Genomic DNA, 57,027 nt, shown 5'->3' on the forward strand with positions numbered 1-57,027 from the left:
GTGCAATCGGCCATGGCTGACGTCACACTAACCGCCAGCGCGGTGACCAAGCAAACGCTGAGCGGCAATGATTACCGCCGCGATGTATCGATCGATGCGTCGAATTCGCCGGTAGACCTGAGTACCGCCATTGCCCAGATCAGCAAAGGCAAAGGCGCCGCAGACGGCGAAAATGCACTGGACTTAGGCCTGCTACGCACCAGTGGGCATAGCCGCAGTGAGCAGTGGGCTGCAGGGGTTGAAGGCAAAGCCAACTGACCCAGAGCCCCTGTCGCCGGCAAACCGGCGACAGGGCCATGAGCTGCCCGGCAACCGCTGCTTACCAACGCCACGTCTGTTGCCCCGTCAGTGCCTGTGGCCCCAGCAGCCGAGCAGCACGCAGCAGCGGTGTAAGTGCGGCGTCCGGCTGCAGTTCGGCCGCTATCACTGCCTGGCGCCCCAGAAGGTCTGCATCCAGCGCCAACCGATGCTCACGCTGTTGTATCAGCTGCCCATGCAGGCGCCAGCCTGTGCGGCAATCCATTTCTACCCAGCCCTGCCCCAACCCCAGCGACCAAGGTTCGCTCAAAGCCAGGTCAGTGACCGCGATGCGGCCTTCGCTGGTACGGCACTGCCGCCCCGCGCCTTGCAGGCGCAGCGTGCCCTGCCACTGCCCGGCCAGGCGGTAGGCGGTCTGCACACTCGCCTGGGGAGCCTCTGCGGTAACGTGCATCCGCCAGCGCCATGGCCAGCCTTCGGCCTGCAACTGCCAGCCCTGGCCCTGAAAGCCCAGCTGTGCGTTGGCCTGCAAGCGCCACGGCTGCAACGCCCAGCGCACCGGCCCGACAGGCCCGACTTGCTGCGCCTGGCCCTGCCACAGGCTGCCGCTGACGCCCTGCATCGGCAGGCCAAAGCCCAGTGCAACCCAGGATGCCGGCAAATGCACCAGCAACGTCAGGCTGAACACCAGCCCGGCCCACAGCAGACCACGGCTGCTCATGGCTGCACCACCACGTCGAAACGCAGGCCTTCGGCATCCTGCTCCAAGCCCCACTGCAGCGGCTGAGCCCCCTCTGCACGCAACGCCTGCAGCCAGCGCTGCAACACCTGCTCATCGGCCACCAGGCCGCGCAACTGCCACACCTTGCCTTGCACCTCGACCTCGGCCACGTCGATGCGCCGGGCCTGGGCAGACTGGCGCAGCCGCTCCAGGCTCACGGCTGGGCCGCTGTGGAAGGCGGCGGCCTGCACAGCCAGCCCATGCCACTGGCTGAGCTCGCGCCATTGCGACACACCCTGACGCAGGGCCAGCAACGCCAGCAGAACGCCGATCAGGCACCCGGCAAGCAACATTCGATGACGCTCAAACCACTCGCGGGTCATGTTGGCGCTCCCAGATCGAAAACCACGTGTGCCGAGGGTGCAGCGCTCAATACCTGCACCGCCGCAGCGGCGGCGCTGGCCATTTCGTGCCAGGGCGGCTCGCCCCCCTCGCCCTGCAGGCGCAGGTGCCAGCGCTGGCCGTCAAAGCGCACCGCTTGCAAGCGCCAGCCTGGGTGCTCATGCAGCCAGGCCTGCAGACGTGCCTGCAGGTCTTGAAGCTGGCGCTCGCGCAGGTGCTGTTGCAGCTCGCTTTCGCGCAGGCGCTTGAGGGCCTGCGCCGCTTGCCCAGGGCTGGCCTGGGCGCCGGTGACGGCCAGCACCTGCGCGCGCCAGGTGTGCACCTGCCGCCATTGCTGGCCCGCCCATAGCCCGCACCACACCACGGCCAGCATCAGGCAGGCGACAACAAGCCCACGCGGCAGAACAGGCATTCGGGGCGCGGAGCGTGCCTGACGGATGCGCTGGAACAGGCTTGGGAGGGTGTCGAGCGGCGCCAGGGTACCTGGCCAGCGCCCGACCTGGCTGGCATTACGCAGGCTACCCCAGGGCTGCTGCGGCACCTCTCCCAGCGCGTCAGGCCAGGCCAGCCAATGGGCCTGCCCCTCTTCGCTGTGCCCCAGGTACAGGCACAAGCCAGGTGCGCGCTGCCACTGCCAGCCCGTCCCGGGCTCAGGCGTGGGCAACAGCTGGAACTCGGCCCAACAGCGCTCGATCTCAAGCCCCCATTGGCTGCACTGCCCACGCCATTCCTCGAGCGCCGCCCGCGCTACCGCCAACAGGCGCAACTGCCCTGCCTGGCGAGCGAGGCAAGCGCACTGCACCTGTTCGGCGTTCTCCAGCAAGTGGTCTTCCAGCAGCATGGGCCACTCGTCACGTTTGAGGCCTGGCGGCGCGGCCAGCTGAAACTGGCTGCACCGCTCGCCCGGGATGATCAGCGCTACCCGTGCACCCAGGTTCGCCGGGGGTTCGCCCTGCCCTTGCCGTTGGGCCACACCGTTTTCGACCAACAGCCAGTCCCAGACCACGCCCGGGCGCAGCAGCAACCATGGCCGCGCAGGCACACGTCGACGCCATTCAAGCTTCATGAACGCCCCCAAGGGAGCGTGAAGGTGCAGACATAGGGGGCTCCGTCGCGCTGCAATTGCACGCGCACACCCCGGCCGGGGTGCACGGGTTGATCAGAAGGCCAGGGCAGCCAGCGGCCTCCCTGGTGATAAAGCACATTCAGCGCACTGACCTGCTGCAGTTGCTCACGCATGATCCAACGGGGTTCGCTGGCCGCGTACAAGTCTGCCGAGGTTTCCAGTATCAGGCGCTGCTCACGGGCGTCGAAGCGCAGGCGTTGGCGCTGCAGGCGCGAGCCACCTTCGGCCTCAGGCACAGCCGTGGCTGCCACCCAGAGCAACTGCTGGCGGTCGGGCTGCCAGTCGAGCCAGCGGCTGGCCAGTGGCAGGCGTTGCTCATACACCCGGCGTAATACCGGGCTGTCGAAGCGCCGCTCCAGGGCCAGGCAGAACTCCAGCACACTGTACTCCTGGCCCGTCACCTGCAGCCGCTCGCGAACCTTGAGCCAGCCATTGACCAGCGCCGCGAGCATGACCCCAAGCAGCGCGGTCAAGGCCATGGCCACCATCAGTTCGATCAGGGTCAAGCCTGCCTGCCGCCGCTTCATGGACGCTCCAGAAAAACCGTGTACTGGCCCAGCGGCAGGCGTTGATCGCGGTCGGCATACAGTTGCATCTCGCCGCGGCGCAGGTCGCGCACACCGGTACGGCGCAGCTGCAGCTGCCAGTGGCACGCCTGCCCGCCCTGGCTCAACACACCACTGGGCTGGTTGCTGGCCGGCCAGTACTGCTCCACGGCAAAGCGTGCCTGCAGCTCGCGAGCGCACAGCACGCCAAGGCGATGCCATTGCACACTGTCCTGAACGGCCAGGCGCTGACGCAGAACCTGGCTGGTGATCACCGCCAGCACGGCGGCAATCGCCAGGGCCACGGTCACCTCCAGCAGGGTGAAGCCCTGTTGCCTGCGCTTCATGGTTCCACCCCCACACGCAACTGGCCGTTACGCCCCCACGCCCAGCGCTGGCTGCCACCGGCCCAGTGCCAGCGCACCGAACCCGGTTGAGCCCACCCTTGCGGCGTGAACTGCAGAGGCGGCTGCAGGCTGGCCGGCCAGTCGGGGCGCAGCCCTTTGGGCCAGTCCCCAACGCTCGCGGGTTCGGCCACCCAGCCCTCGCGCTCACGCCGCACGAACTCTGGGCGCTGGCCGGTCCAGCGCAACCCGCGCAGTTGCCCGGCATGCCGGGCCAGTGCAGCCTGGGAGCGGACCTGCGCAGCCAGCCGCTGCAACGCCTGATCGACGCTGGCCTTGCCGCTGTCCAGCCAGGCCACGGCAAGCCCGGTCATGAGGCCGGCAATGGCCAGCACCACGAGCAATTCGAGCAGGCTGAAACCGCGCTGCAGGCGCATCGCTCACAGCGCCCAGTTGCCCAGGTCGGCGTCCTGGCCTTCGCCGCCCGGCACACCATCGGCGCCCAACGAATACACATCGACCCGGCCATGCTCGCCAGGCATACGGTACTGATACGGGGTGCCCCACGGGTCATCCGGCAGGCGGCGTACATAACCATCGCTGCGCCAGGCACGCGGCAGCGGCTCCTGGGCCGGTTTTTTCACCAGCGCAGCCAGGCCTTGCTCATTGCTGGGAAAGCGCAGGTTGTCCAGCCGGTACATGTCCAGCGCCTGCTCGAGCGTGCTCAGGTCGGCCATGACTTTCTGCCGCATGGCCTTGTCCTGGTTGCCCAGCACGCTGGGCGCGACCACGGCGATCAGCAGGCCGATGATGAAAATCACCACCATGATTTCCATCAGGGTGAAGCCGTGTTGGCGCTTGCGTCGATGCTGCATGGGGTTGCTCCTAGTCATCTACAGTTGCAGGCCCTGGTTGAGTTGCATGATCGGCAGCAGCACCGCCAGCACGATGAACAGCACGACGGCGCCCATCACCAGGATCATCAGGGGTTCGAAAAGCGCCATGGCCGTATCCACCTGGCGGGCAAAGCCACGCTCCTGGTCGTCGGCCACCCGCTCGAGCATGTCGGCCAAGGTGCCGCTGGCCTCGCCACTGCCGACCATGTTCACCAGCAAGGGCGGGAACTGCTGGCAGGCGTCCAGCGCCCGGTGCAGGCTGGTGCCGCCCTGCACCTGCTGGCGCACCTGCTCCATGGCCAGGCGGATGCGGCGGTTGCCGACGGTTTCAGTGGCCACCTGCAAGGCTTCGAGCAGCGCGACGCCGCTGCTGGTGAGGATCGCCAGGCTGCGCGCCAGGCGGGCACTTTCCAGCACCTGCAACAGCCCGCCTGCGCGCGGCAGGCGCAACAGCAGGTCGTCGCGGCGCAGGCACCAGTGCGGCTTGCGCAGCAACCAGCTGGCCAGCAGCGACGTGAGGGCAGCCAGCCCCAGCAGCCAGGGGCCGGCGTGCACCAGGCCCTGGCTCAGGGCGATCAGCAAGGAGGTGATCAGCGGCAGGCTCTGCCCGGCATGGGCAAACTGTTCGGTGAGCTTGGGTACGACGAAGGTCATCAGGCCGATCACCACCGCCAGCGATACGCCCATCAGCACGCAGGGGTAGATCAGTGCGGTACGCGCCTTGTGCTGCTGGCGCTGTACCTGTTCCAGGTGGTCTGCAAGCCGGGTAAGCACCTGGGCCAACCGCCCCGAGCGCTCACCGGCTTCCACCAGCGCGCAGTACAGGCCGGTGAAAGGCGCGCCCTGGCGGGCCAGGCTGCGGGCCAGGCCAAGGCCTTCGGCGAGCGAGCCACGCAGGGCCACCAGCACCCCGTGCAGGGCTGGCTGGCGCAACTGGCGTTCAAGCGTCGCCAAGGCATCGACCAGGGGGATGCCCGCGCCGGTCAAGGTCGCCAGCTGGCGTGTCAGCTCACACAGCTGGGCACGGCTCAGGCGTTGTCGGCGAGGCTGTCGGGCACCGTTTTCCAAGCGCTGCAACTGGCGGGGGAACAAACCCTGCTCGCGCAGCAACTGGCGTGCATGGCGTTCGCTATCGGCCTGCAGGCTGGCTTTGTGGGTCTTGCCGGCCAGATCAACGGCCTGGTAACGAAAGGTCGGCATGGGTCAGCCCTGCACCACGCGCAGTACTTCGGCCAGGCTGGTCTCGCCGCGGGCCAGGCAGTCACTGGCCATCGCTACCAGGCTCTGGCGGCGCTCGGCCAGGTAGTCCTGCATGGCCAGTTCACTGGCGCCGTCATACAGCAGGCCGATGAGACCGGCGTCCAGTTCGATGAATTCGTACAGGCCCAAACGGCCGATATAGCCAGTGCCCTGGCACTGCTCGCAGCCCACCGCGTGGTAACTGCTGCCCAGCGCCGCCAGCTCAGGCCACAGCGCACGTTCGGCCGGCTGCAGGGGCTGCGCCACGGCGCAATGGCACAACCGCCGCACCAGGCGCTGGGCCAGTACACCGCGCAGGCACGATGCGATCAGGAACGGCTCGACGCCCATGTCGCGCAAGCGGGTGACCGCGCCCACTGCGCTGTTGGTGTGCAACGTCGACAGGACCAGGTGGCCGGTGAGGCTCGCCTGCACGGCGATCTGCGCAGTTTCCTGGTCGCGGATTTCGCCGAGCATGATCACATCCGGGTCCTGGCGCAGGATGGCACGCAGGCCGCTGGCAAAGGTCAGCCCGGCGCGCGGGTTGATGGCCGTCTGGCCGATGCCGGCGATGGCGTATTCCACCGGGTCCTCCACGGTGAGGATATTGCGGCTGCCGTCATTGAGGCTGTTGAGGCTGGCGTACAGGGTAGTGGTCTTGCCCGACCCGGTCGGCCCGGTAGACAGCACAATGCCGTTTGGCCTTGTCAGGCAGCTGCGCAGGCCGCGCAGTACTGCCGGGGGCATGCCCAGGTTGTCCAACGCCAGCAAACTGGCCTGTTTGTCGAGCACACGCATGACCACGCGCTCACCGTGGATGCCGGGCAAGGTCGAGACGCGCACGTCCACCTCACGCCCGGCGGCGCGCAAGGTGATACGGCCGTCCTGGGGCTGGCGTTTCTCGGCGATGTCCAGGCGCGCCATGACCTTGATCCGCGACACCAGCATGGCCGACAGCGCGCGCGGCGGGCGCAACACCTCGCGCAGGTGGCCGTCGACACGCAGACGCACCACCAGGCTCTGCTCGAAGGTCTCGATATGGATGTCCGAAGCGCGCAGGCGCAGGGCCTGGCCGAACAGGCCGTTGATCAGGCGGATCACCGGCGCTTCATCATCGCTTTCGAGCAGGTCCTCGATGCGCGGCATTTCGCTCATCAGGCTGTCCAGGTCGACCTGTTCGCCGATGCCTTCGATCAGTGCTTCGGTGGCGGCATCCCCGGCCTGATACAACTGGCCGAGGCGTTCGTCGAACGCCGCAGCTTCCAGGTAGTGCAGGGCCACGGGCTGGCCGTGCACACGCAGCAGCTCCTGCAGCTGGTTACTGTCGGCATCGCGGCGCAGCCACAACTGCCAGCCAGCCTCGGTCGGGGCCATGGCCAGCCCGGCCTGACGCGCAAGGCGATAGGGCAACATCACCAGTCACCCCCGTCCAGGCGTGCGCGGCTGGCGGGGAACACCCGCAGCAGCTGGCCGTCCTGCGCAAGCCCTGGCAGCTTGAGCGGCGTGGTCTGCTGCAGGGTGCGGTACTTGTCTTCGCTCAAACCCGCCAGGCTGGGCCCGTCACGCAGGATCCGCGGGCGGATGAAAACCATCAGATTCTGCTTGGTGTTCTTGCTGGCCTCGGACCGGAACAGCCGGCCCAGCCCTGGAATATCACCGAGAAACGGTACACGTTGATCGCTGGTGCTCAGCTCATCGCTGATCAGCCCGCCAAGGATCACCAGGCCGTTGTCCTCGACCATGACCTTGGTCTTGATCTCGCGCTTGTTGGTGATCACGTCGCTGGCGGCGCTGGAGTCGGCGATCGATGAAACTTCCTGAACGATATCCAGGCGTACGCTGTTATCGATATTGATCTGCGGTTTTATGCGCAGCTTCACCCCTACTTCCTTGCGCTCGATGGTCTGGTAGGGGTTGGCGTTGTTCTGCGTCACGGAGCCGGTGACGAAGGGCACTTCCTGGCCGACCAGGATCGATGCTTCGGCGTTGTCCAGGGTCAGCAGGGTTGGCGTGGACAACAGGTTGAAGCCGCTCTTGCCCTTCAGTGCGTTGATCAGCATGGCGAAGTTGAAGCCACCGCCGAAGTGGCCGATACCGGCCGTCACGCCTGTGGTGGCCGACAGCAGGTCGCCCAGCGCTTCGTTGTCGCCACTGGCGGCGGCGCCCGCGATGTTGGCGATGTTCACCCCGTTGCTGCCGAAGTTGACGATGCCAGCGCCGAACTTTTCGTCGGCGAACAGCCACTGCACGCCAAGCTCCTGGGCGCGGCTGTCGGACACTTCGGCGATGATTGCTTCGACCACTACCTGGGCGCGGCGAATGTCCAACTGCTCGACGATGGAGCGATAGGCGGCCAGTTCGCTGTCGGGGCCGACCATGACAACGGCATTGGTGCCCTCCTCGTACTCCAGGCGTATGCCCGAGTCGCTGGCGGCGGCCATCACCGGCTGGTCCTTGGCCTCGCCCTCGCCTGTTCCCTCGCTAGGCACGACGCCTTCCTGGCTCAACCCGCGCAGCACCTTCACCACCTCGCCAGCATTGGCATGGCGCAGGTAGATCACCTGGGTGTTGCTGCTGTGCCGGTTTTCACTGGGCTGATCGAGCTGGCCCAACAAGGCTCGCACACGGTCGGTGCTGCCACGTACCAGCAAGGCATTGCTGCGCGGGTCAGCCACCACCTGGGTGCTATCTGCGCCCTGCTCGCGGGCCAACAGGCGGGTCAGCAACTGGGCGGTATCGGCGGCGCTGGCATGGCGCAGCGGCATGACCTTCAGGGGTTCGTCACTGACCTGATCCAGCTCGCGCAACAGGCTGTCGATGCGTTCGAGGTTGCTGCGCCAATCAGTGACCACCAGCAGGTTTGCCGCAGGGTAAGGAGTGATCACACCGACACGGGGGTCGATCAGCGGTTTGAGAATACCGAGCATCTGCTCGCTGGCGGCGTTACGCACATTGAATACGCGGGTGGCCACGCCATCGCTGCCTTCGCTGGGCTTGCCGGCGGCCTCCACCGGCACCGGCTCAAGGCGCGCGGCCTGGTCGGGGACGATTTTCACGCTGCCATTGGGCAGATCGACCGCGGCATAGCCTTGGGCACGCAGCTGGGCAAGAAAGATATCGTAGATGGCATCGGCATCGTGGCGGTCGACGGTACGCACCGTGACCTTGCCTTTGACCCGCGGGTCGACGATGAAGGTGGTGCCGGTGATGCGCGACACGCTGTCGATGAACTCGCCCAGCTCGGTGTCGACGAAGTTCACCTCGTAAAGCGGTGTGCCGTTGTCATCGAAGGTTTCCGGTTCCTCTGCCCAGGCCGCAGACAGGGCCAGGGCCAAGGCAGCGGCCACGCAATATTTCACCCGCATCGTTCATCCTTGCCGCTTGAAGCCGGTCACGACGGGGCGTGGCGGCCAGGGCAAGCGTTCGCGCCGCCCCTGGTTGTCGAAAATCAGGCCATCGGCGTCGATGTCCTGCAATACGATCCCTGGTGCCAGGCGCTGGCCACGGCCCAAGGTACGCACCTGCTGGCCATAGCGCAGCACCACGACGCTGGCCGACAACGGCTGTGCCTTGAGGCCGCCGAGGTACTGCAATGGCAAGCGGGTGAGCGCAATCGAGCCATCGTCGCCTGGGGCCTGCCAATGGCCGACCAGCAACCCCGGCAGCGGCGCGTCGAGGGTGACCGGGGCGCTGGCCGGTTGCGGCTGGCGCGCCAGTTGCAGCACGCATTGGGCGGCAAGCCACCCGGCCAGCGTGAGCAGGCTGCCGGTCATCAGGCGAGCGGCGAGTGTCATGACACCAGCTGCCGTGGGTGCCAGCCTGGGTGGCCTTGCACGTAGCGCACCTGCGGTACCTGCAAGGCCGCCAGTTGCCAACCCGGCCGCTGTCGCCCGAGCCAGGCCTCGACCCGCTGCCACAACGGCTCACCCGCCTGCTGCTCGAATTGCAGGCCAAAGGTGCGGCACAGGCCCTGCACCGGCTCCAGGCCAGTAATGCGTTTGCCTTGTGGGCTGTAGCTCACCCCCCAGGCCTGGCTCTGCCAGCGTGGCAGGTCCTGACTGTTGTCCAGCAGCAAAGGGTCACCGAACAGTTGCTCGGCCGCGTTTTCCAGCACCTGCTCGACCTGCCGGGCCGGCGCCTCGACCACCGGTGCCGGGTAGCCACCGGTGAGGCTGATCAGGTGCTCGCGCGTGATGGCCTCGCCAGCGGCCAATGGGTAGTCATAGCGAAGGCCCGGCAACAGCACCGGCATACTGCTGTCATCGGCCAGGGCCTGGTGCAGCAACGCGTCCCAACTGCCGCCACGCGTGTCGCGACGCCACAGCGCCTGGGGCGCAAGCGCAAGCGGCTGGTCGAGCCACGCTGCATGGCCTGCACGCTGCTGACGCAACTCGGCCTGCAACTGGCTGGCGCGCAACTGCGCTGCGGGTGAGAGTTGCTGGGCCACTGCCGGAACAAAACGCCCATCGAACTGCCATTGCCCAGCGACCTGTTGGCAACGCAGGCGGAATGCACCGCTGCCCCGGCAACCGGCAAATAACACCGGTATGCGCCGGCCACTGGCCTGGGTCGCCTGTACCGGTGTGGGCCACAGGTCCTGGCCCCGCGCGCAGAGCAGCACATCGATCTGCGCCACGCGCTCGGCCAGCCACAGGCCTGGGCCGGTGCCGACATCCGCCAGCGCCACCACCAGGTCCGCTTCGCGGCGGGCCTGCTCGAAGGTCGGCAGCAGCGATTGGTACCACTGCTTGAGCGAGGCTTTCTGGTCCTGGGCGTATGGGTCGGTGACGCCCACCACGGCGATGCGTGCACCGCCGCGCTCGAAGACGTGCAAAGGCTCCAGGCCCAAGGTTTTACGTTGATCATCGGCAATGCCTGCAGCAAGCGTCATCGCCGAAGACTGGTGGTAAAGCGCGGCACTGCGCTGTGGCCAGAGCACGCGTTCATCACTGCTCACACGGGCTTCGCTACCCAAGAGTTGGCTACCCTGCACACCGCTCTCGCCCTGGGTCAGATAGGCCAGGCCACTTCCGTTCCAGCCCTGGCCATTCTCGAGGGTCAGGCTATTGCCCGGCCCCGCCTCGGCGCGCAGTTGTTCCAACAGGGCCGCGAGCACGGCATAGCCACCCAGTTGCACGCTGGCCGCCTGGCTGGCATCGAGCAAAGGCGCGAGCTCAGGGTGAGCCGCGCTGGCGCTGGCGCCGGTCATCCACGGTGCCCGGCCCAGGTGGCTGACCGGGCCCAGGCGCGTTGCCGGCACCACGGGCCGGCCGGGCTGGCGCGCATCGAGAGTGTCGGCGACGTACAACAGGTCCAGGCTGGCATTGCCGCCGCGCTGGCCCGGGAATGCAGAACAGGCACCGAGCAACGGTGCCAGGGCACCGACACCCATCCATCTGATCATTTCGCGCCTGTACACACTGCTTGCCATCGGGCCCGCCATCCTTATCGAGTTCTTTCTGGGCCCCGGATGTTGCGGCGTTGGCATTACAGTTTGATGGCAGAAATCCGACAACCATTCCAGATTGTTCTGTCTGGCCAAGCGATAAGAACTTAAAGTTTTAAAGCGACGTTAATATTTCTGCCAAAGAATCATCATCTTTGCGCTCTAAAGTCGCGGTTTCCTCCAACTCAGCCAATACAAGGACACCCTGATGAGTCGAGAAACCGGCGACAACCTGGACCGCAACCACAGTGGCAACCTGCCGATGGCCAGCGTCATGGACGCCTACCTAAGCCGTCGCAGCGTGATGCGTGGCAGCCTGGGTGCCGCTATCGCCATGATTGCCGGTACCGGCCTGACCGGCTGCTTCGACAGTGGCGATTCCGACAACGATGACCCGGCAACCGAGCCGCCGGTTACCGAACCTGAAGTACCGAAACTGGCACTGGGCTTCCAGTCCATCGCGGGCTCACGCACCGATGCCTGTGTCGTCGCCGCAGGCTACAGCGCCTACGTGCTGGCACCATGGGGCACGCCGATCAACAGCAACGGCAACCCGTGGAAGTCGGACGGCAGCAATACCTCCAGCGACCAGGCCAACGCCATGGGCATGCACCATGACGGCATGCATTTCTTCCCTATCAATGGCAGCTCCGAAGACGGCCTGCTGGCGATCAACTTCGAATACATCGATGCCGCCGCCCTGCACCCCAACGGCCCGACCACCGACGCCAGCGGCAATCGCCCGGCCGAAGAAGTGCGCAAGGAAATCAACGCCCACGGTGCTGGCGTGGTGCGCCTGCAGAAGCTCAACGGGCGCTGGCAGGTGGTCGACAACGATCCGCTCAACCGCCGCTTCACGACCGCCTCACGCATGGAAATCACCGGCCCCATGCGCGGCACCGACCACGTCAAGACCAAGTACTCGGCTGACGGTACCCACTGCCGCGGCACCAACAACAACTGCGGCAACGGCTACACCCCGTGGGGCACTTACCTGACCTGCGAAGAGAACTGGCCTGGCATCTTCGTCAACAAAGACACTCGCCCGGAAGACCAGCGACGCATCGGCGTCGGCACCTCCAGCGGCCAGTACAAGTGGGAGACCGCTGCCGGTGACAGCACCGAACAAAGCGATGAGTTCGCCCGCTTCGACGTGACCATCAAAGGGGCCAGCGCCACCGACGACTACCGCAACGAAGCCAGCACCTATGGCTACATCGTCGAGATCGATCCGTACAACAGCAGCACCTTGGCCACCAAGCGTACCGCGCTCGGCCGCTTCCGCCACGAGGGCTGCTGCCCGGGCCTGGCGGTGGCCGGTAAACCGCTGGTCTGGTACATGGGCGACGACTCCAACAACGAGTACCTGTACAAGTTCGTCTCCAGCGCGCTGTGGGATGCCGCCGACGCAACCCCGGCCGACCGCCTGGCCACCGGCGCCAAGTACATGGACCAGGGCAACCTCTACGTGGCCCGCTTCAATGCAGACGGCACAGGCGAGTGGATTCTGCTCGACGTGGCCACCGCTACCACTGGCGGCAGCACTCTCGGGGCGCTGTACGGTGACCTGGCAGGCATCATCCTCAACACCCGCGGCGCGGGCGATGCAGTGGGTGCAACGCCGATGGACCGCCCGGAATGGACAGCGGTCCACCCGCTCAATGGCGATGTCTACCTGACGCTGACCAACAACAGCGCGCGCACTCCGGACAAAGTCGATGCGGCCAACCCGCGTGGCCCGAACCGCCACGGCCACATCATCCGCTGGCACGACAGCGACGATCACCTGAGCTTCACCTGGGACATCTTCGTGTTCGGCGCCAACGCTGCCGGTACCGCCGATATCAACCGCTCGGGCCTGACCGAGCTCAACCAGTTCGCCAGCCCTGACGGCATGAGCTTCGATAGCCGTGGCGTGTTGTGGTTCGAGACGGACAACGGCGAGAGCACCGTCACCGATTACACCAATGATCAGGTGCTGGCGGTGATCCCTACCGACCTGGTGGATGCCACTGGCAAACAGATACCGGTCAATGCCCAGAACCAGGTGGACTTGCGCCGCTTCTTCGTCGGGCCTAACGGCTGCGAGGTGACCGGCATTGCCTTCAGCCCGGACAACAAGTCGATGTTCGTCAACATCCAGCACCCGCAGAACTGGCCTTACACCGACAAGGCCACCGATGTGACCCCGGCGGGGACCACGGTACGGCCGAGAGCTTCGACCGTGGTGATCCAGCGTGATGATGGCGGGGAAATCGGGACTGCCTGATCGGCTTGTGCATCAGGGCCGCTTTGCAGCCCATCGCCGGCTTGCCGGCGATGGGCTGCACGACAGCCATTGAACATGATCACCAGACCATCGGCGCCCGACTCTTCACCCGCACCTGCTGCGCCGGCACCCGTGCATGCCACTGCACCACCCCCACGGCCTCCAGCTCAAACGCGCTGCGTATCGTCCTGCCCTGTTCTTCGAACGAAAGCTGCAACTGAAAATGCCCACTGTTGAGCAGCAACCCCTCGCTCAACCGTTCGAATGTTTCGTCGTCCACCGCCCCCAGCGCCTGGCGCAATGCCGCAGCATCTACATAGCCCGACGCCGGCCGACCACTGACGATGCGGCTGAGCAACGAACGGGGATACCGCCCTTCATAAAGCGCTTCGAGCAATGGCAGATGCTCCAGCCCTACGGCATTGGCATTCAGGCGCCAGCCGGTGGTCTGCGGCAACGCACACAACATTGGATAACGGTGCTGGCGCGAGGCATCTGGCTCGAGCAGCAGGTTCAACTCACTGGTATCGAGCATCGGCTGGTTGGCCGCCAGACGAGGCGGCTGCTGGCGCAGATACTGAGCACTTTCGGCCCCCTGCAGGCGCGCATCGCTGTCGCTGTCGAGCCAGTCTGCCAAGGCGTCGACCAGACGCTGGGCGGCCATGTTGTCACCCAGCAAACGCCGTAGCTGGCGTTCGGCACGTTCACCGTCATCCCCCAACAGCGCATTGACGTTGAAACAGGTGTGCTGGTCGTACACCCGCAGCTGGGCCTGGCCGGCGCCAAAGTCGTATTTCAGCGGTTGCCCCCGCAGCGCCTGCCAGAACAGCGGGCTGAGCCGCCAGGCGGGGTCACGCAAGGCCTGCTCGGCATAGGCCAGGCCAGCCTGTTCCATGGCCCGCACCTGTACCCGCTGGCGCAGCAACTGCACGTCATCGACCTGACGCCGCCCATCCTCCACCAGCCAGGCCATCCCCGCCGCGAGCATCGCCAGTACCACCAACACCATCAGCAGTGCGGCGCCCTGCTGTCGCTTGCCACCCATGGCGCAGCACTCCTCTTACCAGACAAGGCGCCAGTCAACAGGGGCGTTGTTGCAGGCAGATTGCAAATACCTTGCAGTCATGTTCGCGTCATCTACGCGAGGCAGGATTGGCCTTTCTTTTCATGGCCTTACAGGAGTGGTCGTTATGGGTGGCATCGGAATCTGGCAACTGGTGATCGTACTGCTGATCGTGTTTCTGCTGTTTGGCACCAAGCGCCTCAAGGGCCTGGGCAGTGATGTTGGCGAAGCGATCCAGGGCTTTCGCAAGTCCATGGGCGGTGACAGCGATGCCAGCACCGCAGCCACACCGCAGCAGGTACAACAGGAGCCACTGACCCGTTCGCCGGCCCCACAACCGCACGCGGATCGGCAGGCCTGATGTTCGAGGTAGGCTTCAGCGAGATGCTGCTGGTAGGCATCGTCGCGCTGCTGGTGCTTGGCCCGGAACGCTTGCCCGTCGCCGCGCGTACGCTGGGCCGTGGCCTGGGCCAGGCGCGCCGGGCAATGCGCGGGCTGCGCGCGCAGATGGAACGGGAAATCGACATGCCCGACCTCGACAGCGCGCCACTGCAGCGCCTCGAGCAGCAACTGCGCCAGGGCATCAGCCTGAAGGCGGAACCGGCGCCTGACGCTGCACCCGTTACCGTCATTCGGGAGACCACCTCATGAGCATCGCCCTGGACCCAGCGGCACACATGCCGCTCACCGGGCACCTGCGCGAACTGCGCAAGCGCCTGGTGCGCTGCCTGCTATTGGTCGCGGTAGTGTTCGCCGGCCTGTTCCCTTTCGCCCAACAGCTCTACACACTGATTTCCGAACCGCTGCGCCGCTTCCTCCCGGAAGGCGCCAGCATGATCGCCACCAGTGTCACCTCGCCCTTTCTCACACCGTTCAAGCTGACGGCGATGTGCGCGCTGTTCCTGGCCATGCCGCTGCTGCTGCACCAGGCCTGGGGCTTCCTTGCGCCGGGCCTTTACCGGCGCGAACGGCGCATCGCCCTGCCCTTGCTGGTGTCGAGCATCGTGCTGTTCTACGCCGGCATGGCCTTCGCGTTCTACCTGGTATTCCCCATGATGTTCGGTTTCTTTGCCAGCGTGACGCCCGATGGCGTGGCGATGATGACGGACATCAGCCAGTACCTGGATTTCATCATGGCGCTGTTCCTGGCGTTCGGCCTGGCGTTCGAAATCCCAGTGGCAACGTTCATCGTGGTGTGGGTGGGGCTGGCCGATGTGGCCACGTTGCGGCGTAGCAGGCCCTACGTGATCGTTGGGTGCTTTGTGGTGGGGATGATTCTTACACCGCCGGACGTGTTTTCGCAGACGATGCTGGCAGTGCCCATGTGGATACTGTTCGAACTGGGCCTGGTGGCCTGCGCGCTGGTCCACAGCAAGGCGGGTGTGCCGACAACGTGAGAGGGGCATCAGCTGCTTCGGTAGCGCTGCCTCGTTAACTTCGTAATGCCTCGTCTACATGCTGCTTGTTCATCCGATCCCATCGCGAGGAACACCATGAACGAGCTCCTTGAAACTTCAGACGTCATTGACGACACCACATTCAGCAGCAGCCTTGCCCTGGAGCAGCTGGGCAATCTCGCCAAAACCCTCGATGCCCAGCTGTTCACCCACCTGTTCAGGTCGGTGTTCGGCAGTGGCTTCGCGCCTGCGGTATTTGTCGAGTTGCAACGGCATTTGGCTGACGACACGCTGGCCAACCCCGCATTCAGGGTCGAGACGGGCCTGCCGACATGGACCGCCTATGACTCGGACGCGGAAGAGATCCAGGTACAGCGCGAAGTCATAGATCAGGCACTTGAAAATCCGGAGATCACCGCCACGTTGCTGTTGGCGCTGATGCAGATTTTTGCCCTGCATGTTCACAAGCAGCTTCGTCGATATGAGGGCGCAGCAGGCACCGAGCCGGCAACCGAGCCCCCACCAGAAAACCTCGGGGTCGCCTTTGCCCAGACGCTGCTCTTCTACAATGAGCCGATCGAAGCGGGTAGGACGTTCGCGATCTTTACCCACTCAGGCACTGAAACACCGTTGGTTGTGGCGTTCCCGACCCAGGAGCCACCCCACACTGACGAATTCGGTGCCGGCCGGGGCGACAAGAAAGCCAGCCATAGATCCTTCGGCCATGAATCGATTGAGGACGCACTGGAGGTCGCCGGCTTCGACAGCGCCCAGCGCAAGGCCATCTACTTCGGCAACTGGTTGCGGGACTACTCGCAACTGATTGACCCAAAACTGGTTCATCCGGTGCAAGGTGCAGGCGTCGATACCGCTGAAATCATTCAGAGCATCGCCAAAGGCCAACTGCCGAGAGTCTCGCGCAAGAAGCTGACAGCCATTGTCGACCTGTTTGCCCTGAAGGAATTCCATAGCCTGCAGCAGACACCCGAAGACCGCGCGCACTACCGGGTGACCCCACAGATGCTTGGGGTCTACCGGGCCCACGAACACATCGACAACCCGACCACGCTGGACCGCAATGCCTTCGACCCGCGCAGCATCGACAAAGACTTCACTGCCCTTGTGTTCCCTGAACACAAGCAGAATGCGGTGCTACCCAAGCGTTCGATGAAACGTTACATCCGCCGATCGATAGCCTACATGGTCAAACAGCTGGAGGCGGCCAAGAAGGAGGGCATGACTACCGAGGGCATGCGCCACTTTGGCGAGGCCTTGCACGTGCTCGAGGACTACTTTGCCCATTCGAACTTTGTCGAGCTCAGCTTGAAAAAACTGGGGCACGACAAGGTGCTGGTCTGGACCACGGGGATCGAGGCCAGAGAAAACAGCAGGCATGCCTGGCCTGTGGTCACCGGCATGTTCGGCGCTCTGGACATCGTCGGTAGCGTCGCCGACCCGCTGGCCAACTTGCTCTATGGTGATGCGTCATCCCCCACGCCCGAGCCTGGCGAACGCAGCGATTTCGACCAGGTCATGCTGATATTGCTCGAGGATGAGGATCCTCTGCTGCGCAATGCGTATGAGCTCTACCTGAAGGCCCGCGACAACGTACGTAAAAACGAGATCTACCGCTGGATCAACCAGGTGACAAAAGTCGCTCAGTTGCCCAACGAGGCGATTGGCTACGCCACCAACCTGATCAAGAAGCCCCTGCTCAAATGGGCAGGCGATCACATCGCAACCCTGCAAACGCTGCTGGACACTGACCCCAACAGCGATGCCAGCGCCCTGGCAACCCATTCACAACTGGCCAAGGACCACGACACGCATCCCTTCCACACCCTGGCGGTACAGATGGCGACAGAAGCCGTGAAGGTCGTAGGCCAAGCGATGTTCGATCACTGGCAGGAAAACAGCGCAGCGTCTGGCGACCCCCGTGTATTGGCTGAGGGCATGATTGTTCACCCCTACGACACCGACCGATTCGATCAGATCGTCAAGGACTGGGCGCTCGCCAATCCACAACGGATCGAGCAGGGGGAGTCCGTCGAAACGCTCAGGCAGTTGCAGACAGACGAATTGGCAGAAGCAATGAAGGGTATAGGGGAGGCGCTGGAGACTGTCGTCAAGCACGTCGAGGAAATAGAAAAAATAACCGATACGAGCTTCTGGAGCATCGTCAACAGCCCGGACGCGGGCCCTTCGCCCTTTGGCTGAAAACCACTGGTTTCAGAAATCCAGCAGGCGCCAGACCTCAAAGGCCGGCGTCTCGTACGGATGGCTCAGGCGCAGCGCAGCGACGACCTGAGCGATCAGGTCATCAGCCACCACCAGCTCCACCTTCCACTCCTCGACCACCTCGACCTGGCCGGTTTGCCCGAGGAACGGCTGGCTGCCGTCCAACGGGCGAAACTGGCCCTGGCCGAGGGTTTGCCAGGCGCAGTGGTCGTAGTCGCCGATACGCCCGCCACCGGCGGCGAATACGGCGGCCTTGACCACGTCGACGTGGCTGGCCGGGACGAAGAAGGCGAGCTTGTACACGCCTTAGTTCACCCAGACGCGCGCGTTACGGAACATACGCATCAGCGCGGCATCTTCCTGCCACTCATCCGGGCGCCAGGAGTTCTGCACGGCGCGGAACACACGCTCCGGGTGCGGCATCATGATGGTCACACGGCCGTCGCGGCTGGTCAGGCCGGTGATACCGCGCGGCGAGCCGTTCGGGTTCGCCGGGTAGGCCTCGGTGACCTTGCCGTGGTTGTCGACGTAGCGCAGGGCCACGCAACCGGACAGGTCGGCTTCCAGCAGTGCCTCTTCGCTGGCGAATTCGGCATGGCCTTCGCCGTGGGCGATGGCGATCGGCATGCGCGAACCCGCCATGCCCTGCAGGAAGATCGAGTTGGACTTCTGCACCTCGACCATGGCCACACGGGCTTCGAACTGCTCCGAACGGTTGCGCACGAAGTGCGGCCAGTACTCGGTGCCAGGGATCAGCTCGTGAAGGTTGGACATCATCTGGCAACCATTGCACACGCCCAGGGCGAAGCTGTCGGTACGCTCGAAGAAGGCCTGGAAGGCATCACGGGCACGGGCGTTGAACAAGGCCGACTTGGCCCAGCCTTCACCGGCCCCCAGCACGTCACCGTAGGAGAAGCCACCGCAGGCAACCAGGCCCTTGAAGGCTTCGAAGTCGACGCGGCCAGCGAGAATATCGCTCATGTGCACGTCGATGGCGGCGAAGCCGGCGCGGTCGAAGGCGGCAGCCATCTCGACCTGGCCGTTGACGCCCTGCTCACGCAGGATCGCCACTTGCGGGCGCACGCCTTTTTTGATGTAAGGCGCTGCGATGTCCTCGTTGACGTCGTAGCCCACCTTGACCGACAGGCCAGGGTTGTCTTCTTCGAGCAGGGCGTCGAACTCCTGGTCGGCGCAGTCGGCGTTGTCGCGCAGGCGCTGGACCTGGTAGCTGGTCTCAGCCCACTGGCGCTGCAGCATGCGGCGGTCGTCGTCGAACAGCACTTGGCCGTTCAGGCTGATGGACACCTCGGCGTTGTTGACCGGTTTGCCAATCACCGCCACGCAACCTTCGCCCAGGCCAGCGGCACTGAACTGCGCCAGCACGTCCGGGGTGGCATCCTGGCGAACCTGGATGACAGCGCCCAGCTCTTCGTTGAAGAGGATGGCCGGCACGTCCTTGCTGTTGTCGGTCAGCGGGTCCAGTTGCAGGTCGAGGCCGCAGTGGCCGGCGAAGGCCATTTCCAGCACGGTGGTCAGCAGGCCGCCGTCGGACCGGTCGTGGTAGGCCAGCAGGTGGCCGTCGGCGTTCAGGCCCTGGATCACGGCGAAGAACGCCTTGAGGTCTTCGGCGTCGTCGACGTCCGGCGCCTGGGCGGCGATCTTGCCGTAGGTCTGGGCCAGGATCGAAGCACCCATGCGGTTCTTGCCGCGGCCCAGGTCGATCAGGATCAGGTCAGTCTCGCCCTTGTCCATGCGCAGTTGCGGGGTCAGGGTCTTGCGGATGTCACTGACCGGGGCGAAGCCGGTGATGATCAGCGACATTGGCGAAGTGACGCTCTTCTCGACGCCCTCTTCACTCCACTTGGTCTTCATCGACATGGAGTCCTTGCCGACCGGGATGGTCAGGCCCAACTCCGGGCACAGCTCCATGCCGACAGCCTTGACGGTGTCGTACAGACGGGCGTCTTCGCCTGGGTGGCCGGCAGCGGACATCCAGTTGGCTGACAGTTTGATGTCGGACAGCTTTTCAATCTGCGCGGCGGCCAGGTTGGTCAGGGTTTCACCGATCGCCATGCGCCCGGACGCAGGCGCGTCGAGCACTGCCAGCGGCGTGCGCTCACCCATGGCCATGGCTTCACCGGTGTACACGTCGAAGCTGGTGGCCGTGACGGCGCAGTCGGCTACCGGAACCTGCCACGGGCCGACCATCTGGTCGCGGGCCACCAGGCCGGTGATGGTGCGGTCGCCGATGGTGATCAGGAAGCTCTTGCTGGCGACCGCCGGGTGGTTCAGAACACGCTGCACGGCGCTGTCCAGATCCACCTTGCTCGGGTCGAAATCATCGCCCAGCTCGGCTTCGCGCGTGACCGAACGGTGCATGCGCGGCGGCTTGCCCAGCAGCACGTCAAGCGGCATGTCCACCGGCGTATTGCCGAAGTGGCTGTCGGTCACGGTCAGGTGCGGCTCTTCGGTGGCCTCGCCAACGACGGCGAACGGGCAGCGCTCGCGCTCACAGATGGCCTGGAAGCGTTCGAAGTCGACGGCGCTGACGGCCAGCACATAACGCTCTTGCGATTCGTTGCTCCAGATTTCGTGCGGGGCCATGCCCGGCTCGTCGTTGGGCACGTTGCGCAGTTCGAAGCGGCCACCGCGGCCACCATCGTTCACCAGCTCAGGGAAGGCGTTGGAAATACCACCAGCGCCGACGTCATGGATGAAGGCGATCGGGTTGTTGTCGCCCAACTGCCAGCAACGGTCGATGACCTCCTGGCAACGACGCTCCATTTCCGGGTTTTCGCGCTGCACCGAGGCGAAGTCCAGGTCTGCGGAGCTGGCACCGGTGGCCACCGACGAAGCGGCGCCGCCGCCCAGGCCGATCAGCATGGCCGGGCCACCGAGCACGATCAGCTTGGCGCCGACGGTGATTTCGCCCTTCTGTACGTGGTCTTCACGGATGTTGCCCATACCGCCAGCCAGCATGATCGGCTTGTGGTAGCCGCGCACTTCTTCACCGTGCGGGGTGTTGATGGCCTGCTCGAAGGTACGGAAGTAGCCGGTCAGCGCCGGGCGACCGAATTCGTTGTTGAACGCTGCGCCACCCAGCGGGCCTTCGATCATGATGTCGAGGGCGTCAACGATACGCTCAGGTTTACCGTAGGCCTGCTCCCATGGCTGTTCGAAGCCCGGGATACGCAGGTTGGACACGGTGAAGCCGGTCAGGCCGGCTTTGGGCTTGGCACCACGGCCGGTAGCACCTTCGTCACGGATTTCGCCGCCCGAGCCGGTGGAGGCACCGGAGAACGGCGCGATGGCGGTCGGGTGGTTGTGCGTCTCGACCTTCATCAGGATGTGCACCGGCTCCTGCACCGCGCCGTACTGGCGGGTTTCAGGGTTCGGGAAGAAGCGGCCGGCAACGTTGCCGACGATCACCGAGGCGTTGTCCTTGTACGCAGACAGCACGCCTTCGCTGTGCATCTGGTAGGTGTTCTTGATCATGCCGAACAGGCTCTTTTCCTGAGCCTGGCCGTCAATGTCCCAACTGGCGTTGAAGATCTTGTGGCGGCAGTGTTCGGAGTTGGCCTGGGCGAACATCATCAGCTCGATGTCGTTCGGGTTGCGCTTGAGGCCCTGGAAGGCGTTGACCAGGTAGTCGATCTCGTCTTCGGCCAGGGCCAGGCCCAGCTCGATGTTGGCCTTGGCCAGCGCGTCGCGGCCACCGGCCAGGATATCCACCGACGTCATCGGCTTGGGCTGGGCGTGGCTGAACAGGTCGCTCGCCTGCTCCAGCTGGGCCAGCACGCGCTGGGTCATGCGGTCATGCAGTTCGGCGGCGACCACGGCGGCGTCGGCATCGCTCAGCTCACCGGCAACGTAGTAGGCGATGCCGCGCTCCAGGCGCTGGATCGACTGCAGGCCGCAGTTGTGGGCGATGTCGCTGGCCTTGCTGGCCCAAGGCGAGATGGTGCCCAGGCGCGGCACGACCAGGAACAGGCGGCCAGTCGGCTCCTGCACCGGCACGCTCGGGCCGTACTTGAGCAGACGGCCCAGCACCTGCTGCTGGTCGGCGGTCAGCTCGCCGTCGACATCGGCGAAGTGGGCAAATTCGGCATACAAACCAGTAACAGCGGGGACTTTCTGGCTCAGTTGCTCGAGTAATTTACCGTGGCGAAAGGCAGAAAGGGCAGGAGCGCCGCGCAGGATCAACATCGTCGGGACAGCCTCAGGAAGGGGTGTGCTTAGAGGCCGTGCATTCTAGCCTAATTCCGCGGCTTGCGGCACCCGCCAGAGGGCAATGCTGCCGGGCGGCGGAACCGGACTTCGGGGTCAAAAAAAGCGACAGGCCGCACGCTGCACGCTGCAGGAAAAAACAGGTGCCGCGCAGGTCGCTTTTTTCCTGCCGCTTGCGGCGTGCTGCCGGGAGCCAGCATCACAGAACGCGCTACCAGACAACCTGGCAGTTGTCGAGATATGGCGCCCCCCGTCCTTTGCGTATACTGCAAGCTATGTTCGCCCATACTGCTTTGCGCCAGCGTTGCGCCAAATGGCTTTTCGCAACCGGTCTCTTTCTATTGCTCGGTGCCTGCGTTGAAAAACCCAGCACCCTCGAGCGCGTGAAGGAGGACGGCGTGCTGCGCGTGATCACCCGCAACAGCCCGGCCACTTACTTCCAGGACCGCAACGGCGAAACCGGCTTCGAGTACGAGCTGGTCAAGCGTTTCGCCGACGATCTTGGCGTGAAGCTGGAGATCGAGACCGCCGACAACCTCGACGAATTGTTCGACGACCTGGGCAAACCGTCAGGCCCTGTGCTGGCAGCGGCCGGCCTGGTCAGCAGCGAACGGCGCAAGGCCCAGGCAAGGTTCTCCCATCCTTACCTGGAAGTGACCCCTCAAGTCATCTATCGCAACGGCCGCTCGCGCCCCACCGACCCCCAGGGCCTGGTCGGCAAGAAGATCATGGTGCTCAAAGGTAGCAGCCATGCCGACCAGCTGGCCGAATTGAAAAGGCGGTATCCGGGCCTGGAATACGAAGAGTCCGACGCGGTCGAGGTGGTCGACCTGCTGCGCATGGTCGATGAAGGGCAGATCGACCTGACCCTGGTCGACTCCAACGAACTGGCGATGAACCAGGTGTACTTCCCCAACGTGCGGGTAGCCTTCGACCTTGGCGAAACCCGCAACCAACGCTGGGCAGTGGCCCCAGGCGAAGACAACAGCCTGCTGAACGAAGTCAACGAGTTCCTCGACAAATCCCAGAAAAACGGCACGCTGCAGCGCTTGAAAGAGCGTTATTACGGCCACGTCGACGTGCTCGGTTACGTGGGCGCCTACACCTTTGCGCAGCATTTGCAGCAGCGCCTGCCCAAGTACGAAAAATACTTCAAGAGCTACGCCAAGGTTGAACAGGTGGACTGGCGCCTGCTGGCCGCGATCGGGTATCAGGAATCGCTGTGGCAACCGGAAGTCACGTCCAAGACCGGCGTACGCGGCCTGATGATGCTGACCCAGCGCACGGCCCAGGCGATGGGCGTGTCCAACCGCCTGGACCCCAGGCAGAGCATCAAAGGTGGCGCCAAATACTTCATGCTGGTCAAGCAGCAGCTCGATGACAGCATCAAGGAGCCAGACCGCACCTGGTTCGCCCTGGCGGCCTACAACGTCGGCAGCGGCCACCTTGAAGACGCGCGCACGCTGGCCAAACGGGAAAAGCTCAACCCGAACAAGTGGCTGGACGTGAAGAAGATGCTGCCGCGCCTGGCGCAGAAACAGTGGTACCGCCAGACCAAGTACGGTTACGCCCGGGGTGGCGAGCCGGTACATTTCGTGGCCAACATCCGCCGTTACTACGACATCCTCACCTGGGTGACCCAGCCGCAGTTGGAAGGCCAGGTGGCCGAGGGCAGCCTGCATGTGCCTGGCGTGAACAAGGACAAGCCGGCAGAGCAGTCGCCGCCGATGTGACGCTCAAGGCCCTATCACCGGCAAGCCGGTGCTCATAGGGGCAGCGCCAGTCTTGTCGTAGCGCCGCACCTGTAGACCGGTTTGCCGGCGATGCGGCCAGAACAGGCTAGGCCTTGGCCCGCCGGGCCTTGAAGAAGTCGCTGAGGATCTGCCCGCATTCTTCAGCCAGTACCCCGCCCTCGAACATTACCCGATGGTTCAGAAAGCCCTGGCTGAAGAACTGCCCCTGGCTCTGCACGATGCCCGCCTTGGGCTCCAGCGCACCGTAGACCACCCGCGCCACCCGCGAATGCACGATCAACCCCGCGCACATGCTGCAAGGCTCCAGGGTCACGTACAAGGTGCTGCCCGGCAGCCGGTAATTGCTGGCGGATTTCGCCGCCGCGCGGATGGCGACCATTTCGGCATGGGCACTGGGGTCGCTGTCGATGATCGGCCGATTGAAGCCCTGCCCGATGACCTGGCCGTGCTGCACCAGCACCGCCCCCACCGGCACCTCGCCCAGCGCGGCACCTTGTGCAGCCAGGTCCAGGGCCAGGCGCATGAACGCCTGATCATGGCTGCGATCGATGATCTGTGGGCGCATCAGACCACCGCAATCGCGGCCATCAGGCCGGTTTCCATGTGGTCGATGACGTGGCAGTGGAACATCCAGGTACCTGGATTATCGGCCACCAGCGCCACTTGGGCCCGCTCGTTCTTGCCCAGCAGGTAGGTATCGGTGAACCACGGCTCGACGATCTTGTGCCTGTTGGAGGCAATCACCTTGAAGCTCATGCCATGCAGGTGAATCGGGTGCTGGTACTGGGTCATGTTCTTCAACTCGAAGATGTAGCTCTTGCCTTTTTGCAGCGTGGCGATCGGCCGGTCGGCGCAGGTCTTGTCGGTGATGTCCCAGGCCTGACCATTGATCTGCCACAGGCTAGGCGGCCTGCCATTGTCGGTGTTGACCGAAACCTTGCCCACCCATTCGAAATTGAAGTTCAGCTTTTCGGCATTCTCCAGGTCCGGCTCGGCCACCGGGTTCGGTGGCAAGGCAGGCGGCCAGTCGCTGGGGGCATCATTGCTGGGCACCGAGCGCAACGTGCCCAAGCGGACGAAGCCATCGCGCAGGGAAATTTCTTCACCTGCCTGGGGGATGCGGATCGCCAGACAGATACGCATGCCTGGCCCCAGCCAGTACTCGTCATCGAGCACACGCGGGGTGACCGGATTGCCATCGAGGGCATAGATTCTGGCCTCGTGATCACCGCCCTTGAGGTTCAGGCGATAGGTCCAGGTGTTGTCCAGGTTGAGCAGACGCAGGCGCACAACCTGCCCGGCCGGTAATTCGGTTACCGCATCAGCCTGGCCATTGATAGTGATCAGCCGGCCAGCGGTACCATTGCGCGCCGCTTCGCGGGGGATGCTGAACGGCAGCCAGGCCCCCTGCTCGTCCACGTGCCAGTTCTTCAGGCTCAGCGTGCGCTCATGCACAAAACCGGTGGGCTCGCGCTCCTCGACGATCAGTGGGCCGACCAGGCCGCGCCCGAGCTCTTCAGAGCTGCTGACGTGCGGGTGATACCAGTAGCTGCCGGCGTCAGGCACGCGGAACTTGTAGTCGAAGTACTCGCCCGGCTTGACCGGCAACTGCGACACATACGGCACACCGTCCATTTCCAGCGGCAGGCGGATGCCATGCCAGTGAATGGTGGTTTCCACCGGCAGGTGGTTGATGAAGCGCACCCGCAACCAGGTGCCCTGGCGGACCCGCAGCTCGGTACCGGGTGCCGACGGGCCGAAGGCCCAGGCCTCGGTCTTGAAGCCAGGCACGAGCTCGACCTCCAGAGGCGCCGCGATCAGTTCGTAGTCGTGCCCGGCATTCTCATCCTCGACCTTGCCCAGCCAGTACCGCGCTGCGCCTCCGGCGCCCAGGCCTACTACAACCAGGCCAGTGAGGCCCTTGAGCATTTGTCGACGGGTGAAGGACATCGGTGCGGGTACCTCGTTTGAGCGCAATCAAGCTGCCAGCACGGCTGGCGATGAAGGGCGAATACGATACACCTGCAAATGCGAAAGATTAAGTGAAGTCTCGTCGCAGGGGGCTCATCGGCCTTCCCAGATACAACAAGGGCGCCTTGCGGCGCCCTTGTGGCTCAACTCATTCCCACTCGATAGTGGCCGGCGGCTTGCTCGACACGTCGTAGGTGACGCGCGAGATACCGTCGATTTCGTTGATGATACGGCCGCTGACAGTCTCCAGCAGGTCGTAAGGCAGGTGCGCCCAGCGCGCGGTCATGAAGTCCACGGTCTCGACAGCACGCAGGGCCACGACCCAGGCGTAGCGACGGCCGTCGCCCACGACACCCACCGACTTCACCGGCTGGAACACCACGAACGCCTGGCTGGTCTTGTGGTACCAGTCGGCCTTGCGCAGCTCTTCGATGAAGATGTGGTCGGCGCGACGCAGAATGTCGGCGTACTCCTTCTTCACTTCACCGAGGATCCGCACACCCAGGCCTGGGCCTGGGAACGGGTGGCGGTAGACCATGTCGTACGGCAGGCCGAGTTCCAGGCCGATCTTGCGCACTTCGTCCTTGAACAGTTCACGCAGCGGTTCGACCAGCTTGAGGTTCATTTCCTCCGGCAGGCCACCCACGTTGTGGTGCGACTTGATCACGTGAGCCTTGCCGCTCTTGGCGCCGGCCGACTCGATCACGTCCGGGTAGATGGTGCCCTGGGCGAGGAACTGGATGTTTTCCAGTTTGCTGGCTTCGGCGTCGAACACGTCGATGAAGGTACGACCGATGATCTTGCGCTTCTTCTCCGGGTCGGCTTCGCCTTCCAGGTTGTCGAGGAACTGCTTCTCGGCATCGGCACGGATCACTTTTACGCCCATGTTCTCTTTGAACATGGCCATCACCTGATCGCCTTCGTGCAGACGCAGCAGGCCGTTGTCGACAAAGACGCAGGTCAGCTGGTCGCCGATGGCGCGGTGCAGCAGCGCAGCGACCACCGAGGAATCGACACCGCCAGACAGGCCCAGCAGAACGTTGGCCGAGCCGACTTGCTGACGCACCTGGGCGATGGCGTCTTCGACGATGTTCGAAGGGGTCCACAGGGCTTCACAGCCACAGATGTCCTGCACGAAGCGGGACAGGATGCGACCGCCCTGCTTGGTGTGGGTCACTTCCGGGTGGAACTGCACACCGTAGTAGCCGCGCGCGTCGTCGAACATGCCGGCGATCGGGCAGCTCGGGGTGCTGGCCAGGATGTTGAAGTTGCCCGGCATCTGGGTGACCTTGTCGCCGTGGCTCATCCACACGTCCAGGCCCAGTACGCCGTCGCCATCGACGTGGTCTTCGATGCCGTCGAGCAGGCGGCTCTTGCCGACCACGTCAACACGGGCATAACCGAACTCGCGCAGGTCCGAACCTTCGACCTTGCCGCCCAGTTGCTCGGCCATGGTCTGCATGCCGTAGCAGATGCCCAGCAGCGGTACGTTCAGGTCGAACACGGCCTGCGGAGCACGCGGGCTGTTGGCTTCGTGGACCGACTCGGGGCCGCCGGCGAGGATGATGCCGCGCGGGTTGAATTCGCGGATCGCTTCATCGTCCATGTCGAACGGATGCAGTTCGCAGTAGACACCGATCTCACGCACGCGGCGGGCGATCAGCTGGGTGTACTGAGAACCGAAATCGAGGATCAGGATGCGGTGAGCGTGAATGTCGAGGGCCATGACTCAATCTCTGGTGCAGCTGCAAGCGTCTAGCTGCGAGCTGCAAGTTGATCGGGGAAAACGCGGTAGCTGCTGCAACGCAACTACCGCTTGGAGCTTGCTACTTACCGCTGGAGGCTTCAGCCGACCCGGTAGTTAGGGGCTTCTTTGGTGATCTGCACGTCATGCACGTGGGACTCGGCCATGCCGGCACCGGTGATGCGCACGAATTCCGGCTTGGTGCGCATCTCTTCGATGGTTGCGCTGCCGGTGTAGCCCATGGACGAACGCAGGCCGCCCATCAGCTGGTGGATGATCGCGGCCAGGGCGCCCTTGTACGGTACGCGGCCTTCGATACCTTCCGGCACCAACTTCTCGGCACCGGCCGAGGAGTCCTGGAAGTAACGGTCGGAGGAGCCTTGCGCCTGCGCCATGGCACCCAGCGAGCCCATGCCGCGGTAGGCCTTGTAGGAACGGCCCTGGAACAGCTCGACTTCACCCGGAGCCTCTTCGGTGCCGGCGAACATCGACCCCATCATCACGCAGGAAGCACCGGCGACGATGGCCTTGGACAGGTCACCCGAGAAACGGATGCCGCCGTCGGCGATCAGAGGCACGCCCGTACCTTCCAGTGCGGCGGCAACGTTGGCGATGGCACTGATTTGCGGGACGCCGACACCGGCGACGATACGGGTGGTGCAGATCGAGCCTGGGCCGATACCGACCTTCACGGCGTCGGCGCCGGCTTCTGCCAGGGCCTTGGCCGCAGCGCCAGTGGCGATGTTGCCGCCGATCACCTGAACTTGCGGGTAGGTTTCCTTGACCCAGCGAACACGGTCGATCACGCCTTTGGAGTGGCCGTGGGCGGTATCGACGACAACCACGTCAACGCCAGCGGCAACCAGGGCAGCAACGCGCTCGCCGGTGTCCTTGCCGGTGCCGACCGCAGCGCCGACGCGCAGGCGACCCTGGTCGTCCTTGCTGGCCAGCGGGTAGGCCTTGGCCTTTTCGATGTCCTTGACGGTCATCATGCCCTTGAGGGTGAACTTGTCGTCAACGATCAGGACTTTTTCCAGGCGGTGCTTGTGCAGCAGCTCGCGGACTTCGTTCTTGTCGGCGCCTTCGCGCACGGTGACCAGGCGCTCTTTGGGCGTCATCACGTCGCGCACCTTGGCATCCAGGCGGGTTTCGAAGCGCACGTCACGGGAAGTGACGATACCGACCAGGTCGCCGTTCTCCAGCACCGGAACACCCGAGATGTTGTTCAGGCGGGTCAGGTCGAACAGGTCGCGCACAGTGGCGTCGGCGTCGATGGTGATCGGGTCCTTGACCACGCCAGCCTCGAACTTCTTGACCTTGCGGACTTCGCCGGCCTGCTGTTCGATGGTCATGTTCTTGTGGATGATGCCGATGCCGCCTTCCTGGGCCATGGCAATGGCCAGGCGCGCTTCGGTCACGGTATCCATGGCGGCGGAAACCAGAGGAATGTTCAGCTCGATGCCACGAGTCAAACGGGTCTTGAGACTGACTTCATTGGGCAGTACCTCGGAGTAGCCAGGTACAAGGAGGATATCGTCGAAAGTCAGGGCTTCTTGGCTGATACGCAGCATCGCGGGGGCTCCCGGGCGGGAAAAATGGAAGCGCGCCATTATACTCATCCACGGCGCGCCGCTCAATGCAAAATAAGGGCCTTCGGTCAGCGTGCTGGCAGTTTTACCTGCACCACCGCCACCGGCTGGTCCAGCCAGTCGGCGAAGCTGTCGAGAAAGGCCTGGGTAAACCCGGCCTCGCCCCAGTTGTTGAAGATGAACCCCAGGTTGGAAAAGGCACATGGCTGCAGGTAAATGAAGCCATTGATGTCGTCTTCGAAGCCGCACAACGGGCAGGTGAAGTTGTCACTCACCCCCGGCATCCACTCCTCCAGGCTTTCGAACAAAGGTTCGCCCACCTCGCGCCGGCACTCGGGGCAGCCGGCTTCTTCGAGGAAACCCTCGGTGGGCGTATAGATGCAGCGTTTGAGCATCACTTCAAGGCCGTTCACCGGCACGCCGATCGGGAGTTGTTCCGGGTGCAGGGCGATTTTGCGTGCACCTTCGGCCAGGGCATGGCCCATGCGGTTGCCGGTGCGACCACAGGTGGTCAGTTGCTCCTCGACCACCTTTTCGCGCACCAGCCAGCGCAGGATGGCCCGGGCGCGGGCCTCGTGCACAGGTACGGTGGAAAGTTTAGGGACGATGATGCTCTGGGTGTTCATGGGCGAAACGGGCCTGGGGATTGCGGTGGTCGGGCAATTCTACCGTTCACGCGCCCAGGTAGCGACCTGGTCAGCGCAAGGCCGCAGGCGCCATCGCTGCAACAGCCGAGGCCTCTGTGCGCAACCACCTAGTCCAAGGCAAAATTGCCCCCTGCACTTGGCGCCCTCCCCCCACCCCCTTATCATGCCCCCATGATCAAAGACCCCTTCGAACGACTCGGCCTGGACCGCGAGGTCCTCACCGTCAGCCAGCTCAACGGCCGTGCCCGTGTGCTGCTGGAAGACGTGTTCCGCAGTGTCTGGGTGGAAGGCGAGATATCCAACCTCGCCCGCCCGGCCTCCGGCCACATGTACTTCACCCTCAAGGACAGCGGCGCCCAGGTGCGCTGCGCGCTGTTCCGGCAGAGCGCCACGCGGGTCCGCCAGGCCCTGCGTGATGGCCTGGCAGTGCGAGTGCGTGGCAAGGTCTCGCTGTTCGAAGGCCGTGGCGACTACCAGTTGATTCTCGACACAGTCGAACCGGCCGGTGACGGCGCCCTGCGCCTGGCCTTCGAGGCACTGAAGGAAAAGCTCGGGGCCGAGGGCCTGTTCAGTGCCGAACGCAAGAAGGCGCTGCCAGCCCACCCGCAACGCATCGGCATCATCAGCTCGCCCACCGGTGCGGTCATCCGCGACATCATCAGCGTCTTCGGCCGCCGCGCTCCGCAAGTCGAACTGAACCTGATCCCCACAGCGGTGCAGGGCCGCGAAGCCATCGCGCAGATCGTGCGCGCGATTCGCCTGGCCGACAGCCGCGGTTTCGATGCCCTGATCCTGGCCCGTGGCGGCGGGTCGCTGGAAGACCTGTGGTGCTTCAACGAAGAGGCCGTGGCGCGTGCAATCGCGGCCTGCGTCACACCGATCGTCAGCGCCGTGGGCCATGAGACCGACGTGTCGATCAGCGACTTCGTTGCCGATGTGCGCGCCCCTACGCCCTCAGCCGCTGCCGAGCTGCTTGCCCCCGATAACAGCGGGCTGCAGCAGCGCCTTGAGGGGCTGCAGCGGCGCCTGCTGCTGCGCATGCAGAACCGCCTGGCCCACGACCGCCTGCGCCTGGAATCGCTGACCCGGCGCCTGCGCCACCCCGGCGAGCGCTTGCGCCAGCAGGCCCAGCGCCTGGACGACCTGGACATGCGCCTGCGCCGCGCGTTCCTGCAGGGCCTCAACCAGCGCCGCGAACGCCTGGCGCGCCTGGACACACGCCTGGCCGCGCAACATCCGGGGCGCACGTTGAAACTGCTCAGCCAACGCCTGGACAGCCTCGCCGAGCGCCTGCCGCGGGCCATGCGCGAGGTGCTCAAGGACCGTCGCCAGCGCTTTCAGGCGCAACTGCAGACGCTGCAAGTGGTCAGCCCGTTGGCGACCCTGGCACGCGGCTACAGCATCCTGCTCGACGAGCATGGCCAAGCCATCCGCAGTGCCGAGCAAACCCGCAACGGCCAGCGCCTGACAGCCCGCCTGAATGAAGGCGAATTGCAGGTGCGCGTCGAGGACAACCACCTGACTCCGGTCACCCTTTCCCTACTGGACTGACACATGCCCCGCCTGTTCGCCCCTCTGCTTGCCCTATCCCTGTTGTTGCTGGCTGGCGGCGCCCAGGCCAGCTACATCACCCGCACCCTGAACAAACCTGTCCCGGGTGGCGTTGCCGTGGTCGATCTGGGCCCGGCGGCCACAGCGCCGAGCGCACGCTTCGACGGCAAGCCGGTGCTGGTGGTCAAAGAGCAGGACAACTGGCTGGCCATCGTCGGCATTCCACTGACGCAAAAGCCCGGCACGGCCGTGCTGTCCCAAGGCGGGCGCACCCTGCCGTTCAGCGTTGGCACCAAGAAGTACCCCGAGCAGCACATCACCCTGAAGAACAAGCGCCAGGTCAACCCTAACCCCGCCGACCTCAAGCGCATCGACCGTGAACTGGCCGAGCAGATCAAGGCCTACCGCAGCTTCAGCCCCAACCTGCCGAGCAACCTGATCCTCGACAAGCCGGTCAGCGGCCCGCTGTCGAGCAAGTTCGGCGTTCGCCGCTTCTTCAACGGTGAAGAGCGCAACCCGCATGCGGGGCTGGATTTCGCGGTGCCAGCCGGCACGCCGATCAAGACACCGGCCAATGGCAAGGTGATTCTGGTGGGCGATTATTTCTTCAATGGCCGCACGGTGTTCGTCGACCATGGGCAGGGCTTCATCAGCATGTTCTGCCACATGTCGAAGATCGACGTGAATGTCGGCCAGCAGCTGCGCCGCGGGGATGTGGTGGGCAAGGTTGGGTCGACCGGGCGGGCGACCGGGCCGCACATGCACTGGAACGTTAGCCTGAATGATGCGCGGGTGGATCCGGCCATCTTCATTGGGGCGTTCCAGCCTTGATCCGTGGCGCCTTCATCGCCGGCAAGCCGGCTCCCACATGGATTTGCGCCGGCTTTGAGATATCGGGCAAGACGCTCGCTTCCACAGGTAAAGCGCTGGCCGGAAGAACTGCGCGGTCGTGGTGGGAGCCGGCTTGCCGGCGATGGGGCCCGCCCTTTTGCACCCCTTGGCTTGATTTGCGCGATCAAAAAATACCGCGCAACAGGTGTAAAGCTTGAGACGAATAACCGCCATAAAATCTCGCCATAAAGATTTTTTTAAGCATTTATCTCAATTTTTCGGCAGCGCTTGCCATCCCTCACCCCACTGGTTAGGGTTGAAGGCATGAAAACCACCAGCACCCTCATCCTGCTCCGACAACATCGCAGCCTTTGCCTGGTCAGCGCCCGACTACCAGGCTGATCGCGTCGCCTCGCCTCTTCATCTCGTTATCGCTCGGCAGGCCCGATCTCGGCCGCACACAAAAGGATTGCTTCCATGACCATGCTCAAAGACCCTTCGAAGAAGTACCGCGCCTTCCCGACCATCGACCTGCCAGACCGTACCTGGCCGTCGAAGACCATCACCGAAGCGCCGATCTGGTGCAGCTCGGACCTGCGTGATGGCAACCAGTCGCTGATCGAGCCGATGGACTCGGAGAAGAAGCTGCGGTTCTGGAAGACCTTGGTGCAGGTTGGCGTGAAGGAAATCGAAGCCTCGTTCCCGTCCGCCTCGCAGACCGATTTCGACTTCGTGCGCACCTTGATCGAAGAGGGTCACATCCCGGATGACACCACCATCCAGGTGCTCACCCAGGCCCGTGAAGACCTGATCGCGCGTACTTTCGAATCGCTGCGCGGGGCCAAGAAGGCCATCGTCCACCTGTACAACGCCACCAGCCCGTCGTTCCGCCGCATCGTCTTCAACCAGGACAAGCAAGGCGTCAAGGACATCGCGGTGAACGCGGCCAAGCTGTTCGTCAAGTACGCCGCCCAGCAGCCGGAAACACAGTGGACATTCCAGTACTCGCCGGAAACCTTCAGCGCCACGGAGCTTGAGTTCGCCAAGGAAGTCTGCGACGCAGTCATCGAAGTGTGGAACCCGACGCCTGAGCACAAGGTCATCCTCAACCTGCCGGCCACCGTGGAAGTTGCCACGCCGAACATCTACGCCGACCAGATCGAGTGGTTCTGCCGCAACATCAGCCGCCGCGACAGCGTGATCATCAGCCTGCACTGCCACAACGACCGTGGCACCGGCATCGCCGCCACAGAACTGGGCCTGATGGCCGGTGCCGACCGTGCCGAGGGCTGCCTGTTCGGCAATGGCGAGCGTACCGGCAACGTCGACCTGGTGACCCTGGCGCTTAACCTCTACACCCAGGGCATCGACCCACAACTGGACTTCTCCGACATCGACGGCGTGCGCAAGGTGGTCGAAGAGTGCAACCAGCTGCCGGTTCACCCGCGGCATCCGTATGTCGGTGACCTGGTACACACTGCGTTCTCCGGCTCGCACCAGGACGCCATCCGCAAGGGCTTCGCCAAGCAGCAGGAAGGCGAGCTGTGGGAAGTGCCGTACCTGCCGATCGACCCGGCCGACATCGGCCGCAGCTACGAGGCCGTGATCCGCGTCAACAGCCAGTCGGGCAAAGGCGGCATCACCTACCTGCTCGAGCAGGAGTACGGCATCAGCCTGCCGCGCCGCATGCAGATCGAGTTCAGCCAGGTGGTTCAGGGTGAAACCGACCGCCTTGGCCTGGAAATGACCGCGCAGCAGATCTACAGCCTGCTGCACAAGGAATACCTCCAGGCCAACAGCCCGTACGCACTGGTCAGCCACCGCCTGCAGGAAGAAAACGGCCACAGCGCAGTGGAAGTGGAAGTCGCCGGTGAAGGCGAAACTACCCTGCACTGGCGCGGCAAGGGCAATGGCGCCCTCGAAGCCCTGGTAGCCGGCCTGCCGGTTGCGGTGGAGATCATGGACTACAACGAGCACGCCATCGGTGCCGGCACCAATGCCAAGGCCGCGGCCTACATCGAACTGCGCGTGGCCGGTGGCCGCCCTGTGCACGGCGTGGGTATCGATGAGAACATCACCACGGCCAGCTTCAAGGCACTGTTCAGCGCGCTGAACCGCTCGCTGAGCCAGCAAGAGGCCAAGGCCGCGTAACTTGCCCCCCCAAAAAAGCCCGCATCTGTGATGCGGGCTTTTTTTTACCCTGGATTCACCAGTTGGACTGTCAGCCAGCTTAAACAACAGTTTAAGAAAAATCAGGCCCGTCAGTCAGTATGAGGACTACCCATTTTCACTTTCAACGAAGCGACTGCCATAGGTGCGAGCCCTAACCCTACGGGCACAATACCCGCAAGTATGGCTACAGCGCTGCCAAAAGAACTGCTTATCAACCCTGCCAATGGGACAGAAAGCAGCATCGAAACTTTGAAGAGTGCACTGGTAATTCCGGTGACTCTGCCAAGCAAAGCCGCGGGTACCAGCGCCTGTCTCAATGTCCAAGCTGTAATGATCACATAGGCCCCAAAGAAGCCCACGAAAAAGGCCGACACATAGTAAGACTCAAACGTTCCTAGTCCAAGTGGCGACACCCCTGATGCAGCCATTCCAGCACTGCATGTACACACAGCAATGCGGGTATTTAATGCACGCATCATCCTCGGTGCGACTAATCCGGAAAAAATGGAACCCAAAGCATATGAAACCAAAAGGAATGGTGTTTCGCTGATATTGAATACCCCACTGTCCGCAGCACTCAGGAGCACGAAAAAAAGATAAATAGCTGTGAAGGCATTATTGCCCACGACGATATAAACAACATGCACCAGCGGCTTGTTTTGCACAAGCGCCCTATAGCTGGAGATAAAGGAAGTGGGGACAACCGGGGCGATGCGAGGCGGGAGTTCGAAAGAGGAGTAGCGATACAGAAAACTTGAAAGCAAAAAACAAATGGAAGCACCATAAAATACTACCGCCGGATTTTGCAACATCAAAAAATATGAGACGGCGACGGGCGATAGGATGAGCGCACAGTGCTCGACGATAAGTAATCGTGCATTCATGCGCGGGAGTAAATCTTTATGGAGGATACGGGGTATCAGGCAAGCACGAAGATTGCTGAGTATATATATCCCGATGGAAATCACACTTAATAGAACAAACGTCTCTAACAACGTCCATCCCCCTCGCCGAATCGCATACAACGCCACATCACAGCATAGCCCCAGCGCGACCAAGAAACCTAAGGCTCGCGAGCGAACTCCATCCACAAGTCTCCCAGCCCAATAACCAAAGGCAACTGGACCTAAATAAACGGTCGCTCTTAGCAGCGCTGAGAAAACTTCATCCCCCGACCCACTTAGCCTGCTTAGCGGTACGTAGATAAAAATCACCTGCGTTGCACACGCCTCGACAAAGAAAGCAAGAAGCAGACATGTTATTGCCTTTGATTGATTGTTCATAATTAACTAGTTACAAATCAATCAACGAAGCGTAAATCGCGGCCAATCTACCGTCAACCAGCAGATTAGGTTGAATTGTCACCTGACAGTGACAATTTTATCCCTGGAAGAGCAAATGTAAAAAAAACATACAGGGCATTGAGTTTTTCACCAAGTGCGACTAAGACTGAATCAGCAACTCATCCACAACAACAAAAAACGGAGTTTGTGATGTCAAGAAAAAAAACTGTAGGAAGTTTCCGAAAACTATTATTCAACGGCAGGCTCGACCTGATTCTGGAGGCCCACAATGGGCTCTCCGCTAGAATAGTCGAGGAAACGGGCTATCCAGCTATTTGGGCGTCGGGACTCGCTATTTCCTCAGCGATGGGGCTTCGCGATTGCAATGAGGCATCATGGAGTCAGGTCATGGAGGTTGCTCAATGCATAGCTGACGCAGTAAATATCCCTGTTCTTTTCGACGGAGATTCAGGCTTCGGTAATTTCAATAATGTAAGGCACATAGTTAAGCGCCTGTCGCACTATGGGATAGCTGGAGTTTCTTTAGAAGACAAACAGTTTCCTAAAATGAACTCGTTCGTCAGCCATGAGCACGCACTTAGTAGCGTGGATGAATTTTGCGGAAAGATTAAAGCTGCGCAGGATTCGAAACGGGACGATGACTTTATCGTTATTGCTCGTACAGAAGCATTGGTAGCCGGAATGAGTGTCCAGGCGGCTTTGAAACGAGCGGAGCAGTACTACGAAGCAGGTGCCGATGGAATTTTTATACACTCCAAAGAGACAGACGGATTCGACGTATTGGAATTCAGTAAGTGCTGGGCAGGACGCTGCCCTTTGATAGTCGCCCCAACAACCTACAAAAACGTGTCGACGGAGCTACTACAGGAAGTTGGGGTCTCGGTGTATATATGTGCAAACCAAATGATGCGGGCCTCATTGCTTGCAATGCGAAATGCAGCAGCACAAATTCAGGCAGACAATAGCATCTGCAACATCGACAATAACATCTGTTCGCTCTCCGAAGTATTTCAACTTCTGAACTACGACGAACTGAAGGATGCGGAGCTGATTTATGCTCGACAAGAAAGCTAGCATGCAGGCTGCCTGCCACATGCTCAAAACAATCATGCTTGAATGTAAAAAAGTAAAGCTTAGCAACGGCGAGACACTCTTGGAGCACTCGCTTTGGAGTGCTCACCAGGCATTGACTGAGGGCTGTGCGGAAGAACTGATTGTCGCAGCGTTATTCCACGACATTGGCCATTTCCTATGCAACAGTGACCCGGAAATGACTCCATATGAAAAGGACTGCCAGCATGCTGATCTGGGTGCCCAATGGCTAAACCGATGGTTCCCTCAGTCAGTCTGCATCCCCATTCAACTCCATATCGATGCAAAGCGATACTTAATCACCGTTAATGAAAACTACAACGATCAACTGAGTTCGGGATCACTGTCAAGCTTACTTAACCAGGGGGGACGTATGACAAGCGAAGAAATCTTGGCATTTCAAAACCAGCCATACCACCATGACGCGCTATCCATCCGAAAATTTGATGACACGCCGTATGACAATGGATTCGTGAATGCGTATTCAAGGTATGAAAAAATCATCATGGCCGTAATGAGGTGATGAATGAAAAGGACAATATTGGATGCTCATGTGCATCTGCTCATGTGGAAGCAGCAAGCAGCGCCGGATTGGAACTCAGTGAGCCAGACGCTGAAAGTAGCAAACTTTAATGAACTCGATGCAATCTGCATCACCGAACACATCGAAGCTGATGCTTACGAAAAACTGATGCTGGGTCTATTCTGCAGCAATCGCCTCGGTGGTAGCACGCAGGGAGATGGCTCAGTTATCTGTAACGGTGTCCTTGTGTTACCCGGTGCAGAGCTACATCTCGCGAACAATATGAACATTGGCGTGCATGCTGACCTGGAAACACTGCTGAGTCTTGATCGACGAGCGAGCGCGTATACCCTGGATACGCTTCATGGACTGCTAGAGAAGCGAGGCAGACCTTTTAAACTAGTAGCCCACCATATTTTTTGGCCAGGTAAGACATGCTCAGATCTTGAAGCTTTAAAACGCTGCATAAACGCGATCGAGGTCCCGGCCAAAGACCTCACTAACATACATAAATACTTGACATTAGCATCGACATTAAATCTCGACACTACAGGAGGGTCTGATTCTCACTCATTCATATCCATAGGCGCTTGTAAAACACTTATAAATGAAGATAACACGCACAGTCCACTCACCCTGAAAAAATGGCTGCACAGCCATCACACAACGCACGAACCGGATCGCGACTCATTGCGTTTAACTGCTTTGGCTAGGATCCATCGCCAAACCGACACAGAGAGAAGGGAACCATGAACAACAAAATAACTATTTGCAAAAACAACCTTGAGAGACTCCTTGCTTCGAGAAAGATGACCATGTCACACGTTTGTGATGTGGAGCTCGATGACAAATTTGCTTACTTCGAAAGTATTGAGCAATTGAGAGAGCTTGCTAGCTACTTGGCATTGCCACTGAGCGATCTTTTTTTAGGTTTTACTATTACCGACTTGGATGATGGCGTAAAAATAGCTAGGCGAGGAACTGGCTTCAAGCGTGAAGAAATCAGAAATGGTACTCATTGCTACACTTATGAGCATTTGGTTACAACCAATCAAGACCCTCGATTAATGGCTCTACGACTGGATGTACGCGCCAACGACTTCCAATGCATGCCTTTGAATGACGGGCACTCATCAAAGGAAGTTGTATACGTAACTAAAGGGAGCGTACGGGTTCGGTGGCTGGACTCTGACAATGAGTTTAAAGAAGGGATATTGAACGAGGGCGACTCCATCTTCATTCTCCCCGATGTACCTCACGGGTTTGTCAGCAATGTACCTGGTGAGAAATCAGAAATTATCGCCATCAACTATGGCTAGCATTAAAAACAACAGACCAGGTGGCATAGGATAATTTTCACACTAGCCACCTTCTAGAAAACTAGTCACTGACGCAAGCTCAACCGGCAGGCATCAAGCATGCCGTGCTGCACTCCTTTATCTACTTGAAATTGCAGGTATGCATGCCTTGTGAATTATAGAGGATCAAACCATGACTATCACCGTCGGATTAATTGGCCTAGGTCAAATGGGTCATGCCATATGCCATCGACTTCTAGACACTGGCGTCGAGGTATTAATCCACAACCGCACGTACGAAAAAGCTGAAAAACTGATACACCGAGGCGCACTTTGGAAAAACAACTTGAGAGAGCTCGCAGCTAACGCAAACATTATTCTTGTATGTGTTAGCGGAGAAAGTGCACTACGGGCAATCTATTACTCAGATACTGACGGACTGCTTTATTCGCTCCAGGAAGGAAAAATCGTAATTGACTTCAGCACCTTATCAGCGGAGTCTGCGGTCAACCTACATGAAGCGTTCGGAAATATCGGTGTGAGTTATATCGAATGCCCGATCTCTGGGGGAGTAATGGGCGCTCTCCAGGGAAAATTATGCTCTATAGTCTCAGGTAATGAACAAGCCTACTCATCGGCACATCCCATACTCATAAAAATCTGCAAAACAATCAACTACGTTAAACAACCTGGAAAGGCACAGCAACTTAAAATCCTCAACAATCTGGCAGAGTCTATCAATCTAGCAGGGGCCCTGGAAGTTATTCATCAAGGGCAGGCGTTGGGCTTGGATCTCGAATCAATGGTGAAGGTATTCACTTCCTGCCGCGGTCGTTCTGCCTACATGCATGTATCGCTGAACTATATTCTCTCAGGGTTGACAACTAGTCATGTGACGCTGGCCGTCCGCTGTAAAGATTTGGAATTGGCGCAATCTCAATTACCAGACCTTAAGGCTTATCCAGCAACAGCGATGGCGATCCAATGCTTCATCGACGCCAGACACGCCTTTGGCGACGACGTTGACCAATGCCAATACTTTTCACTACTCGCTCAACGACGGAGTGTTACATCATGAATCTACGCCAAGATATTATCGTCGAAGACACGACATTACGAGATGGCGAGCAAGCACCTGGCATTTCGTTTGGAAGAGCAACTAAACTAAAGATATTCGATGCCCTTATCGACGCGGGCATACGCTGGATTGAAGGCGGCATATATGCGATGGGCGGCACTGAGAGTCGAACATTAAGTGAGATGCTAGAGCGCACACAGGGAACTGATATTCGACTGGTAGGCTGGAATAGAGGGATACGTGCAGACGTAGAAGCATCACTCGACGCAGGCTACCGATACATACATATCGGGTTACCCACCTCAGAGGTCCACCTGAAGCACAGCATAAACAAATCAAAGGACTGGCTTGTCAGACAGGCATGCGAATTAATAGACTGTGCAAAGCAACGCGATGTATTTGTCTCCATCAGCGCTGAAGATGTTGCCCGCTCAGACTTGTCATTTGTCGTTGATTATGCCGGCCACATCTGCGAAGCGGGAGCCGATAGGTTACGGCTCTCTGACACGATTGGAGTGCTTACGCCTGAACAGTACCACTCCATCATCCGTACAGTGGTATCCGCAGTGGAGATTGATACCCAGTGCCATGCTCATAACGACTTCGGCCTCGGTGTAAGCAATACATTATCCGGTTTGCAGGCAGGCGCAAAATATTTTCATGCCACTGTAAACGGTATTGGTGAACGAGGGGGAATGCCTGACCTGGCGCAAATGGTAATGTCCCTAAAAATTCAATACGGGATTGACCTTGGTGTTAAGCCGGAAAAGCTTCAAACACTCTCTGAGATTGTCGCCAATGCAACTGGCTCTCAAATCAATCCTTGGCAGCCCATCGTGGGCAGCAATATTTTTTCTCACGAGTCAGGTATTCACACAAAAGGCACTCTCAACAACGGCAAGTCATTCGAGCCTTACGACCCAAGCGTGATGGGGCGCGAACGTCACATTATCGTCGGTAAACATTCTGGACGCGCCTCAATAAAATACGCATTGGACCAATTGCAAATCACATGCTCAGATGATGAAGTCCAGCAATTGCTGCAATTGGTAAGAGAGGTATCCATGATTAAATCAAGTGCCATAAGCCTTACCGATGTGGCCATGCTTTGCTCCACTATAAAGAAAGGAAGGCAACATGGAGTTTAACATCACAGCAAGACTCGATGACCTTCAGAAATTAATACAAAAACGAAAAATGACTTTAGATAATATTCGAGGCCTCTATGATAGAACCATCGACGGCATTACAATTAACTCTACGCAGCTTAAAAAAATTGCCCAATATCTTAACGTCACAGCAGCCTATGTGATTGACGAATTAGGCGGCGAGTACGATAAATCTCAAAGCTGCGTTTTCGGCGGACTCATCCGATTCGATCGCCTACGGCACGTGCAGGGTGAGCCTGCCTATTTTTACCGCCACTTACTCAAGACAACTTCAGATAAAAATCTGCTGGTACTCAGGACTACCCCTCTATTCCCATCGGCCGAGAAGGCAATACTAAACGCCGGACATAAGGCTAGAGAATTCGTATACATTCTCTCTGGGACAGTAGGGGTTAAATGGGGAAGTCATCCACATCTTCACAACGAGGTACTAAATGAGGGAGATTCCATTTTCATTGAAGAATGGACTCCTCATTGTTTCTATAAACTTGAACCGGATTCACAAATTCTCGCGATTGACTACCTTTAACTACTGTCACAGTCGCTGAGCCGGGAGAAAGCCAAATCGACTTAAGCGGTGCCGCGATGAACGAGAAAGTCCGTATCTTTGATGCGGGCTTTTTTTAACCTATACCGGCCTTTCGCGGGTCAACCCGCTCCCATAGAGACTTCACAGAATTCGAAAGCTGTGCAATGCCTGTGAAAGCGAGGTTACCCGCAAAAGGGTCGGCACTGGCAATTCAAAAACGTCGGGCAAAAAAAAGGGCGCCGACCAAGCGCCCCATAAGCCGTAAAGCACACAACAAATTCAGTATCAGTCCAGCAAAGCCATCGCCTCGGCGCTACACGCTTCGATCCGCGCCCAGTCGCCGTTCTTGATCCAGCTGCTGTCGAGCATCCAGGTTCCGCCCACGCACATCACATTGGGCAGCGCCATGTAGTTGCGCACGTTGGCCGGGTTGACCCCACCGGTAGGGCAGAATCGAATATCACCGAACGGGCCACCAAAGGCCTTGATCGCTGCCACGCCGCCACTGATTTCCGCCGGGAACAGCTTGAAGCGGCGGTAACCCAGGGCATACCCCATCATGATTTCCGAAGGCGTGCTGATGCCCGGCAGCAATGGGATATCGCTGTCCACCCCAGCCTCGAGGATGTCCTGGGTGATCCCGGGGGTAACGACAAACTGCGCGCCAGCGGCTTCAACCGCTGCAAACATGCTGCGATCGAGCACCGTACCGGCGCCGACACACAGTTCCGGACGCTGCTCACGCAGCACCTGGATAGCCTTCAGGCCATACTGCGAGCGCAGGGTTACTTCCAAGGTGCGGATACCACCAGCGGCCAGGGCATCGGCCAGCGGCAGGATGTCTTCCTCACGGGCGATGGTGATCACCGGCAGGATGCGCGCCGCCCCACAGATCGCATCGATCCGGGCGGCTTTCTCGGCCATCGAGAGCAGAGGCTGGGGGCGTTCAAGGGTGGTCATGACAGTGGATCCTTTGCTCATGGGCACCAGTAGATGTCCAAGGGGTCGTGAAGAAAGGCGCGAATCGGCATTTCATTGAGGTCGTTGCCCGCCAGCGCGGCGCGCAGGGTAGCGAGTTTGCCCGGGCCCTGCACGGACAGCGCGATGAACGCGGCGCTGGCCAGCAGGGAACGGGTCAGCGAAAGGCGCTGGTGCGGCACGCTCGGCGCCAGCAACGGCAGGCAGCGGCGCGTGCTGTTCAGGTCCAGGCCTTCGGCCAGATTCGGGCTGCCGGGGAACAGCGAAGCGGTATGACCATCGTCGCCCATGCCCAGTACCAGCACGTCGATGGCCGGCAGATCGGCCAATGCCTGGTCGGCTTGGGCGGCCGCCGCGTCGAGGTTCTCGGCCTGCTGATACAGCCCGACAAAACGAGCCTTGGCAGCGCCCCCCTGGAACAGATGGCGGGCCAGCAAACCGGCATTGCTGTCGGCGTGCTCAACCGGCACCCAACGCTCGTCGGCCAGGCTGACGGTGACCTTGGACCAGTCCAGGGCCTCGGTCGCCAGCTTCTCCAGGAACGGCACCGGGCTGCGGCCACCGGACAACACCAGGCAAGCCCGCCCTTTCGCGGCGATGGCTGCGCGCAAGCGCTCGGCCACATCAGCCGCCAATGTTGCCGAAAGTACGCGGGCATCATTCAGCTGATGCGCCTTGACCGATGTCGGCAAATTCAATTCAGATATCCCCATACCACGCCCTCCCATCACGTGTAATCAGTGCGATCGAGCTCATCGGCCCCCAGGACCCAGCCGCATACGGCTTGGGCGCATCGCCGGCGCTTTGCCAGCCCGCGATCAACTGGTCGCACCACTTCCAGGCATATTCGATTTCATCCTTGCGCACGAACAGGTTCTGGTTGCCGCGCATCACCTCGAGCAGCAGGCGTTCGTAGGCATCCGGAATCCGCGCGGTGCGCCAGGTGTCGGAAAAATTCAATTGCAAGGGGCCGCTGCGCAGTTGCATGCCTTTGTCCAGGCCCTGCTCCTTGGTCATCACACGTAGAGAGATGCCTTCACTCGGCTGCAGGCGGATGATCAGTTTGTTGCCGACCTGCAAGCGCTGCTCCGGGGCGAAGATGTAGTGCGGCGTCTCCTTGAAGTGGATGACGATCTGCGACAGCTTCTGCGGCATGCGCTTACCGGTACGCAGGTAAAACGGTACCCCCGACCAACGCCAGTTACGAATATCGGCACGCAGGGCGACGAAGGTTTCCGTGTCGCTCTGGGCGTTGGCGTTGTCTTCCTCCAGGTAACCCGGCACCGGCTTGCCGTCGCTGTAGCCGGCGATGTACTGGCCGCGCACCACGCGGGTACTCAAGCCCTCGCCAGTGATCGGGGCAAGGGCCTTGAGCACCTTGACCTTCTCGTCGCGGATGCTGTCGGCTGAAAGCTCGCTGGGCGGGTCCATGGCGATCAGGCACAACAGCTGCAGCAGGTGGTTCTGAATCATGTCGCGCAGCTGGCCGGCCTTGTCGAAATAGCCCCAACGGCCTTCGATGCCGACCTTCTCGGCCACGGTGATTTCCACGTGGGAGATCGAGTTCTGGTTCCACTGGGTTTCGAACAGGCTGTTGGCGAAGCGCAGGGCGATCAGGTTCTGCACCGTCTCCTTGCCCAGGTAATGGTCGATGCGGTAAACACGGCTTTCCGGGAAGAACCGCGCCACGGCGTCGTTCACCCGGCGCGATGACTCAAGATCGTGCCCGATGGGCTTTTCCAGCACCACCCGGGTGCGCGCGGCAAGGCCCGCCTTGTCGAGGTTTTCGCAGATCGCGCCGTACACGGCCGCCGCAGTGGCGAAATAGGCAATCAGTGGCAGCTCGGCAGGTGCCTGCTCAGCCAGGGCCTGGTAGCCGTCCGGCTGCAGGAAGTCCAGGTGCTGGTAACGCAGACGCCCCAGAAAACGCGCCAGCGCCGCAGGCTCCAGATCAGCCTCCGCCACGTGCTTGCGCAGATGGGCCTCGATGGTATTCAGGTGCTCCTGTACGCTGCCAGGCTCGCGCGCCAGCGCCAGCAGGCGAGTATCGGCGTGCAGCAAATTGGCGCGGTCGAGCTGGTAGAGCGCAGGAAACAGCTTGCGCAATGCCAGGTCGCCCAAGGCGCCAAACAGGGCAAAGGTGCAAGGTTCAACACTGATCGCAGCCATGATGTTGGTTCTTTCCTAAAGTTGGCCTAGGAATACCGCTTTCACATACGATTTTCAAGAGAAAATGTAGTAAAAACCACAACATTACACACACGTGTTACAGATAAGTGGTGCGCCACCCGCACCGACAGTACGATAGACGACTGTGCAAAAAGCCTGCTGCTCCGCCAGCCGGCTGTCTTCTCGACCCAAGGACACACCCATGGACCGCGTGCGAAACCTCCTGGAGCAGATCCAGGGACGCCTCGACGAGCTGAACAAGGCCGAACGCAAAGTCGCCGAAGTCATCCTGCTCAACCCGCAACAAGCCACCCGTTTCAGCATTGCCGCACTGGCCCAGGCGGCCAAGGTCAGCGAACCGACCGTCAACCGCTTCTGCCGCTCGTTCGGCGTCAGCGGTTACCCCGAGCTCAAGCTGCAGCTGGCGCAAAGCCTCGCCAGTGGTGCGGCCTATGTCAGCCGCGCGGTCGAGGCCGATGACGATCCTGCAGCCTACACCCAGAAGATCTTTGCCAGTGCGATCGCCTCGCTCGACAGCGCCTGCCAGCAGCTTGACCCGCAGCAGGTCAGCCGCGCCGTGGACATGATGATCCAGGCCCGGCAGATCCACTTCTTCGGCCTGGGCGCGTCCGCCCCGGTAGCCCTGGACGCCCAGCACAAGTTTTTCCGTTTCAACCTCGCCGTCTCGGCCCACGCCGACGTGCTGATGCAGCGCATGCTGGCTTCGGTGGCTCACACTGGCGATCTTTTCGTGATCATCTCCTACACCGGGCGCACCCGCGAACTGGTGGAGGTAGCGCGCCTGGCCCGTGAAAACGGCGCCTCGGTGCTCGGCCTGACCGCCGCCGGCTCCCCCTTGGCCCAAGCGTGCAGCCTCAGCCTGCACATCCCGCTACCGGAAGACACCGACATCTACATGCCGATGACGTCGCGGATCATCCAGCTTACCGTGCTCGACGTACTCGCCACCGGGATGACCCTGCGCCGCGGTGTGGACTTCCAGCCGCACCTGCGCAAGATCAAGGAAAGCCTCAACGCCAGCCGCTACCCGATCGAGGACGACGAACTCAGCTGAGCCGGTGCGCCTGCAGCCGCAAATGGGCGCGCTGCCCCGGCGCCAGGCTCAGGCCTTCACCGCTGCCGCTGGCCGCCTCGACACAGACGAAACCCTGGCACTCGCGCCCGCTCACACCCATCAACGGGCGGTTGCCGGGGTGCCAGACCACGGTATCGTCACTGTCACCGGTATCGATGCACAGTTCACGCTGCCAGGCCGGGTCCTGCAGCTGCACGCGCGGCGTGCCGGGATAGACCTTCTGGCAGCCGCCCTTGAGCTTCAACGCGCCGTCTTCGCGGCAGGCTTGCCGGCTCAGACGGTCATAGCCTTGGATATCTTCAAGCCCGGACAGCGCTATCTCTGAAACGTCGCTGATACGCCAGTAGGCCAGCAGTGCATGGCTCAACTGGCAGGGTTCGCTGTCCTGGTGCTCGGTACTCAAGCTCAGTTCCATGCGGCTGCCCAGGCGGGCATGCAGGTCGACCTGCCAGTCGCACAAGTCCAGGCGCCACTTCAGGCTCACGCCCTCCTCGTCCTCACGGCTGTCCACCAGCTTCCAGTCCAGCAGGCGCGCCCAGCCGTGGGCAGGCCACAGGTCCTCGCTGGGGTGGCGACCATACCACGGCCAACACACCGGCACGCCCCCACGGATCGCCCCCACCTGCGGCCACTGCTCGGCACACCACAACCAGGGCCGCTCACCGGCCGGCTGGAAGTGCAGCAGTTGCGCACCCTGGCGGCTGAACACCGCCTGGCAACGGGGGTGGTCAATGATCAGCACATCGCGCTGCTGGTAACGCTCCCACTCGAATGTCGGCCTGGGCCGCTGTGCGGTAAAGAAGCGATGTAGCGGATGTTCAGGCATGGTTCCAAGCTCTTGTTGTTTGAGATAGCGCTGTCTCGGCCTATCCCCGACAACCACTGCAAGCCAGTGGATGCCGGGAGCCGTTTTTGGATTGGCGTAAATTTACAACAAATAGGCTCAGAATGACGACTGAATCTTCAAACCAGCGACCAGCGCGTTGTCCACCTCGTCCACCCCACCGGGGCTCTTGATGTACTGAAGGTTCGGGCGAACGGTCAGCCAGTTGGTGACGTGGAAGCCGTAATAGAGCTCGGCGTTGTATTCGGTGCGCTGCAGCGGCACGAAGCCCGGGTTGTCGTAGTCATTTATGCCACTCTGGGCATTGAGCTGTTCGGCACGCTTTTTCACGTCATCGTTGACATGGATGCGGGCGATACCAAAGCCGATATCGTCCTTGGGCCGGGCATCGAAGGCGCCTTTGTAGACCAGCCCTACCTGCTGGTAGTTGTCGACCACGTTGGTCGCTTTGTCATGCACGGTGAAGTTGGCGAACAGGCTCAGACCGCGGCTGGCGTCGCCACCATGGGCGGTGACCTGCTGCTGCGCAACCACCCACCAGCCATGCTTGCTGGAGTGTGACTTGAAGCCGGCGCCGCTGATCCCTTGCGGGTTGCCATTGACGTCCTCGTAGACGTCTTCGGCATCAGCCGTGCTGTAGTAGTAGCCCAGGCGGTACTCGCCCGGCAGGCCGTTCACGTGCGGTGACCAGACCGCCTCCACCGGCAGGATCGCCCCCTTGGTGCCGCTGCCGCTGAGCTTGAAGCCGTTGCCGGTTTCCAGGTTGGAAGGGTTCTGCTCGAACGCGCCGACCTGGACGAAGAACTCTGGCGTGATGTTGTACTTGACCCGCAACGCCCACTGGCTGACCGGCCAGTTGTACCAGATGCCGCCGACCCAGTTGCCCACCTGCGATCCACAGAAGGCCAGGTTCTGGAAGTCACAGGGGAAGCTGTTGAAGTCCTCGCCCTCGCCGAACCGGCCAAATTTCACATCCAGGGCACCGTCGAAGTACTTCTGCTTGATCCACATCTGGGTCAAGCGCCAGGTCTGGCCGCGCCCCCATACCTCCTGCACCGAACTGAACTGGCCGGCCCGCGGGTCGCTGATGCGGTCATTGGAAAGGTTGCGGCCACTTCGCTCGGTGATCGCCAGTTTGAACTCGGCATCGTGCCAGCCAAAGATCTTCTGCAGGTCCAGGTGCGCGCCGAGGGCGAACTGGTCGCTGTAGCGCGCGGTCTTGTCGTCGTTGTAGCCGCCATTGAGGTTACCGGCGACCTCGCCTACATAGTCGAGGGTGAAGTCGTAGCCTTTTTCCAGCAGCTCGGTACGCGTTCCCCCCCAGTCGCCGGTCATCCATTTCGATTCGCTGGAGAAGGCCTCGGCGGCCTGGGCCCCACTGCTCCCAACCATGGCCAGCAGGGCCAGCGAGCCCAAGGTCCTTATGCGATTGCGCTGTTCCATCCCTTTGCGTCCTCTTTTTCTTATTGATGGTGTCGACGATTCAACGGCTCTTGAGGTGAGTCACGTTGTCCTTCACTGAAACGTTGGCAGTATTCAAGTCCAGGCGTTCGCCGCTGGCGGCGTCAAACAGCAGCACCCGAGCCGGGTCGAACTGCAGGTTAAGGCTGTCACCGACCCGGCACGCCACATCCGGCGCCAGGCGGCAGCACACTTTGGTCTGGTTGAGGGTGACGAAGACCAAAAGGTCGGGGCCGGTAGGCTCGGTTACCTGTACCTCGGCGCGAATGCCCGGCAGGCCATTGCCCTCGCCGGTACCCAGGCTGATCTGCTCCGGGCGGATGCCGAGGATGACCTCGCGCCCGTCGAGTTCGTCGACGGCCATGCCCAACGGCAGCTCGCAACGTGCCTGGCCGCTGTCGAGCAGGGCCAGCAGGCGCCCGTCCTGCCTGGCCAGGCGCACCGGAATGAAATTCATCGGTGGCGAGCCGATGAAGCTGGCGACGAACTGATTGGCCGGGTCGTTGTAGATCTGTTGCGGGGTACCGAACTGCTGAATGATGCCGTCCTTCATCACCGCAACCTTGTCGCCCAAGGTCATGGCCTCGATCTGGTCGTGGGTGACATACACCGTGGTGGTTTTCAGTCGCTGGTGCATCAGTTTCATTTCCGTGCGCATCTCGACGCGCAGCTTGGCGTCGAGGTTGGACAACGGTTCGTCGAACAGGTAGATCTTCGGCCGCCGCGCCAACGCGCGGCCCATCGCCACCCGCTGCTGCTGGCCACCGGACAACTGCGCCGGCTTGCGTGCAAGCAGGTGTTCGATCTGCAACAGCTTGGCCACACGGGCCACTTCCTCGTCGATCGCGGCCTGCGGCATCTTGCGGATCTTCAGGCCGAATTCGATGTTCTCGCGCACGCTCATGGTCGGATACAGCGCGTAGGACTGGAACACCATGGCGATGTCACGATCCTTGGGGCTCATGCCACTGACATCCTGATCATCGATGAGAATCGCGCCGCCGCTGATGTTTTCAAGGCCCGCGATGCAGTTCATCAACGTCGATTTACCGCAGCCCGAAGGGCCGACCAAAATCAGGAATTCGCCATCCTTGATCGACAGCTGAATGTCCTTGAGGGTGTCCGGCAGGCCGCTGCCGTAGGTCTTGTTCACATTACGAAGTTCAAGCGTTGCCATGACTTACCCCTTGACCGCGCCGGCTGTAAGCCCGCGAACGAAATACTTGCCTGCCACCACATAGACCAGCAGGGTTGGCAGGCCGGCGATCATCGCCGCCGCCATGTCGACGTTGTACTCCTTGGCCCCGGTACTGGTATTGACCAGGTTGTTCAACGCCACGGTGATCGGTTGCGAATCGCCGCTGGAGAACACCACGCCGAACAGGAAGTCGTTCCAGATCTGGGTGAACTGCCAGATCAGGCAGACCATGATGATGGGTGTCGACATCGGCAGGATGATGCGGCGGAAAATGGTGAAGAACCCGGCACCGTCCAGGCGTGCGGCCTTGACCAGCGCATCGGGAATGCTCACATAGAAGTTGCGGAAGAACAGCGTGGTAAAGGCCAGGCCATAGACCACGTGCACCAGCACCAGCCCGCTGGTGGTGCTGGCCAGGCCCAGCTTGCCGAGGGTGAACGAGGCTGGCAGCAACACGGTCTGGAACGGCAAAAAGCAACCGAACAACAGCAGGCCGAAAAACAACTGGGACCCACGGAACCGCCACATCGACAGCACATATCCGTTGAGTGCACCAATGGCGGTCGAGATCAGCACCGCTGGCACGGTGATCATGATCGAGTTCCAGAAATAGCCGCTGACCGTGCCCCAGGCCTTGACCCAACCGATGCCGCTGACCACGGTCGGCCAGCTCAGCAAGTTGCCGGTACTGATGTCCTCCGGCGTTTTGAAGCTGGTCAGCAGCATCACCACAAGCGGCACCAGGTAAAGCAGCACGGCGGTCAGCAACACCGCGTGAATGGCGATGCGGCTGATGCTCGGCAGCGGTTTTTCGATAGGGCTATGCATGGCGTTTGCTCCGCAGCTCCGAGTACAGGTAAGGCACGAGAATCGCCAGGATCGCCCCGAGCATGAGGATGGCACTGGCCGAGCCCATGCCCATCTGGCCGCGGCTGAAGGTGAACGAGTACATGAACATGGCCGGCAGGTCGGACGAGTAGCCCGGGCCACCGGCAGTCATTGCGGCCACCAGGTCGAAGCTTTTGATCGCAATGTGCGAGAGGATCATCAGCGAACTGAAGAACACCGGGCGCAGGCTCGGCAGCACCACGGTCCAGTAGATGCGTGGCAGGCTTGCACCATCCATCTGTGCAGCACGGATGATCGACTGGTCGACCCCGCGCAGGCCGGCAAGGAACATCGCCATGATGAAACCCGAGGCTTGCCATACGGCGGCGATGACCAGGCAGTACACCACGCGGTCGGGGTCGATCAGCCAGTCCAGGCGGAACCCTTCCCAGCCCCAGTCACGCAACAGCTTGTCCAGGCCCATGCCAGGGTTGAGCAGCCATTTCCAAGCGGTACCGGTGACGATCATCGAAAGGGCCATGGGGTACAGGTAGACCGTGCGGATGAAACCTTCGCGGCGGATGCGCTGGTCGAGCAGCACCGCCAGCAGTACGCCGATGGCGAGGCTGATACCGATGAACAGCCCGCCGAACACCAGCAGGTTCTTGCTCGCCACCCACCAGCGATCGTTGTCGAACAGCCTGGCGTATTGCGCAAGGCCCGCCCACTTGTAAGTCGGCAGGAAGGTCGAGGTGGTGAAGGACAGGACGAACGTCCACAGGATGTAGCCGTAAAAGCCAACCAGGACGATGAACATGCTCGGTGCCAGCACCAGCTTGGGTAGCCAGCGCTGCAGCGCATCCAGGGGAGCGGCCCGCAGTTGGGCGGTTGCTGTAGTCATGATGTGATTACCCGGGGCCTGGGCAGCCCCTGTATTGACGGTACTGGCCTCATCGCCGGCAAGCCAGCGCCCACCGGTACGCCACAGTTTTCAAAGGCACCGAAGCAACTGTGGGCGCCGGGTTGGCGGCGATGGGGCCATCAGGTTTTCACTTGGCCGATCTGATCGCCGCAGCCAGCTTCTTCGCTGCATCTGCAGGGTCTGCCTTGGGGTCGTTGATGTAGTTGGTCACCACATCGAAGAAGGCGCCCTGCACGGCCAGCGTGGTGGCCATGTTGTGCGCCATGCTCGGCTGCAGGCCGCCGGTCTTGGCGTCGGCCATGAAGTCCTTGGCAGCCGTCTGGGCGCAGGCGTCGAAGCCGTAGGCGCTCATGTCCGCGAGCATGTCGTTACGAACGGGAATGGAGCCTTTGTTGATGCTGAAGACCTTCTGGAAGTCCTGGCCCAGCACCTTTCTGGCGATGTCCTGCTGGCCAGCGGCCGTGCCTTCGTCGTTCTGCTTGAACACCACCAGCGAGTCGATGTTGTACAGGAAAGCCTTGTCGGTGCCAGGGAACGCTACGCACTGGTAGTCCTTGCCAGCGGTCTTCTTGGCCAGGGTCCATTCGCTCTTGGCCCAGTCCCCCATGATCTGCATGCCGGCCTTGCCATTGATGACCTTGGCCGCTTCCAGGTTCCAGTCCTGGCCTTTGCCGTCGGGGTCCATATAGGTGGCGACCTTCTTCAGCTCGGTCAGTGACTTGACCATCTGCGGCCCGGTCAGCGTGGCTTCATCGAGGTCGACCAGCGCTTTCTTGTAACCGTCTGCCCCCATCACCGACAGGACCACACTCTCGAACACCGTGCTGTCCTGCCATGGCTGGCCGCCATGGGCGAGCGGGATGAAGCCGGCGGCCTTGAGTTTTTCGGCGGCGGCGTAGAATTCGTCGAGGGTGGTCGGCGCCTTGTCGATGCCGGCCTTCTTGAACACTTCAGGGTTGATCCACAGCCAGTTGATGCGATGGATGTTCACCGGCACGGCCACGTAGTCACCTTCGTACTTGACGGTATCGGCGACTTTCTTGTCGAGCAGCGAGTCCCACTTCTCCTGCTTGGCCACATCCTTGAGCACATCCGGGTCCAGCAGGCCGGTGGAAGCCCATTCCTGGATGTCCGGCCCCTTGATCTGGGCGACACCCGGCGGGTTACCGGCCACCGCGCGGCTCTTGAGCACGGTCATGGCCGTGGCCCCACCACCACCGGCAACAGCTCCATCCTTCCAGGTGAAGCCATCCTTCTCGACCTGGGCCTTGAGCACATCGACCGCCGCTTTTTCCCCACCGGAAGTCCACCAGTGCACCACTTCGACACTGCCTTTGGAGTCGGCGGCGAAGGCATTGAGCGGGAACAGGGAGGCGAAGGAAATGGCGGCAGCGAGGCGGAGAGTCGAATTCATCGGAGTACCTTTCTTGTTGTTATGCCGGGCAAGTCGAGCGCTTGCATTGCATGGAGTCTAATCAGAGTGCCCGCTGCGTCAGGTAACGAAGCGATGCGTGAATGTCATCGTTTGGTTACATTGCGCGCCAGTGCGCTGGCCAGGCTGGGAGCCAGGGGCAGCGTTGGCAGCAGTACAGCCTGGTAGGCGTGATAGAGGTCTGGCTTGCCAGCCCAGATCGTCGCCGCTGGCTGATTGTCCGGGCCGAGTTCGTGGTGCCAGCTTCCGGCTGCGTGGTCGATGAAGTGGGTGTCGATGAACGCCCAGAAACGCCGGTACCATCGTTCGTACTGTTGCTCGCCGGTTCGCCGCAGCAGCGCTGCGGCGCTGGCGCAGGCTTCGGCATGCACCCAGTGCAGGCGCTCGCGCACCCTGGGCCGATCGTCCCAGCCCAGGGTGTAGACGATGCCCTCGGCACCATCGACGCTCCAGGCATGGGTGCAGGCGTTGGCGAACAAGCCCCGCGCACAGGCCAGCAGCCATGCCGGAACGGGAAGCCCGGCCTGACGACGTGCAGCTTCGAGGTGAAGGGCCAGACGGGACCACTCGAATGCATGGCCTGGCGTTGTGCCGTAAGGGCGGAAGTGGTCTGCAGGATTGTCTTGGTTGTATTCGGGGAGCGGTTGCCAGTGCGCATCGAAATGTTCGATTACCCGGTAGCCACCGGCGCCAGCATGGCCGTGAATGATGCGTTCGACGATACGCAAGGCGCGCTCTAACCAACGCACATCACCGGTCACGTCTGCCAGGGCGAGGAAGGCCTCGGTGGCGTGCATGTTGCTGTTGGCACCGCGATAGGCTTCGGGCTGCTGCCAGTCGCTGGAAAAGGATTCGCGCATAGCACCCTCCTCTTCGCTCCAGAAGCGCTCTTCGATGACCTGTATCGCCTGCGCCAGCAACCCCTGTGCGCCCGCAGCGCCCGCCACCACGGCAGAGCTGGCGGCAAGCGCGACGAAGGCATGCAGGTAAGCCGCCTTGCCATTGTCGCCCTGCCCGTGCGGCCGGGCGAACCAACCGCCGTACTCGGCGTCGCGCAAAGGCCCGCACAAGGCGTGTACACCGTGCTGTACCAATGCCAGGCAGCCAGGCGCCCCCTGGAGGTGGGCCAGGGCGAAGCTGTGGGTCATGCGTGCGGTGTTCATGGTCTCGGCGACAGCCGTAGGGGGCAGATTGCCGCGGGCGTCGAGATTGCCGAAACCTTCGGGGGCTTGCGAGGCCTTGGCGAAACGGAGCAGCCGCTCGCCCTCGCTTGCGAGCCAGGCGGTATGTTCCGGGGAATCGATGTAGTCCATGCTCCTGCTTCTTCCCTGTGTGAGGTTTGCAGATTCTAGCCAGCCGTCCTGGCTGGGATGTCACGAAGGCTTGCGGCTATGTCACCGATCGGTGACACACCCTACCTTCACTCAACGCCACGCGGCAGATGGAGGGTCACGCGCAAGCCGCCCTCGCGCAAGTTGAGCAGGCTCACCTCCCCCCCATGGCTGTGGGCAATGTTGCGTGCAATCCCCAAGCCCAAGCCATACCCCTGCTGCTGCCCGGCCAGCCTGAAATGCGGCTCGAACACCTGCTCAAGGCGCTGCTGTGGCACGCCCGGGCCTTGGTCATCCACCTGCAGGACAAAGCCCTGCGCGCTGTCGATGATGCGCAGGTGGGCACGCTCGCCGTATTTGATGGCATTGTCTATCAGGTTGCCGATGCAGCGGCGCAAGGCCAGCGGCTTGCCCGGATACGGCGCCAGGGCCTGGCCTTCCACGGTGATGCGGCCATCCCCCAGATACGGCTCGGCGAGAATCTCCAGGACCTGGTTGAGATCGACCGGCTCGATGTTCTCGTGGATGTCAGTGTCTTTCACGCATTGCAAAGCGCCTTTGACCAACAGCTCCAGCTCATCGAGATCCTGACTGAACTTGGCCTGCATGCGCTCATCTTCCAACAGTTCCACACGCAGCCGCAGCCGGGTGATAGGCGTGCGCAGGTCGTGGGAAATGGCGCTGAACAACTGACTGCGCTCGGTGAGGTAGCGGCTTATACGCTCACGCATGCTGTTGAACGCTCGCCCGACCTCGACCACCTCGCTGCCACCGCCCTCGGGCACTGGCGCCACATCGGCGCCCAGCGACAGATCCCGCGCGGCCCGCGCCAGGCGTTTGAGTGGCCAGCTCTGCCAGTGCACCAGCAGGCCGATGAACAACAGCAGCAAGGCGGTGGTCAGGACGATGAAGCCGATCTGCTGGCGTGGCAGGCGCTCGGCTTCAAGGCTGGTGTAGGGCTCAGGCAGCAACGAGGCGATGTACAGCCACTCGTCTTCGCCCAGGCGAATCTGCGTGACCAGTACGGGCGGGTTGAGTGGCTCCAGGGTCAGCGAGTAATGCGCCCAGGAACGCGGCAGCTCATCGAGCTTGAGGCCGCTGTTGAAGATGCGCAGGTCATCGGGGGCGACGAACTCGACGGAAATTTCCATCTGGGCGCCCAGCCGTTCATGCAGTACCTGCTGAAACACTTCGATCACCGCCCGCTTGCGTGGCGTTAGGGGCAATACCGGCATGTCCAGGGGCTTGTCGTTGAGCGACACGAAAAAACGCGTCCCCCCCATGCTGCGCAACTGGTCCAATACCATCGGCCGGTAGGCCACCGGCAAAGAACGGAAATAACTGACGCTGGCACTCATCGAATGGGCCAGGCTGCCGGCACTGGCGCGCAGGCCTTGCATCTGGCTGGCACGTAGCTGCGTGACCCAGATGACGCTGGACAAACCCTGCGCCAGCAGCACCACCAGCAAGGTCAACAGCAGCATGCGCCCCAGCAGCGAGCGCGGCAGCAAGCGCCAGCGCCGCTCAGGACGCACAGCAGACATGCGCAGCGAGCAGGTACCCACTGCCGCGTACCGTGCGGATCAGCCGTGGCGGTTTGTCGGTGTCGCGCAGACGCTGGCGCAGGCGGCTGACCGCCATGTCAACGATACGGTCCAGCGGCATCGGCTCACGGCCACGGGTAGCGTTGCCGATGGTATCGCGGTCGAGGATCTGCTGAGGGTGATCGAGAAACAGCTTGAGCAGGGCGAAGTCGGCACCGGAAAGGATCACCTCTTCTCCATCGCGGTGGAACAGCCGATGGCTGACCGTGTCCAGGCGCCAGTCGTCGAAGGCCAGTACCGCGCTGGCTGGGGCGGCCTGGCCGAATTCCGCGCGCCGCAGCAGGGCCTTGATGCGCGCCTGCAGCTCCCGCGGGCTGAACGGCTTGCCCAGGTAATCGTCCGCCCCGAGCTCAAGGCCGATGACCCGGTCGGCCTCGTCGGAACTGGCGGTCAGCATGATGATCGGTACCCGCGACTGGCGCGGGTGCTGGCGCACCCAGCGACACAGGCTGAAGCCGTCCTCGTCGGGCAGCATCACATCGAGAATGACCAGATCGCAGTGAGTGTTTTCCAGAGCGTGGCGAAAACCTTGCCCATCGGCTTGGGCATGCACCTGAAAGCCAGCGCGGCTCAGATAGGTTTGCAACAGCTCGCGGATTTCCTGATCGTCATCCACCATCAGGATCGATTTACCGGCAGTGCTCAAGGTGTCCCGCCCTCTTGTTGTCGCAGGTCTTTTGCCTGCTTTGGGGGCCGCGTTGCGACCCCCTCTCAGTGATCCAGAGCCTGCTGTAATGCCACGCCAGCGCCCAGCAGTCCAGAAAACTCTGCCGTCACCAACCACACCGGCACACCCGCGAAATACCCGCTCATGCAGCCCTTGTCGGCAAAACTTGCAGCAAACCCGCTACGCATGAACAGCTCGGCAAAGCGTGGAATCACACCGCCGACAATATAAACCCCACCGCGCGCGCCAAGGGTCAGAACATTGTTACCTGCAACACGCCCGAGGAAGCGGCAGAACTGTTCGACGACCGCCAGAGCCCGAGGCTCACCACTCAGGGCGGCATCGGTGATTTCGGCTGGTGTCTTGTGCCGGACCGTATCACCGTCCAGCGCACAGATGGCCTGATACAAACGCAGCAGGCCGCCACCGCTGAGCACGGTTTCAGCGCTGACATGGCCAATCTGCCCGTGAATCTGCTGATGGATCGCCGCTTCGCGGGCATTGCCTACCGGCAGGTCGACGTGCCCGCCCTCACCGGGCAACGCCAGCCAATGCTGCTCACCCAGGCGCAGCAGGCTGCCGACGCCAAGGCCGGTGCCCGGCCCGATCACCAGTGCAGGTCGCGCCGGGTCGGCCTTGCCAGGGCACACCTGGCGCACCTCGTGCGCTTGCAGGCGGGTCATGCCCAGGGCCATCGCCGTGAAGTCATTGATCAGCAGCAGCTGGTCAACCTGCAATGTCTTGCAGAACGCACTGCGGCTCAGCCGCCAATGATTGTTGGTAAAGCGAAACTCATCACCGTCGACCGGCCCGGCCACCGCCAGGCACACCGCCGACAACCCGCCACGGGCGATGCCTTGGCCGTGCAGGTAAGCTTCGATGGCTTGCTCCGGGCTGGTGTAGTCAGCCGTGGCGAAAACTTTCACCTGGTGCAGCTGGTTGTCACGCCACAACGCAAAACGGGCATTGGTGCCACCGATGTCGCCAACCAGCAGGTCCTTCATTTGAGGTTCTCCAGGGCCGAGGTAAAGGCGCTGGCGCCCTGCTCGGCCGAGCTGAACGCCATGCGCATGA

The 57,027-nt window shown here is 61.8% G+C and carries 53 protein-coding genes (2 of these 53 only partly in view); 18 read left to right on the forward strand and 35 right to left on the reverse strand.

Annotation, left to right across the window (positions count from 1 at the left end; all coding sequences use genetic code 11):
- On the forward strand, window positions 1–258 hold the end of the coding sequence (locus tag OSW16_RS21570; protein WP_267818370.1) for a hemagglutinin repeat-containing protein. The gene continues 4,269 nt to the left of window position 1, outside the view; 258 of the gene's 4,527 nt are visible here — the last part of the coding sequence; the start codon falls outside the window, past its left edge; its stop codon occupies window positions 256–258.
- A gap of 61 nt (window positions 259–319) precedes the next feature.
- On the opposite strand, the gene gspN is transcribed toward OSW16_RS21570, so the two are convergent.
- Genes gspN through OSW16_RS21630 form a run of 12 tightly spaced genes read right to left on the reverse strand, consistent with a single transcriptional unit; the run spans window position 320 to window position 10,962 of the window.
- On the reverse strand, window positions 320–979 hold the full coding sequence (gspN, locus tag OSW16_RS21575) for a type II secretion system protein N (protein ID WP_267818372.1): 660 nt from the start codon (window positions 977–979) through the stop codon (window positions 320–322).
- Window positions 976–1,362: a type II secretion system protein GspM gene (gene gspM / locus OSW16_RS21580; protein ID WP_267818374.1), complete on the reverse strand. Its 387-nt coding sequence runs from the start codon at window positions 1,360–1,362 to the stop codon at window positions 976–978. Before gspM ends, gspN begins: the two co-directional genes overlap by 4 nt.
- The gene (locus OSW16_RS21585; protein WP_267818376.1) at window positions 1,359–2,447 is read right to left on the reverse strand and encodes a GspL/Epsl periplasmic domain-containing protein; all 1,089 of its coding nucleotides are present in this window, start codon (window positions 2,445–2,447) and stop codon (window positions 1,359–1,361) included. The genes gspM and OSW16_RS21585 overlap by 4 nt, the downstream gene beginning before the upstream one ends.
- Entirely contained in the window at window positions 2,444–3,034 is a 591-nt protein-coding gene (locus tag OSW16_RS21590) for a PulJ/GspJ family protein (protein WP_267818378.1), read from the reverse strand. Before OSW16_RS21590 ends, OSW16_RS21585 begins: the two co-directional genes overlap by 4 nt.
- Window positions 3,031–3,399, reverse strand: coding sequence for a type II secretion system protein GspI (locus OSW16_RS21595; RefSeq protein ID WP_267818380.1), 369 nt, complete (start codon window positions 3,397–3,399; stop codon window positions 3,031–3,033). Before OSW16_RS21595 ends, OSW16_RS21590 begins: the two co-directional genes overlap by 4 nt.
- On the reverse strand, window positions 3,396–3,833 hold the full coding sequence (gene gspH, locus OSW16_RS21600; protein WP_267818382.1) for a type II secretion system minor pseudopilin GspH: 438 nt from the start codon (window positions 3,831–3,833) through the stop codon (window positions 3,396–3,398). The genes OSW16_RS21595 and gspH overlap by 4 nt, the downstream gene beginning before the upstream one ends.
- Window positions 3,834–3,836: 3 nt before the next feature.
- On the reverse strand, window positions 3,837–4,271 hold the full coding sequence (gene gspG, locus OSW16_RS21605; protein ID WP_241804317.1) for a type II secretion system major pseudopilin GspG: 435 nt from the start codon (window positions 4,269–4,271) through the stop codon (window positions 3,837–3,839).
- Between the two features lie 18 nt (window positions 4,272–4,289).
- Window positions 4,290–5,492, reverse strand: a complete 1,203-nt coding sequence (gspF, locus tag OSW16_RS21610) for a type II secretion system inner membrane protein GspF (protein ID WP_267818385.1) — start codon at window positions 5,490–5,492, stop codon at window positions 4,290–4,292.
- A gap of 3 nt (window positions 5,493–5,495) precedes the next feature.
- Window positions 5,496–6,944 carry a GspE/PulE family protein gene (locus OSW16_RS21615; protein WP_267818387.1) on the reverse strand — a complete coding sequence of 483 codons (1,449 nt, stop codon included), beginning with the start codon at window positions 6,942–6,944 and terminating at the stop codon, window positions 5,496–5,498.
- Entirely contained in the window at window positions 6,944–8,896 is a 1,953-nt protein-coding gene (gene gspD / locus OSW16_RS21620; RefSeq protein ID WP_267818389.1) for a type II secretion system secretin GspD, read from the reverse strand. Before gspD ends, OSW16_RS21615 begins: the two co-directional genes overlap by 1 nt.
- Window positions 8,897–8,899: 3 nt before the next feature.
- Window positions 8,900–9,325, reverse strand: a complete 426-nt coding sequence (locus OSW16_RS21625; RefSeq protein WP_267818391.1) for a pilus assembly protein PilZ — start codon at window positions 9,323–9,325, stop codon at window positions 8,900–8,902.
- Complete coding sequence (locus tag OSW16_RS21630; protein ID WP_267818393.1) at window positions 9,322–10,962, reverse strand: lipoprotein UxpA; 1,641 nt, start codon at window positions 10,960–10,962, stop codon at window positions 9,322–9,324. The genes OSW16_RS21625 and OSW16_RS21630 overlap by 4 nt, the downstream gene beginning before the upstream one ends.
- A gap of 223 nt (window positions 10,963–11,185) precedes the next feature.
- Here OSW16_RS21630 and OSW16_RS21635 point away from each other — a divergent pair, with 223 nt between their 5' ends.
- Window positions 11,186–13,246 (forward strand): PhoX family protein, encoded by a 2,061-nt coding sequence (locus OSW16_RS21635; RefSeq protein WP_267818395.1) that lies wholly within the window; start codon window positions 11,186–11,188, stop codon window positions 13,244–13,246.
- 79 nt (window positions 13,247–13,325) lie between these two features.
- Here OSW16_RS21635 and gspK read toward each other — a convergent pair whose 3' ends face one another.
- On the reverse strand, window positions 13,326–14,291 hold the full coding sequence (gene gspK, locus OSW16_RS21640; RefSeq protein WP_241804310.1) for a type II secretion system minor pseudopilin GspK: 966 nt from the start codon (window positions 14,289–14,291) through the stop codon (window positions 13,326–13,328).
- Between the two features lie 145 nt (window positions 14,292–14,436).
- On the opposite strand from gspK, the gene tatA reads away from it, so the two are divergent.
- The 4 genes from tatA to OSW16_RS21660 all read left to right on the forward strand — a co-directional run bounded on the left by tatA (window position 14,437) and on the right by OSW16_RS21660 (window position 17,923).
- Complete coding sequence (tatA, locus tag OSW16_RS27200) at window positions 14,437–14,670, forward strand: twin-arginine translocase TatA/TatE family subunit (protein ID WP_267818397.1); 234 nt, start codon at window positions 14,437–14,439, stop codon at window positions 14,668–14,670.
- Window positions 14,670–14,960 (forward strand): Sec-independent protein translocase protein TatB, encoded by a 291-nt coding sequence (tatB, locus tag OSW16_RS21650; RefSeq protein WP_241804308.1) that lies wholly within the window; start codon window positions 14,670–14,672, stop codon window positions 14,958–14,960. The genes tatA and tatB overlap by 1 nt, the downstream gene beginning before the upstream one ends.
- Entirely contained in the window at window positions 14,957–15,706 is a 750-nt protein-coding gene (gene tatC, locus OSW16_RS21655; RefSeq protein WP_267818400.1) for a twin-arginine translocase subunit TatC, read from the forward strand. The genes tatB and tatC overlap by 4 nt, the downstream gene beginning before the upstream one ends.
- Window positions 15,707–15,802: 96 nt before the next feature.
- Entirely contained in the window at window positions 15,803–17,923 is a 2,121-nt protein-coding gene (locus OSW16_RS21660; protein ID WP_267818402.1) for an HET-C-related protein, read from the forward strand.
- A gap of 12 nt (window positions 17,924–17,935) precedes the next feature.
- Here OSW16_RS21660 and OSW16_RS21665 read toward each other — a convergent pair whose 3' ends face one another.
- Together OSW16_RS21665 and purL are read right to left on the reverse strand one after the other, a co-directional pair.
- A complete protein-coding gene (locus tag OSW16_RS21665; protein ID WP_241804305.1) occupies window positions 17,936–18,247 on the reverse strand; it encodes an NGG1p interacting factor NIF3 in 312 nt (103 codons plus the stop codon).
- 3 nt (window positions 18,248–18,250) lie between these two features.
- Window positions 18,251–22,150 (reverse strand): phosphoribosylformylglycinamidine synthase, encoded by a 3,900-nt coding sequence (purL, locus tag OSW16_RS21670; RefSeq protein WP_267818404.1) that lies wholly within the window; start codon window positions 22,148–22,150, stop codon window positions 18,251–18,253.
- Between the two features lie 296 nt (window positions 22,151–22,446).
- Here purL and mltF point away from each other — a divergent pair, with 296 nt between their 5' ends.
- Window positions 22,447–23,904 carry a membrane-bound lytic murein transglycosylase MltF gene (mltF, locus tag OSW16_RS21675; RefSeq protein WP_267818406.1) on the forward strand — a complete coding sequence of 486 codons (1,458 nt, stop codon included), beginning with the start codon at window positions 22,447–22,449 and terminating at the stop codon, window positions 23,902–23,904.
- Window positions 23,905–24,010: 106 nt separating this feature from the next.
- On the opposite strand, the gene tadA is transcribed toward mltF, so the two are convergent.
- From tadA to OSW16_RS21700, 5 genes are all read right to left on the reverse strand, one after another.
- On the reverse strand, window positions 24,011–24,490 hold the full coding sequence (gene tadA, locus OSW16_RS21680; protein ID WP_241804302.1) for a tRNA adenosine(34) deaminase TadA: 480 nt from the start codon (window positions 24,488–24,490) through the stop codon (window positions 24,011–24,013).
- The gene (locus OSW16_RS21685) at window positions 24,490–25,875 is read right to left on the reverse strand and encodes a multicopper oxidase family protein (RefSeq protein WP_267818409.1); all 1,386 of its coding nucleotides are present in this window, start codon (window positions 25,873–25,875) and stop codon (window positions 24,490–24,492) included. Before OSW16_RS21685 ends, tadA begins: the two co-directional genes overlap by 1 nt.
- 169 nt (window positions 25,876–26,044) lie before the next feature.
- A complete protein-coding gene (gene guaA / locus OSW16_RS21690) occupies window positions 26,045–27,622 on the reverse strand; it encodes a glutamine-hydrolyzing GMP synthase (protein WP_241804300.1) in 1,578 nt (525 codons plus the stop codon).
- Window positions 27,623–27,741: 119 nt separating this feature from the next.
- Entirely contained in the window at window positions 27,742–29,211 is a 1,470-nt protein-coding gene (gene guaB, locus OSW16_RS21695) for an IMP dehydrogenase (RefSeq protein WP_267818412.1), read from the reverse strand.
- An 86-nt stretch (window positions 29,212–29,297) separates the two neighbouring features.
- A complete protein-coding gene (locus OSW16_RS21700) occupies window positions 29,298–29,855 on the reverse strand; it encodes a sugar ABC transporter ATPase (protein ID WP_267818414.1) in 558 nt (185 codons plus the stop codon).
- A gap of 192 nt (window positions 29,856–30,047) precedes the next feature.
- Between OSW16_RS21700 and xseA the strand changes: the two genes are divergently transcribed.
- From xseA to leuA, 3 genes are all read left to right on the forward strand, one after another.
- The gene (gene xseA, locus OSW16_RS21705; RefSeq protein WP_241804297.1) at window positions 30,048–31,427 is read left to right on the forward strand and encodes an exodeoxyribonuclease VII large subunit; all 1,380 of its coding nucleotides are present in this window, start codon (window positions 30,048–30,050) and stop codon (window positions 31,425–31,427) included.
- 3 nt (window positions 31,428–31,430) lie between these two features.
- Window positions 31,431–32,258 (forward strand): M23 family metallopeptidase, encoded by an 828-nt coding sequence (locus tag OSW16_RS21710; RefSeq protein ID WP_196996972.1) that lies wholly within the window; start codon window positions 31,431–31,433, stop codon window positions 32,256–32,258.
- Window positions 32,259–32,735: 477 nt separating this feature from the next.
- Window positions 32,736–34,409 (forward strand): 2-isopropylmalate synthase, encoded by a 1,674-nt coding sequence (leuA, locus tag OSW16_RS21715; RefSeq protein ID WP_125924466.1) that lies wholly within the window; start codon window positions 32,736–32,738, stop codon window positions 34,407–34,409.
- A 110-nt stretch (window positions 34,410–34,519) separates the two neighbouring features.
- Here leuA and OSW16_RS21720 read toward each other — a convergent pair whose 3' ends face one another.
- On the reverse strand, window positions 34,520–35,713 hold the full coding sequence (locus tag OSW16_RS21720; RefSeq protein WP_267818417.1) for an MFS transporter: 1,194 nt from the start codon (window positions 35,711–35,713) through the stop codon (window positions 34,520–34,522).
- A 210-nt stretch (window positions 35,714–35,923) separates the two neighbouring features.
- Between OSW16_RS21720 and aepX the strand changes: the two genes are divergently transcribed.
- From aepX to OSW16_RS21755, 7 genes are all read left to right on the forward strand, one after another.
- Window positions 35,924–36,808, forward strand: a complete 885-nt coding sequence (gene aepX, locus OSW16_RS21725; protein ID WP_267818418.1) for a phosphoenolpyruvate mutase — start codon at window positions 35,924–35,926, stop codon at window positions 36,806–36,808.
- Complete coding sequence (locus tag OSW16_RS21730) at window positions 36,789–37,349, forward strand: HD domain-containing protein (RefSeq protein WP_267818419.1); 561 nt, start codon at window positions 36,789–36,791, stop codon at window positions 37,347–37,349. The genes aepX and OSW16_RS21730 overlap by 20 nt, the downstream gene beginning before the upstream one ends.
- 3 nt (window positions 37,350–37,352) lie before the next feature.
- On the forward strand, window positions 37,353–38,102 hold the full coding sequence (locus OSW16_RS21735) for a PHP-associated domain-containing protein (protein WP_267818420.1): 750 nt from the start codon (window positions 37,353–37,355) through the stop codon (window positions 38,100–38,102).
- Entirely contained in the window at window positions 38,099–38,668 is a 570-nt protein-coding gene (locus OSW16_RS21740; RefSeq protein ID WP_267818421.1) for a cupin domain-containing protein, read from the forward strand. Before OSW16_RS21735 ends, OSW16_RS21740 begins: the two co-directional genes overlap by 4 nt.
- Window positions 38,669–38,840: 172 nt before the next feature.
- Entirely contained in the window at window positions 38,841–39,725 is an 885-nt protein-coding gene (locus OSW16_RS21745) for an NAD(P)-dependent oxidoreductase (protein ID WP_267818422.1), read from the forward strand.
- A complete protein-coding gene (locus OSW16_RS21750; protein WP_267818423.1) occupies window positions 39,722–40,873 on the forward strand; it encodes a hypothetical protein in 1,152 nt (383 codons plus the stop codon). Before OSW16_RS21745 ends, OSW16_RS21750 begins: the two co-directional genes overlap by 4 nt.
- Window positions 40,863–41,423: a cupin domain-containing protein gene (locus OSW16_RS21755; RefSeq protein ID WP_267818424.1), complete on the forward strand. Its 561-nt coding sequence runs from the start codon at window positions 40,863–40,865 to the stop codon at window positions 41,421–41,423. The genes OSW16_RS21750 and OSW16_RS21755 overlap by 11 nt, the downstream gene beginning before the upstream one ends.
- Before the next feature lie 285 nt (window positions 41,424–41,708).
- Here the strand turns inward: OSW16_RS21755 and OSW16_RS21760 are convergent, their stop codons facing one another.
- Genes OSW16_RS21760 through zwf form a run of 3 tightly spaced genes read right to left on the reverse strand, consistent with a single transcriptional unit; the run spans window position 41,709 to window position 44,570 of the window.
- Window positions 41,709–42,383, reverse strand: a complete 675-nt coding sequence (locus OSW16_RS21760; RefSeq protein WP_012316013.1) for a bifunctional 4-hydroxy-2-oxoglutarate aldolase/2-dehydro-3-deoxy-phosphogluconate aldolase — start codon at window positions 42,381–42,383, stop codon at window positions 41,709–41,711.
- Between the two features lie 17 nt (window positions 42,384–42,400).
- Window positions 42,401–43,114: a 6-phosphogluconolactonase gene (pgl, locus tag OSW16_RS21765; RefSeq protein WP_012316014.1), complete on the reverse strand. Its 714-nt coding sequence runs from the start codon at window positions 43,112–43,114 to the stop codon at window positions 42,401–42,403.
- On the reverse strand, window positions 43,101–44,570 hold the full coding sequence (gene zwf, locus OSW16_RS21770) for a glucose-6-phosphate dehydrogenase (protein WP_267818425.1): 1,470 nt from the start codon (window positions 44,568–44,570) through the stop codon (window positions 43,101–43,103). Before zwf ends, pgl begins: the two co-directional genes overlap by 14 nt.
- Window positions 44,571–44,781: 211 nt before the next feature.
- Between zwf and hexR the strand changes: the two genes are divergently transcribed.
- Window positions 44,782–45,645, forward strand: coding sequence for a DNA-binding transcriptional regulator HexR (gene hexR / locus OSW16_RS21775; protein WP_174141604.1), 864 nt, complete (start codon window positions 44,782–44,784; stop codon window positions 45,643–45,645).
- Here the strand turns inward: hexR and OSW16_RS21780 are convergent.
- The 11 genes from OSW16_RS21780 to edd form a co-directional block, all read right to left on the reverse strand.
- A complete protein-coding gene (locus OSW16_RS21780; RefSeq protein WP_241804289.1) occupies window positions 45,638–46,492 on the reverse strand; it encodes a D-hexose-6-phosphate mutarotase in 855 nt (284 codons plus the stop codon). The two genes, hexR and OSW16_RS21780, sit on opposite strands and share 8 nt — an antisense overlap.
- Window positions 46,493–46,609: 117 nt before the next feature.
- Entirely contained in the window at window positions 46,610–47,902 is a 1,293-nt protein-coding gene (locus OSW16_RS21785; RefSeq protein ID WP_267824086.1) for a carbohydrate porin, read from the reverse strand.
- 91 nt (window positions 47,903–47,993) lie between these two features.
- Window positions 47,994–49,148 carry an ABC transporter ATP-binding protein gene (locus OSW16_RS21790; RefSeq protein WP_267818426.1) on the reverse strand — a complete coding sequence of 385 codons (1,155 nt, stop codon included), beginning with the start codon at window positions 49,146–49,148 and terminating at the stop codon, window positions 47,994–47,996.
- A 3-nt stretch (window positions 49,149–49,151) separates the two neighbouring features.
- Entirely contained in the window at window positions 49,152–49,997 is an 846-nt protein-coding gene (locus tag OSW16_RS21795; RefSeq protein ID WP_267818427.1) for a carbohydrate ABC transporter permease, read from the reverse strand.
- Complete coding sequence (locus OSW16_RS21800; RefSeq protein ID WP_267818428.1) at window positions 49,990–50,898, reverse strand: carbohydrate ABC transporter permease; 909 nt, start codon at window positions 50,896–50,898, stop codon at window positions 49,990–49,992. The genes OSW16_RS21795 and OSW16_RS21800 overlap by 8 nt, the downstream gene beginning before the upstream one ends.
- A 148-nt stretch (window positions 50,899–51,046) precedes the next feature.
- The gene (locus tag OSW16_RS21805) at window positions 51,047–52,333 is read right to left on the reverse strand and encodes an ABC transporter substrate-binding protein (protein ID WP_267818429.1); all 1,287 of its coding nucleotides are present in this window, start codon (window positions 52,331–52,333) and stop codon (window positions 51,047–51,049) included.
- A gap of 104 nt (window positions 52,334–52,437) precedes the next feature.
- Window positions 52,438–53,664 carry an AGE family epimerase/isomerase gene (locus OSW16_RS21810; RefSeq protein WP_267818430.1) on the reverse strand — a complete coding sequence of 409 codons (1,227 nt, stop codon included), beginning with the start codon at window positions 53,662–53,664 and terminating at the stop codon, window positions 52,438–52,440.
- A 107-nt stretch (window positions 53,665–53,771) separates the two neighbouring features.
- The gene (locus OSW16_RS21815; protein ID WP_267818431.1) at window positions 53,772–55,226 is read right to left on the reverse strand and encodes an ATP-binding protein; all 1,455 of its coding nucleotides are present in this window, start codon (window positions 55,224–55,226) and stop codon (window positions 53,772–53,774) included.
- A complete protein-coding gene (gene gltR, locus OSW16_RS21820) occupies window positions 55,207–55,932 on the reverse strand; it encodes a two-component system response regulator GltR (protein ID WP_241804282.1) in 726 nt (241 codons plus the stop codon). The genes OSW16_RS21815 and gltR overlap by 20 nt, the downstream gene beginning before the upstream one ends.
- 65 nt (window positions 55,933–55,997) lie before the next feature.
- On the reverse strand, window positions 55,998–56,957 hold the full coding sequence (locus tag OSW16_RS21825) for a glucokinase (protein WP_267818432.1): 960 nt from the start codon (window positions 56,955–56,957) through the stop codon (window positions 55,998–56,000).
- A protein-coding gene (gene edd / locus OSW16_RS21830) for a phosphogluconate dehydratase (RefSeq protein WP_267818433.1) crosses the window boundary here: on the reverse strand, window positions 56,954–57,027 show its 3' portion. The gene runs 1,753 nt beyond the window's last position; 74 of the gene's 1,827 nt are visible here — the last part of the coding sequence; its start codon lies beyond the right edge, outside the window — the gene reads right to left on this strand; the stop codon is at window positions 56,954–56,956. The genes OSW16_RS21825 and edd overlap by 4 nt, the downstream gene beginning before the upstream one ends.

Source organism: Pseudomonas putida, assembly GCF_026625125.1.
Lineage (GTDB): Bacteria > Pseudomonadota > Gammaproteobacteria > Pseudomonadales > Pseudomonadaceae > Aquipseudomonas > Aquipseudomonas putida_X.

Bases quoted from the DNA above. Each gene is read 5' to 3' on its own strand.
- tatB (WP_241804308.1), top strand. From the start codon at position 14,670: ATGTTCGAGGTAGGCTTCAGCGAGATGCTGCTGGTAGGCATCGTCGCG.
- OSW16_RS21635 (WP_267818395.1), top strand. From the start codon at position 11,186: ATGAGTCGAGAAACCGGCGACAACCTGGACCGCAACCACAGTGGCAAC.
- OSW16_RS21740 (WP_267818421.1), top strand. From the start codon at position 38,099: ATGAACAACAAAATAACTATTTGCAAAAACAACCTTGAGAGACTCCTT.
- guaB (WP_267818412.1), bottom strand. From the start codon at position 29,211: ATGCTGCGTATCAGCCAAGAAGCCCTGACTTTCGACGATATCCTCCTT.
- OSW16_RS21660 (WP_267818402.1), top strand. From the start codon at position 15,803: ATGAACGAGCTCCTTGAAACTTCAGACGTCATTGACGACACCACATTC.
- OSW16_RS21780 (WP_241804289.1), bottom strand. From the start codon at position 46,492: ATGCCTGAACATCCGCTACATCGCTTCTTTACCGCACAGCGGCCCAGG.
- OSW16_RS21760 (WP_012316013.1), bottom strand. From the start codon at position 42,383: ATGACCACCCTTGAACGCCCCCAGCCTCTGCTCTCGATGGCCGAGAAA.
- OSW16_RS21615 (WP_267818387.1), bottom strand. From the start codon at position 6,944: ATGTTGCCCTATCGCCTTGCGCGTCAGGCCGGGCTGGCCATGGCCCCG.
- OSW16_RS21700 (WP_267818414.1), bottom strand. From the start codon at position 29,855: ATGAACACCCAGAGCATCATCGTCCCTAAACTTTCCACCGTACCTGTG.
- OSW16_RS21805 (WP_267818429.1), bottom strand. From the start codon at position 52,333: ATGAATTCGACTCTCCGCCTCGCTGCCGCCATTTCCTTCGCCTCCCTG.
- tatC (WP_267818400.1), top strand. From the start codon at position 14,957: ATGAGCATCGCCCTGGACCCAGCGGCACACATGCCGCTCACCGGGCAC.
- OSW16_RS21630 (WP_267818393.1), bottom strand. From the start codon at position 10,962: ATGGCAAGCAGTGTGTACAGGCGCGAAATGATCAGATGGATGGGTGTC.
- guaA (WP_241804300.1), bottom strand. From the start codon at position 27,622: ATGGCCCTCGACATTCACGCTCACCGCATCCTGATCCTCGATTTCGGT.
- OSW16_RS21745 (WP_267818422.1), top strand. From the start codon at position 38,841: ATGACTATCACCGTCGGATTAATTGGCCTAGGTCAAATGGGTCATGCC.
- aepX (WP_267818418.1), top strand. From the start codon at position 35,924: ATGTCAAGAAAAAAAACTGTAGGAAGTTTCCGAAAACTATTATTCAAC.
- mltF (WP_267818406.1), top strand. From the start codon at position 22,447: ATGTTCGCCCATACTGCTTTGCGCCAGCGTTGCGCCAAATGGCTTTTC.
- OSW16_RS21800 (WP_267818428.1), bottom strand. From the start codon at position 50,898: ATGACTACAGCAACCGCCCAACTGCGGGCCGCTCCCCTGGATGCGCTG.
- OSW16_RS21735 (WP_267818420.1), top strand. From the start codon at position 37,353: ATGAAAAGGACAATATTGGATGCTCATGTGCATCTGCTCATGTGGAAG.
- gspG (WP_241804317.1), bottom strand. From the start codon at position 4,271: ATGCAGCATCGACGCAAGCGCCAACACGGCTTCACCCTGATGGAAATC.
- OSW16_RS21720 (WP_267818417.1), bottom strand. From the start codon at position 35,713: ATGAACAATCAATCAAAGGCAATAACATGTCTGCTTCTTGCTTTCTTT.
- OSW16_RS21710 (WP_196996972.1), top strand. From the start codon at position 31,431: ATGCCCCGCCTGTTCGCCCCTCTGCTTGCCCTATCCCTGTTGTTGCTG.
- OSW16_RS21785 (WP_267824086.1), bottom strand. From the start codon at position 47,902: ATGGTTGGGAGCAGTGGGGCCCAGGCCGCCGAGGCCTTCTCCAGCGAA.
- pgl (WP_012316014.1), bottom strand. From the start codon at position 43,114: ATGGGGATATCTGAATTGAATTTGCCGACATCGGTCAAGGCGCATCAG.
- OSW16_RS21790 (WP_267818426.1), bottom strand. From the start codon at position 49,148: ATGGCAACGCTTGAACTTCGTAATGTGAACAAGACCTACGGCAGCGGC.
- zwf (WP_267818425.1), bottom strand. From the start codon at position 44,570: ATGGCTGCGATCAGTGTTGAACCTTGCACCTTTGCCCTGTTTGGCGCC.
- OSW16_RS21750 (WP_267818423.1), top strand. From the start codon at position 39,722: ATGAATCTACGCCAAGATATTATCGTCGAAGACACGACATTACGAGAT.
- tatA (WP_267818397.1), top strand. From the start codon at position 14,437: ATGGGTGGCATCGGAATCTGGCAACTGGTGATCGTACTGCTGATCGTG.
- leuA (WP_125924466.1), top strand. From the start codon at position 32,736: ATGACCATGCTCAAAGACCCTTCGAAGAAGTACCGCGCCTTCCCGACC.
- OSW16_RS21755 (WP_267818424.1), top strand. From the start codon at position 40,863: ATGGAGTTTAACATCACAGCAAGACTCGATGACCTTCAGAAATTAATA.
- OSW16_RS21815 (WP_267818431.1), bottom strand. From the start codon at position 55,226: ATGTCTGCTGTGCGTCCTGAGCGGCGCTGGCGCTTGCTGCCGCGCTCG.
- xseA (WP_241804297.1), top strand. From the start codon at position 30,048: ATGATCAAAGACCCCTTCGAACGACTCGGCCTGGACCGCGAGGTCCTC.
- OSW16_RS21825 (WP_267818432.1), bottom strand. From the start codon at position 56,957: ATGAAGGACCTGCTGGTTGGCGACATCGGTGGCACCAATGCCCGTTTT.
- gspF (WP_267818385.1), bottom strand. From the start codon at position 5,492: ATGCCGACCTTTCGTTACCAGGCCGTTGATCTGGCCGGCAAGACCCAC.
- gspM (WP_267818374.1), bottom strand. From the start codon at position 1,362: ATGACCCGCGAGTGGTTTGAGCGTCATCGAATGTTGCTTGCCGGGTGC.
- OSW16_RS21585 (WP_267818376.1), bottom strand. From the start codon at position 2,447: ATGAAGCTTGAATGGCGTCGACGTGTGCCTGCGCGGCCATGGTTGCTG.
- gspN (WP_267818372.1), bottom strand. From the start codon at position 979: ATGAGCAGCCGTGGTCTGCTGTGGGCCGGGCTGGTGTTCAGCCTGACG.
- OSW16_RS21810 (WP_267818430.1), bottom strand. From the start codon at position 53,664: ATGGACTACATCGATTCCCCGGAACATACCGCCTGGCTCGCAAGCGAG.
- OSW16_RS21625 (WP_267818391.1), bottom strand. From the start codon at position 9,325: ATGACACTCGCCGCTCGCCTGATGACCGGCAGCCTGCTCACGCTGGCC.
- OSW16_RS21590 (WP_267818378.1), bottom strand. From the start codon at position 3,034: ATGAAGCGGCGGCAGGCAGGCTTGACCCTGATCGAACTGATGGTGGCC.
- gspD (WP_267818389.1), bottom strand. From the start codon at position 8,896: ATGCGGGTGAAATATTGCGTGGCCGCTGCCTTGGCCCTGGCCCTGTCT.
- purL (WP_267818404.1), bottom strand. From the start codon at position 22,150: ATGTTGATCCTGCGCGGCGCTCCTGCCCTTTCTGCCTTTCGCCACGGT.
- tadA (WP_241804302.1), bottom strand. From the start codon at position 24,490: ATGCGCCCACAGATCATCGATCGCAGCCATGATCAGGCGTTCATGCGC.
- OSW16_RS21685 (WP_267818409.1), bottom strand. From the start codon at position 25,875: ATGTCCTTCACCCGTCGACAAATGCTCAAGGGCCTCACTGGCCTGGTT.
- OSW16_RS21595 (WP_267818380.1), bottom strand. From the start codon at position 3,399: ATGAAGCGCAGGCAACAGGGCTTCACCCTGCTGGAGGTGACCGTGGCC.
- gspH (WP_267818382.1), bottom strand. From the start codon at position 3,833: ATGCGCCTGCAGCGCGGTTTCAGCCTGCTCGAATTGCTCGTGGTGCTG.
- OSW16_RS21730 (WP_267818419.1), top strand. From the start codon at position 36,789: ATGCTCGACAAGAAAGCTAGCATGCAGGCTGCCTGCCACATGCTCAAA.
- OSW16_RS21795 (WP_267818427.1), bottom strand. From the start codon at position 49,997: ATGCATAGCCCTATCGAAAAACCGCTGCCGAGCATCAGCCGCATCGCC.
- gspK (WP_241804310.1), bottom strand. From the start codon at position 14,291: ATGGGTGGCAAGCGACAGCAGGGCGCCGCACTGCTGATGGTGTTGGTG.